A 56,318-nucleotide genomic window follows, 5' to 3' on the forward strand; every position below is an offset into this window, starting at 1 on the left:
TTCTATTTCTTCTTCATCGAGATCTGGCCGCAGGAGTTCTTCTTCGTCGCCGGCCTGCTGGTCATGGCGGGCTTCGGTCTTTTCCTAATTACCTCAGCGGTTGGTCGTGCCTGGTGCGGCTATACCTGTCCGCAGACCGTTTGGGTCGATCTTTTCCTGGTGGTGGAGCGTTTCATCGAAGGTGATCGCAATGCGCGGATCAAGCTTGAGTCGGCCCCCTGGACCTTCGACAAGATATGGAAGCGTGTCACAAAACATGTGACCTGGATCCTGATCGGCGTCCTGACGGGTGGCGCCTGGATCTTCTATTTCGACGACGCGCCGTCGCTGGCCATGGATTTCCTGACCGGCAATGCCGCGCCCATCGCCTATATGACCGTCGCGATCCTCACCGCCACCACTTACGTTTTCGGCGGCCTCATGCGCGAACAGGTCTGCATCTACATGTGCCCCTGGCCGCGCATTCAGGCCGCGATGCTCGATGAGAATTCGCTTGTTGTCACCTACAATGACTGGCGTGGCGAGCCCCGTACGCGCCATGCCAAGAAGGCGATTGCCGCTGGTGAAGCAGTCGGTGACTGCGTCGATTGCAATGCCTGTGTCGCCGTCTGTCCGATGGGCATCGACATCCGCGATGGCCAGCAACTCGAATGCATCACCTGCGCCCTGTGCATCGACGCCTGCGATGGCGTGATGGACAAGGTGGGCAAGCCGCGCGGTCTGATCGCCTATGCCACACTCGACGAATATCAGTCGAACATGGCACTCGCCACGGGTGGCGGCACTGGCAGCATTGACCCCGCCAAGGTGCGCAATGCCGATGGCAGCTTCTCCGACAAGGTCCGCCATTTCGACTGGCGCGTCATCTTCCGTGCGCGTACGCTTCTCTACATGAGCGTGTGGACCGCCGTTGGAGTGGCTATGCTGATTGCGCTGCTCGGCCGCGACCGGCTTGAGGTCAACGTGTTGCACGACCGCAATCCGCAATTCGTGCTCGAATCGGATGGATCGATCCGCAACGGCTATACGGTCCGCATTCTCAACATGATCGCAGCACCACGCGAGATCCAGGTGTCGATCGAGGGGCTGCCGGATGCCACCATGAAGATCAACGGCATCAACCAGCCGCCGGCCCGTGCCTTCACCGTCTCGGTGGAGCCGGATGAGGCGACCACGCTCAAGGTCTTCGTGACACTCGCCGGTGACAAGGTCACCGATGACAACCAGGAATTCCAGTTCATCGCCAAGGATGCCGGAAGCGACGAACGCGATGTTTATGATGCCGTCTTCATGGGGCCAGGAGCCAGATAATGACCACTGACGCGAGGAAATCCTTCACTTTCACCGGCTGGCACATGCTGGCGATCATGCTGGCCTTCTTCGGCACGATCATCACGGTCAATTTCACCATGGCCTATCTCGCGACGTCGAGCTGGAGCGGCCTCGTGGTGAAGAACACCTATGTCGCCAGCCAGCAGTTTAACGGCAAGACGGCCGCGATCCGCGAGATGCTGGCGACCGGCATTGCCGGAGATCTCTCGGTTGATGCCAAGGGCATGCGCTATCGGCTGACGCTGCCGGGCAACACGCCCGTCATCGCCGATGCGGTGACGGCCCATTTCAAGCGCCCCGTCGGCACCACGCAGGATTTCGAACTGCAGATGACGCCCGCTGGAGACGGTCTCTATCTCGCTGAAACCGCAATCCTTCCGGGCAGCTGGATCGTCGAGATGCAGGCGACCAAAGACGGCAAGATGATCATGCACGAAGCGAAGCGGATCACCGTTTCGGGAGAATGACGATGAGTTGCTGTGCAGCGGGCACCGAAGGTGCACTGGATCTGGAGCGGGCAGGGGTCTCACTGCCGTCTGCGGATGAGCTGAAGCTCTCCAGCCGCGCGGTCGGGCCGGGCCTCTGGCAGGTCGACATGAGCGTGCCTGCGGTCCATTGCGGTACTTGCATCACCACGGTCGAAGGTGCGTTGAAAGCGTTGCCGGAAGTGGAGCGTGCGCGCGTCAACCTGTCGACGAAGCGCGTTTCGGTCGTATGGAAGGAGGCCGTGGATGGTGTCGAGACCGACCCGGTCAATCTGGCCCGGGCCATCGCCTCGACCGGCTACACTGCCCATCTGTTCACGGCAGCCGAAGAGGCCTCCGACGCGCTGCGCAACCAGCTGATCCGTGCTGTTGCCGTTTCCGGCTTTGCCGCCACCAACATCATGCTGCTTTCCGTCTCAGTCTGGTCCGGGGCGGATGCCTCGACACGCGATCTCTTCCACTGGATCTCGGCGATGATCGCAGCCCCGGCGCTGATCTATGCCGGTCGCTTCTTCTACGAATCGGCCTGGAACGCGCTGAAACATGGCCGCACCAACATGGATGTGCCCATCGCCATCGGCATCACGCTCTCCTATTTCGCCTCTCTCTGGGAAACCATCCATCACGGCGAACATGCCTATTTCGACGCAACGGCCTCGCTGCTCTTCTTCCTTCTGATCGGTCGTACGCTGGATCACATTATGCGCGATCGGGCACGCTCCGCCATCAGCGGGCTTGCCCGCCTCAATCCGCGCGGTGCCATGGTGCTCGGCGAGGACGGCTCGCGCGAATATCGCGCCGTGGATGAGATCCGTGTCGGGGATCAGGTTGCCATATCAGCCGGCGACCGCATTCCCGTCGATGGCATCGTCGTCTCCGGCGAAAGCGATCTCGACATGTCGATCGTCAATGGCGAAAGCGCGCCGGTCTCGGTTCGTCCAGGCTCGGAAATCCAGGCCGGCACGCTGAGCCTGACAGGCTCGCTCTCCGTCCGTGCAACGGCGACCGTCCAGAACTCCTTCCTCTCCGAAATCATCCATCTGATGGAAGCCGCCGAAGGGGGCAGGGCGCGGTACCGCCGCATCGCCGATCGTGCCGCCCAGTATTATTCCCCGGCCGTGCATTTGCTTGCGATCACCGCCTTCATTGGCTGGGGCCTGTATGATGGCGACTGGAAACACGCGATGATGGTCGCAATTGCGGTCCTGATCATCACCTGCCCCTGTGCGCTGGGCCTCGCGGTGCCTGTCGTGCAGGTTGTCGCCGCTGGCCGCCTGTTCAAGGCGGGCGTGATGGTCAAGGACGGTTCTGCCATGGAACGGCTCGCCGAGATCGAGGCCGTCGCCTTCGACAAGACCGGCACGCTGACGCTGGGTCGCCCGCGTCTCGTTGATGCCGCGCGGCTGGAGCCTGTCGCCTTTGCCGTCGCCGCCGGTCTTGCCGCCCATTCCCGACATCCGCTGTCGCGGGCGCTTTGGGCAGCCTATGGTGGCCAGCCGCGCGCCTTCGAGACCGTCCGGGAAGTGCCGGGCGCCGGTGTCGAAGCGGAGACAGAGGAAGGCGTCTGGCGCCTCGGCAACCGCCGTTTTACCTGTGACGCCGGGGCTCACGCAGCCGACGACAAGCCCTATTCCGAAGTCGTGCTATCGCTCGATGGCACCGAACGCGCCACCTTCCTGTTCGAGGACATGCTGAGGCCGCGCGCGCGCGCTTCGATCCATGCCCTTCGGCAGGCGGGTCTCGACCTCGGCATTCTGTCGGGCGATCGCGCCCCCGTCGTTGCAAAGCTTGCTGCCGATCTTAACATCGACACATGGCGGGCGGGTCTTAGCCCCCGTGACAAGGCGGAAGCCTGCGCCGAGGCATCCGCTCGTGGCCGCCGCGTGCTGATGGTCGGCGACGGGATCAATGATGCGCCGGCGCTTTCGGCCGCGCATGTGTCGATGGCGCCAGCGACAGCCGCTGATGTCGGACGTCAGGCGGCCGACTTCGTCTTCATGCGCGACGGCCTCGAAGCCGTGCCCTTTGCGATCGAGGCCTCGCGCCGCGCCGGGCGGCTGATCCGCGAGAACTTTGCATTGGCCATCGGCTATAACGTGATTGCCGTGCCGATCGCGCTTCTCGGTTACGCCACCCCGCTGATTGCCGCTGTCGCCATGTCGACCTCGTCGATCATCGTCGTGGTGAACGCGCTCCGTCTCAACCGGCTGTCGCTCGATGAACGCGTCGCTAAAGAAGCTGCGTCCGATAACCTGTCTGCAGTACGCCCTGACACAGGGAGGATTGCCGCATGAACATGCTCATTTTCCTCATCCCGATCGCGCTGTTTCTGGGCGGTCTCGGCCTCTTTGCCTTTCTCTGGTCGCTGAAGAGCGGCCAGTATGAGGACCTCGATGGTGCCGCCTGGCGGGCCATCACAGAGGATGAAGATCATCCCGCTGCGTGAGACAATCTGTTGACCAATTGATCAAGATTTTCGCTTGCCGCACCGCACCCATGATGCGACAAAGCGGCCTCCTAATCGATTTGCATGCGGAGGTCATATCGTGCAGCAAGCGGAAATCGGACTGATCGGTCTCGGAGTCATGGGCTCCAATCTGGCGCTCAACATTGCCGAAAAGGGCAATCGCATCGCGGTTTTCAACCGCACGCCCGCGCGCACGGACGAATTCCTCGGCGAAGCCGGCGAGCTCGCCGATCGCATCATTGGTTGCCACACGATCGAAGAGTTTGTTGCCGCCATCCGTCCGCCGCGTCCAATCATCATCATGATCAAGGCCGGTGACGCCGTCGACCAGCAGATTGCGGCCCTGATGCCGTATCTGTCGAAGAACGACATCATGATCGATGCCGGCAATGCGAACTTCCGCGATACGGTCGCCCGCTTCGAAAAGCTTGCCGGCACCGATTTCACCTTCATCGGCATGGGTGTATCCGGCGGTGAAGAGGGCGCCCGCCATGGTCCCTCGATCATGGTCGGCGGCACCGAGGAAAGCTGGAAGCGCGTCGAGCCGGTACTGACCTCGATCGCCGCCAAGTTCAACGACGAGCCCTGCGTTGCCTGGCTCGGCACCGATGGCGCCGGTCACTTCGTCAAGACGATCCACAACGGCATCGAATATGCCGACATGCAGATGATTGCCGAGATCTACGGCATCCTGCGCGACGGTCTGAAGATGTCGGCTGCCGAAATCGGCGAGATCTTCGGTCAGTGGAACAAGGGCCGCCTGAATTCCTATCTGATCGAAATCACCGAAAAGGTGCTGAAGGCCACGGATCCGGAAACCGGCAAGCCGATGGTCGACGTGATCGTCGATTCCGCCGGCCAGAAGGGGACCGGCAAGTGGTCTGCCATCGAGGCGCAGAACCTCGCGGTCGCCGCCTCCGGCATCGAGGCCGCTGTTGCCGGCCGCGTGCTGTCGTCGCTCCGCGAAGAGCGTATTTCGGCCGAAAAGCTTTTCGGACTGCCGGCGCTGGCCGAGGCGCCGAAGGACAAGGCCGCCTTCATCGCCGATCTCGAGAACGCGCTGCTGGCCGCCAAGATTGCCGCCTATGCCCAGGGATTTGCGGTCATGTCGTCGGCATCTGAAGAGTTCCACTGGTCGCTGCCGATGCCGACGATCGCCCGCATCTGGCGCGCCGGCTGCATCATCCGCTCGCAGTTCCTCGACGAGATCACCTCGGCCTTCACCAAGGATCCGAATGTCGCCAATCTCGTGGTGACCCCGGCCTTCGCCCAGATGGTCAAGGAAACCGATGGCGCGCTGCGTCGCGTCGTTGCCCATGCCGTCCTGTCCGGCCTGCCGGTTCCGGCGCTGGCCTCGGCGCTTTCCTACTTCGACACCTATCGTCGCGCTCGCGGCACGGCGAACCTGATCCAGGCGCAGCGCGACTTCTTCGGTGCGCATGGCTTTGATCGTCTCGACGGCAAGGACATGCATCACGGTCCCTGGGCCGGCCAGTTCTGACCGGTCCTTGGCGACCCGTCGCCTGCTCGAGGCCCGATATCGGATGATGTCGGGCCTTTTTCTTTGGACGTAGTGGTCTTGCGATCGCCCTGTGAATAATGGTCATCCGGTCGCCGATTGGTTAAATTGTTACCAATTCGTTTACCTCGGAGTTAATGTCTGTCGCCTAGCCTCACGACGCGGTTAATCATTCCGTTCAAATTTCAGGCGTTTCGTGATGGTCTCTGTTAACTTTCCCACACTTGCACTCGGTGCGTTTGCGCTTCTGTCGGTGTTTTCCATTCTGTATGGGCGGCATTGGCGTGGGGAGCCGAAGCGAAGCGAATTCCTGTTGTTTTCGGCAGCTTCTGGACTGGCAGGTTTCGGCGCCCTGTTGTCGTTCTTTGCGGACGGCGGTTATGGCCTGGTCACGGTTGCTCTCGCCCAGACACTCATTCTCGCCGGTTTCGCACTCGCCTGGCAGGGCATGCGTGCCTTCGATCATCGCAAGCTCGATCTGAAACTCGCGGCGGCCGGTCCTCTGGCCTTTCTGCTGCTGACGACGTCGGCACCCTTGCTGCAGGAGAGCTTTGCCGCGCGTTACCTGCTCGCTGCCGCGATCGGTGCCATTTATACCGGTCTTGCCGCCTGGGAGCTGAAAGTGTCCGAGACGGAAGAGCAGCTGACGAACCGGCCCATCGCCTATCTCTGGTTTGCCGCTTTATCCCTCGTGCTGCTGTTTTCATGCGTCGCCGCCTATCTCTCGCCCGGTCTAGCGAGTGCTTCGACCGGCTCCAGTCCCGTTTGGCTCGCGATTGCCGTCTTTGCCCTCTTCCTCCATGCGTTGATGGCGCCCTTGTCACTCTCTCTGCTGGTGCGGGATCGGTTGGTTGTCGAACATCGCTGGTCGAGCGCAACGGATGCGCTGACGGGGATTGCGAACCGCTTCACCTTCCTCGACATGCTACAAACGCTGTCGACCAAGATCCGCGGGGAGGGGGCATTTCTCTATATTGACGTCGATCACGTGAAGCGCATCAACGATCGCTACGGGCATTCGGGTGGTGACGAGGTGTTGAAGACCTGCGCCGAAATCATTCTGAGAGAACTGCCGGAGCACACCTTGCTTGGCCGTCTGGCCGGTGCGGAGTTTGCGGCCTATGTGCCCTTCTGCAAGGTCGAGGAGGCCGAAAAGCTCGGACATATCATCCATGACAGCGTTGAACAGCAGATGTTCTTTCTGGGTGGCGAGCTCGTGCCGGTGACTGTCAGCGTCGGTGTGGCGCATGGCGCCATGCAGGTGACCGCAGATGAACTCCTGAAGCGGGCCGATGCGGCACTGCATAAAGCCAAGGTCAACGGCCGCAACTCCGTGGTCGTCTGGGACGATGCGCAGCGTCCGTCCTATGCCTGAGCCGGCCTTGCAGCAGATCCTTTTGCGTTCCGAGGGCGAGCGGCCTATTCCCAGCGCGGCTTACTGATGTTCTGCAGCAGCTCCGGGTCAACGCCATCAATCCTTGCAATGACCGCCTTGGCAAGCTCCCGGCCCGACTGGCGAACGTCTTCATAGACGGCAATGATATCGGGGCGTATCCAGTTCAGGATCGGCGTGCCCTGTTTGGCAACCAGGTCAATCTCGACCCCGACCCGCTTGCCCGCCGCCTCGATCCCGGCATTGGCAGCGATCGCACTGCTGCCGGAGGATGAGATCAAGCCGTCCGGCGCATCCGGACCCCGCATCAGCTCTTCGACCGTGGACCGGATCTGGCCGAGCGTGGCATCGATGTTGATGTGCAGCGGAACCTCTTCGGCGCCGAAAGCCTTCAGCCCGCGCATGAAGCCATCGAAGGTATGCTGGTAATAGGTCAGCTTGCTTGGAGGCGGGAGCAGGGCGATGCGTCGGCGTCCACGCTTCACCAGACGTTCCACGGCTCCATAGGCGAAGGCCTCGTTGTCGAAGTCATGGAACGGATGCTCGATGCCCATGTCGGTCCGCCCGTGGGTGACAAAAGGCATGTTCTGCTCGGTGAGCAGCCGCACGCGAGGGTCATCGGGTTCCGTCCGGGAAATGATGACGCCGTCCGCTGATCCTGTCTCCAGGATGTAACGCACGGGCAGCATCGGGTCCTTGGTATGTGCATGGGGTGTTACGACAATGTGGTAGGGCGTGCCCGACAGCACTTCCGAAATCCCGACCACCATCTGATTGGAGAAGCCCAGGATCTCCTCGTCAATGCCAAGCACAAGGGCGATGACGTTGGTCTTGCCGGTCCGCAATCGAACGCCGGCGCGGTTTGGCTGGTAACCCAATTGGCGGGCAACCATACGGACCCGTTCCTTCGTTTCCGCGCCGATATCCGGCGCGTCTTTCAGCGCCCGGGAAACGGTGGTGATGCCGAGGCCCGTCATGAAGGCGATCGTTTTGAGCGTCGGCCGCTCCTTCGTCGCGATTGGGCGGTCCATCAGGCCGCTCCCCTGCAGATCTGTCATATTGTCCCCACCGGTCTTACAAGTCCCGCTTATAGTTGGCTTTTCCCTTTCTGCATACCTGACGACCGACACCTCCATCCGTTGCCTTGAATGAAAAATCTGAAACGATACAGTTCGTTTGTCGAGCCCAATTCCATGCTGCGGTGCGATGAATAACAACTATGGAGAGTGCCTTTCAGATTGCGATTCGTGTCTATGGCCCGTGACATCGAGACAACGCAGTTGCAGCAAATCTTTTCGAATTTGGGTGCAATTCGTTCAATCCAGGCGGATTTCGGCAATATTGCTGCGCAATATCCAGATTGCCCAAAGCGATTTGGATTTTTCATTCCAACACACGCCCTGACTGAAAATCAGCTGTAATAGAAAATTTACAATCCGCCTGGTTGCGTCTGCGGATTCTTTGTCATAAGTTTTTCCGGCAACGTTTCAGTGAGGGAGGAGACTCATGAATTTTCGTAGCTTCGCGGCAGCTTTGGCCGCAACAGTCGCCATGCCGTTCGCAGCGGCTCACGCAACCGATCTTGAAGTAACCCATTGGTGGACATCGGGCGGTGAGGCTGCGGCTGTCGCCGAGCTTGCCAAGGCTTTCGACGCCACCGGCAACAAGTGGGTCGATGGCGCGATCGCCGGTGGTGGCGGTACGGCACGTCCGATCATGATCAGCCGCATTACCGGCGGCGATCCGATGGGGGCCACCCAGTTCAACCACGGTCAGCAGGCTCTCGAGCTTGTCGAGGCTGGTCTGATGCTGGATCTGACCGATGTCGCCGAGGCAGAAGGTTGGAAAGACAAGGTTTTCCCGCCGTCGCTGCTCGACGCCTGCACGGTTGACGGTCGGATCTACTGCGCACCGGTGAACATTCACTCGCCGGAGTGGCTGTGGCTGTCCAACAAGGCGTTTGAGGAGGCAGGCGTTCCTGTCCCGACAAATTGGAATGAGTTTGTTGCGGCTGCGCCTGCGCTCGAGAAGGCAGGCAAGATCCCGCTGGCTCTCGGTAACCAGCCCTGGCAGTCCAACCTCGCCTTTGGTGCGATGCAGATCGCAGTTGCCGGTCTCGACAACTGGAAGGCAGTCAACGTCGACAAGAACATGGACGTTGCGGCCGGACCCGAATATTTGAAGGTTTTCCAGGCTGCGGCTGACGCTCGCAAGCTTGCTGCCAAGTCTACCGTTCAGGATTGGAACCAGGCAACCAACCTCGTCATCACCGATCAGGCCGGTGGCCAGATCATGGGTGACTGGGCGCAGGGCGAATTCGCCGTCGCCGGTGAAGTGGCTGGCAAGGATTACACCTGCCTTCCCGGCCTCGGTCTGAACGAGTACATTTCGACCGGTGGTGATGCCTTCTACTTCCCGAAGCTGAACGATCCTGAAAAGGAAAAGGCGCAGAAGGAACTTGCAGCCCTCATGGTCTCCAAGGAAGTGCAGGTCGCCTTCAACCTGAAGAAGGGTTCGCTGCCGATCCGCGGTGACGTCGATCTGGCTGCCGCCAACGACTGCATGAAGAAGGGTCTCGAAATCCTGGCTAGCGGGAACATCATCCCCTCAGGTGACATGGTCTGGTCTCCGGACGTGCAGAAGCAGAACGAAGACCTCATGGTCGAGTTCTGGAAGTCTGACATGTCGCCGGAAGAAGCCCATCAGAAGTGGGTTCAGAATCTCAAGAGCGGTAGCTGAGGCCTCTCGGTCTCACGCCGACTGCCCGGCTTTGCCGGGCAGTCACCCCCCATTCTGGAGGTTTTGCCATGTCGCGCGTTGCACGGCCGTCTCGGCTGTTTCGCAATCTCAACGGCAAGATCGCGGCTTTGCCCATGATCTTTACCGCGCTCGTCGTCTTTGTCGGCGGGACGCTCTGGACCGTTGTTTACTCATTCACCAATTCCAAGCTGCTGCCACGCGCCAATTTCGTCGGTCTTGAGCAGTATGAGCGTCTCTGGAGCACCAGCCGCTGGTGGGTGTCGATCGAGAACATCTTCATTTACGGCGTCCTATCATTGATCTTCACCATCGTGATCGGCTTTCTGCTGGCGGTGCTGCTCGACCAGAAGATCCGCTACGAGGATGCTTTCCGCACCGTTCTGCTCTATCCGTTTGCGCTGTCATTCATTGTGACCGGCCTCGTCTGGCAGTGGATCCTCAATCCCGAATTCGGCGTTCAGTCGATCGTGCGCGGTTTGGGCTGGGAAAGCTTCGAATTCGATCCGCTCTACAACCCCGATATTGTCATCTATGGCCTGCTGATTGCCGGACTTTGGCAAGGCACCGGATTTGTCATGTGCATCATGCTGGCCGGCCTGCGCGGTATCGACGAGGATATCTGGAAGGCAGCGCGCGTCGACGGCATTCCGAAATGGCGGACCTACATTTTTATCGTCATTCCCATGATGCGCCCGGTCTTCATCACCTCTCTGGTTCTCATCGCATCCGGTATTGTCCGACTTTACGATCTGGTTGTCGCACAGACATCCGGCGGACCGGGCAATGCGTCGGAAGTGCCTGCGAAATATGTCTATGACTACATGTTCCAGGCCCAGAATCTTGGCCAGGGTCTGGCTGCATCGACCATGATGCTGCTCACGGTTCTGATCGTCCTCATCCCTTGGGCCTATCTTGAATTCGGCGGGAGACGCAAACATGGTTGATCACGTCATGACCGGCCCGCGCGGCGCGCGGCCGAAGCGGATGTTCTCCAGCCGCAACATCATCCTCTATGGTATCCTGCTGCTCGTCAGCCTCTATTATCTGCTGCCGCTTTGGGTGATGGTGGTCACCTCGCTCAAGGGCATGCCGGAAATCCGGCTTGGCAATATCTTTGCCCCGCCAGTCGAAGTGACGTTCGAACCTTGGGTCAAGGCCTGGGCCACGGCCTGCACGGGCTTGAACTGCGATGGTCTGTCTCGCGGTTTCTGGAATTCCGTGCAGATCCTGGTGCCGTCGGTCGTCGTTTCGATCCTGATTGCCTCGCTGAACGGCTATGCCCTGGTCAATTGGAAGTTCAAGGGCTCGGAAGTCTTCTTCACGATCCTGATTTTCGGGGCCTTCATTCCCTATCAGGTCATGCTTTACCCGCTGGTCATCCTGCTGCGTGAAATGGGGATCTACGGTAGCCTGAGCGGGCTGGTGATCGTGCATACGATCTTCGGCATGCCGATCCTGACGCTGTTGTTCCGCAACTATTTCGTCTCGCTGCCGGAAGAACTGTTCAAGGCGGCGCGCATTGATGGGGCAGGGTTCTGGCAGATCTATTTCCGCATCATGCTGCCGATGTCGCTGCCGATCTTTGTCGTCGCGATCATCCTGCAGGTTACGGGTATCTGGAACGACTTCCTGTTCGGTGTCGTCTACACCCGGCCCGATACCTATCCGATGACGGTTCAGCTGAACAATATCGTCAATTCGGTGCAGGGCGTGAAGGAATACAACGTCAACATGGCCGCCACACTGCTGACCGGCGCCGTGCCGCTCATCGTCTATTTCCTGTCCGGACGCCTCTTCGTCCGGGGTATCGCCGCCGGCGCAGTCAAGGGTTAAGCTCATGTCGCATAGTGTATCGATCAAGGACCTCTCGCTGAGCTTCGGCGCGGTCAAAGTGCTGGAAAACCTCAATCTGGACATTGTCGATGGGGAGTTCATCGTTCTCCTCGGCGCCTCCGGTTGCGGCAAGTCCACGCTTCTCAACTGCATCGCCGGTCTGCTGGAGCCGACCGACGGGCAGATCTTCATCAAGGGGCGAAACGTCACTTGGGAAGAGCCCAAGGACCGGGGCATCGGCATGGTGTTCCAGTCCTATGCGCTTTATCCGCAGATGACCGTGAAGAAGAACCTCTCCTTCGGCCTGCAAGTCGCGAAAATGCCGAAGGACGAGATCGATAAGCGCGTCCAGCGCGCCGCCGACATCCTGCAGATCGGGCCGCTGCTCGACCGCAAGCCGTCGGCACTCTCCGGTGGTCAGCGCCAGCGCGTGGCGATCGGCCGTGCGCTGGTACGCGATGTCGACGTCTTCCTGTTCGACGAGCCGCTGTCGAACCTCGATGCCAAGCTGCGCTCGGAGTTGCGCGTCGAGATCAAGCGCCTGCACCACAGCCTCAAGAACACGATGATCTATGTCACGCATGACCAGATCGAGGCGCTGACGCTGGCCGACCGCATCGCCATCATGAAGAGCGGCGTCATCCAGCAGCTCGCCGATCCGAACACGATCTACAACCGGCCGCGAAACCTTTTCGTTGCCGGCTTCATCGGCTCGCCGTCGATGAACTTCCTGCATGGCGACTTGGTCAACGAGGGTGGCGATATCTTCTTCCGCACCCATGATGTGCTGTTCTCGATGAAGGGCTACCGCTCGCAGGAAACCCTGACGGCTGGCCGCAAGGTGGTGCTCGGCGTGCGTCCTGAACACATCAAGGTCGATGAAGAGAACGGCATCGGCGAGTTGCATGAGGCGATCGTCGACATCGAAGAGCCGATGGGCGCCGACAATCTGCTCTGGCTGAAGCATGCCGGTCACACCATGTCGGTGCGTATCGGCGGCACCCGCCGTTATGCGCCGGGTGCCAAGGTTCGCCTGGGCTTCGATATGGAAGTCGCCTCCCTCTTCGATGCCGAGAGCGAAGAGCGCATCTGACACGTTCCCCCCTCGCGTCCCGGACTGTGACCGGGGCGCATTTTTTCTTCTGCAGGACTGATGTCATGAACCAGAGTGCTGATAGCGGCGTCATCGATCTTCACGGCGAATGGCGCCTCTCTTCCGTCGATGGCGAGCACCAGGAAGCCATCGCGCTGCCCGGCGACGTGCACTCCGCCCTCTATGCAGCAGGCCTGATGCCGGATCCGTATTTCGGTCGCAACGAGGAGGTCGTGCAATGGGTCGCCGAGCGCGACTGGGCGGTCGAGCGCAGCTTTGTCATCCCGGATATCTCCGGCAGCTGGTATCTCGACATCGACTATCTCGACACGGTTGCCGTGGTCTTCGTCAATGGCGTGCCGGTGCTCTCCGCCGACAACTGCTTCCGCCGCTATCGCCCCGATGTCAGCCATGCGCTTCAGCCGGGTGAGAACACCGTTCGTATCGTCTTTCATTCGAGCCTGACGGCGGGCGCTGAGCGCCAGGCACGGCAACCCTTCTATGTGCCCTATCACAAGGGCAATTCGCCGCTTCCGCATGGCAATATGCTGCGCAAGCCGCAATGCCATTTCGGCTGGGACTGGAACATCGCCATTGCGCCGCTCGGGATCTACGGCACGCTGTCGCTGAGGAAACTCGACCCGGCGCGCATCGAGCATGTCGAGACCGAACAACTCCACCATGCCGATGGTCGCGTCGAGCTCAAGGTTACCGCTACCATCCATTCTGTCGAGCCCGCCGTCGTGCCTGTGCATTTCTCGCTCGATGGAGAACGCGTGCGGCTTGATGTCGGCATTTCTGCTGGTGAAACCAAGATTGTCCATGTCTTCGAAGTGGAAAACCCGCGTCTCTGGTGGCCGGCGGGGTCCGGCGATCAGGCGCTTTATGCGCTGTCCGTCGACCTGCCGACCGAGACCGTCACCCGCCAGATCGGCCTGCGCACCGTCGAACTGCTGACCGACTCGGATGCCGCCGGCAGCCGCTTTGCGCTCAAGGTCAATGGCCGCGAGATCTTCTGCCGCGGCGCCAACTGGATCCCGGCGGATGCATTGTTCACCCGCTCCTCGGAGGAGAAGACCACCGATCTTCTGAATTCGGCGGTCGCAGCCCACATGAACATGATCCGAGTCTGGGGCGGTGGCTTCTACGAGCCGGACTGGTTCTACGACCTCTGCGACCGGCTGGGCCTGATGGTCTGGCAGGATTTCATGTTCTCCTGCAATCTCTACCCCTGCACCGAGGACTTCCTCGACAACGTCGCCCACGAGGTCGACTACCAGGTCCGGCGGCTCTCGAGCCACGCCTCGGTCGTCCTCTGGTGCGGTGACAACGAACTGGTCGGCGCGCTCACCTGGTTCCCGGAGTCGATTGCCAACCGCGACCGCTATCTCGTCGCCTATGACCGCCTCAACCGGACCATCGAGCAGGGCGTCAAACGCGCATTCCCGCAAGGCATCTGGTGGCCGTCGAGCCCGGCCTCGGGCTATCTCGACTATGGCGACGCCTGGCATGCCGATGGCTCCGGCGACATGCACTATTGGTCGGTCTGGCACGAGAACAAGAGTTTCGATAATTACCGGACTGTCAAACCGCGCTTCTGTTCGGAATTCGGGTTCCAGTCCTATACCTCGCTGCCGGTCATCGAGACATTTGCCGACAAGAGCGACATGAATATCGCGTCGCCTGTGATCGAGCTGCATCAGAAGAATGCGGGCGGCAACGAGCGGATCGCGGGCACGATGTTCCGCTATTTCCGTTTTCCGAAGGATTTTGCCAATTTCGTCTATCTGAGCCAGATCCAGCAGGGCCTCGCCATCAAGACCGCCGTCGAATACTGGCGCTCGCTGAAACCCCATTGCATGGGCACGATCTACTGGCAGCTCAACGACACCTGGCCGGTCGCCTCCTGGTCCAGCCTCGATTACGGCGGCAACTGGAAGGCGATGCATTACATGGTGCGCCGCTTCTTCCAGCCGGTCGCGGTCGCCGCCATACCGTCCGAAGACGGCAGCACCATTGCGCTGTCGATGGTCAACGACACGCTCGATACCGTCACCATCGACGCCAATCTCTTCATGCTGACTCTGTCGGGTGATCGCATTCCGCTGAAAAGCGTGCAGGGCGATTGCGGCCCGGATGCCGCCGACCTGCTCGTCACGCTGGATGCCAGCGAGATCCCGGCCGACGGTCTGCTCGCCTGGAGCTTCATCGCCTCGAATGGCATGAGCGGGGAGGGGCATTTCCTCAACGGCACCTACAAGGCGCTCGATCTTGAGCCCTCGCGCCTCGAAACATCGGTCACGCCGACCGGCGATGGTGCGTTCGAGGTGACGGTCGCGGCCAGAGGCCTTGCCCTCTTTGTCATGCTCGAAAGCGCAACCCCCGGGCGCTACTCCGACAACGCCTTCGACCTTTCGGCCGGCGAAAGCCGACGGATCATTTTCACGCCGGACACCGCTCTGCCCGCCGATACCGTGCCGGACTTCCGTATCTACGATCTCTACACCTGCCAATCGGTGGACTGACAGGCGACACAAACAAGGCCCTGGGCCCCCGATCCAGGGAAAACGAGGAGGAGACTACGCCCATGACCAAACTCGGCTTCCAGCTTTACAGCGCCCGTAACTTCCAGCCCTTCAGCGGCATTTATCCGAAGCTCAAGGCTGCCGGTTACGGCGAAGTTGAGGGTTATGGCGCCCTCTACGCGTCACTCGCCGATGGCGAGCTGGATGCTTTCCGCAAGGAGCTCGACCAGAACCACTTGACCATGCCGACCGCGCATTTCGGCCTCGACATGATCGAGAACGACCCGGCCCGTGTCATCAAGATCGCAAAAACGCTCGGCATCGAGGCGGTCTATTGCCCCTATCTGATGCCCGACCAGCGTCCCTCGGATGCGGCCGGCTGGTTCGCCTTCGGCCAGCGGCTGCAGGCCGCCGGCAAGCCGCTGCGCGATGCCGGTCTGGTCTTCGGTTGGCACAATCACGACTTCGAATTCGCAGCCTTGCCGGACGGATCGACGCCGCAGGAACAGATCCTTGCCGGCGGCCCCGAACTCGACTGGGAAGCCGACATCGCCTGGGTTATCAGAGGCAAGGCCGATCCCTTCGCCTGGATCGAAAGCTACGGCAAGCGCATCAGCGCCGTCCACGTCAAGGACATCGCACCGGCAGGCGAGAACGCGGATGAAGACGGTTGGGCCGATGTCGGCCATGGCACCGTCGACTGGAAGGGCCTGGTTGCGGCGCTGAAGGGCACCCGCGTCAAGCATTTCGTCGTGGAGCACGACAATCCCAAGGACATTGACCGGCTGATCACCCGCTCGATCGCCTCCTTCAAGACCTATTGAACCACTCGCAGCAAGCAGGACATTTCCCATGGCACGCGAACTCGGCGTCGGCATCATCGGATGCGGCAATATCTCCACCACCTATTTTTCACTCGCGCCGCTGTTTCGCGGCCTGAAGGTCGTCGCCTGCGCTGATATCAATCCCTCAGCGGCGGAAGCCCGTGCTGCGGAATACGGCGTCAAGGCCCAGACCATCGATGAGCTCCTCGCCAATCCCGAGGTCGATATCGTCGTCAATCTGACGATCCCGGACGCGCATTATCCGGTCTCCAAGCGCATTCTGGAGGCCGGCAAACACGTCTATTCGGAAAAGCCGCTGGTTTTGTCGCTCGAACAGGGCGAGGACCTGCGGGCGATTGCCAAGGCCAAGGGCCTGTCGGTCGGCTGCGCGCCCGACACCTTCCTTGGCGGTGCGCATCAGCTGGCGCGTGCCTATATCGATAAGGGCGGCATTGGCCGCGTCACCTCCGGTACCTGCCATGTGATGAGCCCCGGCATGGAGATGTGGCATCCGAACCCGGATTTCTTCTTCCTGCCCGGCGGCGGTCCCGTTCTCGACCTCGGCCCCTATTACATCGCCAACCTGATCAACCTGATCGGCCCGGTAAGGCGCGTTGCAGCGCTCACCTCGATGGCGAATGAGACCCGCACGATCACCAGCCAGCCGCGCAGTGGCGAGGTGATCCCGGTCAAGACCCCCACCAACATCCATGCGCTTCTGGAATTCCAGAACGGTGCGACGATCACGCTGTCGGCCAGCTGGGATGTCTGGAGCCACCGCCACGCAAATATGGAACTCTACGGCACCGAAGGCTCGCTCTACGTGCCCGACCCGAATTTCTTCGGCGGTGTCGTCGAAGCCTCCGGCCGCAACAAGGACATCCAGCCGCTCGAAGCCTGGGATCACCCCTTCGGTCGCAACAATCAGGAAAGCCCGCAGGGGCCGCGCGCCAACTACCGCACGGCCGGCCTCGCCGACATGGCGGTCGCCATCCTCGAAGGCCGCGATGCCCGCTGCTCGCTGGACCGCACCCTCCACGGCGTCGATGTCATGGTCTCGATCCTCAAGTCGGGCGAGACGGGCGAATTCGTGACATTGTCGACAACCTGCACCCAACCGGCGGCTCTGGGTATCGACGAAGCGCAGGCTCTGCTTAGATAAGGTGTGTCTTGACCCCTCATCCGGCTGCCGCCACCTTCTCCCCGTGAACGGGGAGAAGGCCGGTGAGACCGGCGTCTTGCCCCCTTCTCCCCGCCAGCGGGGAGAAGGTCCCGGCAGGGGGATGAGGGGCAAGCATGAAGCGTCTGCATCCGGGAGAGAACCACCCATGACCTATACCCCCGCCGAAAACCGCTATGAGCGGATGACCTATAATCGCTGCGGCAAGAGCGGGCTGAAGCTGCCGGCGATCTCGCTCGGCCTCTGGCACAATTTCGGCCAGGACACGCCGCATGCGATGAAGCGGGCGATCTGCCGTACCGCGTTCGACCTCGGCATCACCCATTTCGACCTCGCCAACAATTACGGACCACCGGCCGGCACAGCTGAAGAAGCCTTCGGCGAAATCCTGCGCACCGATTTTCGGGGTTATCGCGACGAGCTGATCATCTCGTCCAAGGCCGGTTACAACATGTGGCCCGGTCCCTACGGCGAATGGGGTAGCCGTAAATATCTGATCGCCTCCTGCGATCAGAGCCTGAAGCGCCTGGGCCTCGACTATGTCGACATCTTCTATTCGCACCGCTTCGATCCCGACACGCCGCTTGAGGAAACCTGCGGCGCGCTCGACCACATCGTGCGGTCGGGCAGGGCGCAATATGTCGGTATTTCCTCCTACAATTCGAAGCGCAGCCGCGAAGCCTACGAGATCCTCAAGAGCCTGGGCACGCCGCTCCTCATTCACCAGCCCAGCTATTCAATGATCAATCGCTGGATCGAGGAAGACGGGCTGATCGACACTCTGGAAGAACTCGGCGTCGGCTCGATCGTCTTCTCGCCGCTCGCGCAGGGCATGCTGACGTCGAAATACCTGAACGGCATTCCCGAAGGCACCCGCGCCACACAGGACAAGTCGCTCGATCCGGGCTTCCTCAACGAGCGCAACCTTGAAAACATCCGCGGCCTCAACCGCATCGCCGAAAAGCGCGGCCAGACGCTGGCGCAGATGGCGCTTGCCTGGGTGCTGCGCGGCAAACGCATCACCACGGCGCTGATCGGTGCATCCAAGCCTTCCCAGGTCGAGGACTGCGTCAAGGCAATCGAGACGCCCGATTTCACGGCGGAAGAGTTGGCCGAAATCGACGTCTTCGCCAAGGACGCCGACATCAACATCTGGGCCGCCTCTGCCGAGCGCAAGGGCCCGCCCAGGAAGAAGAAATAAAGAAACACCCTCCCCTTTAGGGGGAGGGTCGGAGCAAAGCTCCGGGGTGGGGTGACGTGCAGGCGTTTTCGTCGAACGGAGATGCCAAACTCGCAGGGTTCACCCCCACCCGCCGCTTCGCGGCGCCCTCCCCCCTCAAGGGGGAGGTGGGTACAGCGGCCTGAGACGTATCTCCCCTTTGCGGGGGAGAAGTCCCGCTGGGGAATAGAAGTGAAACTGGGGATACCCCCCCTCTGTCCGCTACGCCGACATCTCCCCCTCAAGGGGGGAGATTGCTGGAAAACCTGAAAGTCACCTCAAGCTATGGGGCGGCATAGGTAGTGCTCGCGGGATCGATCTCCCCCCTTGAGGGGGAGATGGCCGGCAGGCCAGAGGGGGGTAGCCTCGCGCATCGTTTGGAGAGACGCCATGATCATCAACCCCATCCTGCCGGGTTTCAACCCGGACCCCTCGATCTGCCGTGTGGGCGAGGACTATTACATCGCCACCTCCACCTTCGAATGGTATCCCGGCGTGCAGATCCACCATTCGCGCGATCTCGTGAACTGGGACCTCGTCACCCGCCCGCTCACCCGCGCCAGCCAACTCGACATGCGCGGCAATCCCGACAGCGGCGGCGTCTGGGCGCCGTGTCTCTCCTATGCTGACGGTCTTTTCTGGCTCGTCTATACCGACGTCAAACGCTTCGAAGGCTCGTTCAAGGACGCGCATAACTACATCGTCACGGCACCGTCCATAGAAGGCCCCTGGTCAGACCCCATCTATGTTAATTCCTCCGGCTTCGACCCCTCGCTCTTTCATGATGACGACGGTCGCAAATGGTTCCTCAACATGCAGTGGAACCATCGTCCCGAGGCGCGCAACACCATCGGCCATGCCAAGTTCGACGGCATCCTGCTGCAGGAATGGGACCCCAAGACGCAAAAGCTCATCGGCCCGATCAGGAACATCTTCGAGGGCAGCCAACAGGGCCTGGTCGAAGGTCCGCATCTCTTCAAGCGCAATGGCTGGTATTACCTGACGACCGCCGAGGGCGGCACCGGCTACGACCATGTCGTGACCATGGCGCGCTCCCGCTCGATCGACGGCCCCTACGAGATGCATCCGAACACGCATCTCATAACCTCAAAGGACAACCCGGAGGCGGAGCTGCAACGCGCCGGCCACGGCCAATATGTCGAGACGCCTGACGGCCAGGTCTACCACACCCATCTCTGCGGCCGCCCCATGGCCCCGAAGCGCCGCTGCACGCTCGGTCGCGAAACCGGCTTGCAGAAATGCGTCTGGAAGGACGATGGCTGGCTCTATCTCGAACAGGGCGGCGTCGTGCCAGCCGTCGAGGTTCCGGCGCCTACTGGTGCGGTGAAGCGCGAGGAACCCGTCGAGATCGTCAGGACCTTCGATAGCCCCGACTTACCATCCGAATTCCAGTGGCTGCGCACGCCGCATCCCGAACGCCTGTTCAGCCTGAGCGAGCGGGCAGGGCGCTTGCGCCTCTTTGGCCGGGAAAGCATCGGCTCCTGGTTCGAACAGTCGCTGGTCGCCCGCCGCCAGGAGCATCACCGCTTCCGCGCCGAAACCCGTCTCGAATTCTCGCCCGACACTTACCAACAGGTCGCAGGCCTGACGCATTACTACAACCGCTACAAGTTCCACGCGCTCGGCATCTCCACGGACGAAAAACTTGGCCGTTCGCTGATCATCCTCTCCTGCCCGGGCGATTATCCCTCCGGCAAGTTGACCTTCCCGATCGGCATGGGCCAGTCGATCCCCGAGGGTGCCGTGGATCTCGCCATGGAGATCACCGACAACGACCTGCAATTCTTCTGGCGGGTCGCAGGCGAAGGCGCATGGCAGGCCATCGGCCCCGTCCTCGACGCCGGCGTCGTCTCCGATGAAGGCGGCTTCGGCGAACATGGCTCCTTCACCGGCGCCTTTGCCGGCATGTTCTGCTTCGACATCACGGGACGCGGCAAACCAGCGGATTTCGAGCGGTTTGTGTATCGGCGGGGGTGAGGGGCGCGCTGACATACCCGGTCGTTGTCCTCGGGCTCGTCCCGAGGATCTACCGACGTTGCAGGCACCTCACCGGTAGCGGATGCTCGGGACATCCTCGGGTTTAACCCGAGGACGAGCATGACGGCATTTCACCGACAGCTCATCCCAGTCGTTCCGCATGCCACTTCAGATGATCCTCCATGAAGGTCGATATGAAGTAGTAGGAGTGGTCGTAGCGCTCGTGCATCCTGAGCGTCAGGCCGATATCGGTGCCCTTGATCGCTTCCTCGAACTTCCACGGCGCTAGACCCGTTTCCAGGAAGCTGTCGGCCTTGCCCTGGTCGATCAAAAATTCCGGGAAGCGGGCGCCGTCCTCGACCAGCGCGCAGGCGTCGTATTCGCGCCACTTGGCGCGGTCGGGGCCGAGGTACTTTTCAAACGCATCCTGCGTCCAGTCGGCGGTCAGCGGATTGACGATCGGGGCAAAGGCCGAGCAGCTTTTGAAGCGCTCAGGGTTCTTCAGCGCAATCGTCATCGCGCCATGGCCGCCCATGGAATGGCCGAAAATGCCCTGGCGGCTCATGTCGGCGCGGAACTGTTCGGCGATTAGGCTGGGGAGATCTTCCGTGATGTAGGAATACATCTGGTAATGCTCGGCCCAGGGCGTTTCCGTGGCATTCAGATACATGCCCGCTCCCTTGCCCATCTTCCAGTTGGTCAGCTCGTCGGCGACGTCATTGCCGCGCGGGCTCGTATCCGGGCACACCACGATCAGGCCGAGCTCGGCGGCCATGCGGCGGTATTCGCCCTTTTCCATGACATTGGCATGGGTGCAGGTCAGGCCTGAGAGATACCAGAGCACGGGCCGCTTTTCGCTTGTCGCCTGGGGCGGAACGAAGACGGCGAAGGTCATTTCGGTGCCGGTTGCTTCTGATTGGTGCGAGAAGACGCCCTGCATGCCGCCGAAGGCGGTGTTCTGGGAGAGGATGTTCATAAGGTCAGGTCCTTGTCTGCAGAGGTTCAGCCGGCGAGAGAGACGGCCGCGTTGACGGCGGCCGCGATCAGCACGGTGTTGAAGAAGTAGGAGATCGTGGCATGCAGGAGGTTCAGTTTGCGCATCGCGGTCGAGGTGATCACCACGTCCGAGGTCTGTGCCGTCATGCCGATGACCAGCGAGAAGTATAGAAAGTCATGGCCGCAGGGGTCTGGCGTGCTGGGAAAGTCGAGCCCGCCGCGCCGGCCGTTTTCATGCGCTCGGGAGGGGCGCCAGTAGACATGGGCGTAGTGCATCGCCGCCATGGTGTGGATCGTCAGCCAGCCGAGCACGACGGCGGCCACGGCCAGGGCAAGCTCCGGTGCGCCTGCCTTCTGTTCGCGGTTCAGCGCCAGGAACAGCGCGCCGATCGCGGCCACGATTGCAAGGGTGGTGACACCGAGAATGACGAAAGCCGGCGCGTCCGCCGCATCCGCCCTCTGCTTCAGATAGGCCGGCGTCAGGCGCCTGAGACGTAGAAACGACAGTGTCAGATAGGCAGCAAAGAACAGGATCGCCGGCAACTCGATCGTCACCGAGGGTTCGTAGACCGCCACAAAGGGCAGGGCTGTCAGCGCAATCACGCCCGCCACCATGAAGGCGCGATAACGGTGATCCAGTACGGAATTCATCAGATTTTTCAAAGCGTCGCGCCGCCTGGTGCCCGTTGAATTAAGGCCTACTTCTTGATCCGGCGGCAGAGCCTGTCAAGCGTTTCGAGGAAGGCGGAGCGGTCGCGCGGCGAAAAGGCGGCATTGTAGCCCTTGCTCTCGCCGGTCTCGCGAAGATGTGCCCCAAGATCGCGCATCGCGGTCGCCATGCCGATATTGGCCGTGTCGAAGATCCGGCCTGTCGGCCCGGTCACGAGCGCGCCCGCGGCCACGCAACGACCGGCAAGCGGCACATCTGCGGTGACCACGATATCGCCTTCGCCGCAACGCTCGGCGATCCAGTCATCGGCGGCATCGAAGGCGCCGGAGACGATGACATTCTTGACCATCGGATCGCGGGAGGGGCGAAGCCCCGAATTGGCGACAAAGGTCACCGGCAGATCATGTCGCTCTGCGACTTTCAGGATCTCCGGCTTCACCGGACAGGCATCGGCATCGACATAGATTTCGGGCATCGGATCAGTCGTCAAAGAATTTGCGATAGTCCCGTGCCGCGTGCAGGAGACGGATCAGCTCGATCCCGTCTGCGGTATCGAGCGGCTGGTAGATAGCCAGATAGCGGCGGAAGGGGAAGATGCAGACGCCCAAAAAGCCTCCGCTATTGGCGTTCCCGGAATGCCGCTAACAGTTCTTGTGCACTCTCCATCGGCGTTGCTGGACCGCTTCGCACGCCCGCCTCTGCCTGCCGGAGGACCGCGTTGCTCCAGAAATCGTCGTCTAGCTCTGGAATTTCACTCGTGTCGATGTCTTCGTCCGGTAGGTTTGCCAGTTCTTCTGGGCTGAGTTCCTTCTCGAATTTTTGGAGCATTCTTGTGCCTCCTGTCCGATACTGACGGAACCTAATTGTATCATTGTCCGGCTGCTGCAGGCCAGAGAACTCCCGGAAAACTTTGACTTCTGACCTTATCCCCGCCGCAGCATGTCCACATGCGGAATCCCATCCTCCAGATACTCCTCGGAGATCACCTCAAACCCCAGTGACCCGTAGAAATTCTGCAGATGGCTCTGCGCCGAAATCTCGATCGGCTCTGCAGGATAGAGTTTCTCCACCTCCGCAATCGCCTCGCGCATCAGCGCGTCCCCCAGCCGCTTGCCGCGATGGTTTGGCGACACCGCGACGCGTCCGATGCGGGGATGATGCTCCGGTGTCGGACGCCAGAGCCTTGCACAGGCCAACAATTCGCCATCCATCAGCAGCCGCAGATGCAGGCAGTCCTTGTCGTTGCCGTCGAGTTCCGGATAGGGGCAATGCTGCTCGACGACGAAGACGTCGACGCGCAGCTTCAGCATGTCGTAGAGGTCGGCGGCGGAGAACGCGTCGAGCCTCCGCACGTCGACAGTGTAAGGCACAGACATCAATAGACCACAACGCCGCGGATCGATTCACCCTTGTGCATCAGGTAGAAACCCTTGTTGATGTCTTCGAGCGGCATAGTGTGGGTGATCATCGGGTCGATCTGGATCTTGCCCTCCATGTACCAGTCGACGATCTTCGGCACGTCGGTGCGGCCGCGCGCGCCGCCAAAGGCGGTGCCCATCCAGTTGCGGCCGGTGACCAGCTGAAACGGACGGGTGGAGATTTCCTGGCCGGCACCGGCGACGCCGATGATGACGGACTTGCCCCAGCCGCGATGCGAGCTTTCCAGAGCCTGGCGCATCACCTTGGTATTGCCGGTGCAGTCGAAGGTGTAGTCCGCGCCGCCAATCAGGTCGTTGCCGCGTTTGGTCAGGTTGACGAGATAGGGCACAATGTCGTCACCGACCTCCTTCGGATTGACAAAATGCGTCATGCCGAATTTCTCGCCCCAGGCCTTGCGGTCCGGGTTGATGTCGACACCGATGATCATGTCGGCGCCGGCCAGGCGCAGCCCCTGCAACACGTTCAGACCAATGCCGCCGAGGCCGAAGACGATGGCCGTCGAGCCGATCTCGACCTTGGCGGTGTTGATGACCGCGCCGATGCCGGTCGTGACACCGCAGCCGATGTAGCAGATCTTGTCGAAAGGTGCGTCGGGGTTGACCTTGGCAACCGCAATCTCCGGCAGAACCGTGAAGTTCGAGAAGGTCGAGCAGCCCATGTAGTGGTGGATCTTGTCCTTGCCGATCGAAAACCGGCTCGTGCCATCCGGCATCAGACCCTGGCCCTGCGTGGCGCGGATCGAGGTGCACAGGTTAGTCTTGCGCGAGGTGCAGGAATAGCATTCGCGGCATTCCGGCGTGTAGAGCGGAATGACATGGTCGCCCTTCTTGACCGAAGTCACGCCCGGGCCGACATCGACGACGATGCCCGCACCCTCATGGCCGAGGATCGCCGGAAACAGGCCTTCCGGATCGGCACCCGAGAGCGTGAAGTCATCCGTGTGGCAGATGCCGGTGGCCTTCACCTCGATCAGCACCTCTCCGGCGCGCGGGCCTTCGAGTTGAACGGTCATGACCTCGAGCGGTTTTCCAGCCTGGGTGGCGACGGCGGCGCGAACATCCATGGTTTTTCTCCCTGACAAATCGTTGGCGGCGACTTTGGCACGCCTTCGCCTTCCGGCTCAAGAGCAGATCCGGATTTTATCAAAAGTCTGATTTTTCTTGTCTATTCGGCTCGGATCACCGGGAAATGCGGCGCGGCATCGGCGCGCAGGTCGCCTTTGAGCCGGGGGTCTTCGAAGAGTTCGATCATGCGTTTGTATGGCGTAAAGCCGGACCGCTGATAGAAGGCAAGTGCTGCGGGATGATCGAGATGGCAGGTGTGAACCCAGAAGCGCGCAATCGGCTTCGACCAGGCCGTTTCGATAGCAGCGTTCATCAGGATCCGACCAGCGCCCGATCCGATCAGGCTCTTGTCCAGGCCGAAGAAGGCAAGCTCGCATTCTGTGCCTTGGCGGAAGTCGAGTTCCAGTAATCCGAGCTTTTCGCCGTCGCGCATCATCGCATAGATTTCGACGGCAGGATGTTCGATGATCGCCCGCAGTTCGTCATCCGACATCACAAGACGCGATACCCAGAGCCAGTCCTCGCCGACCTGGCGATAGAGGGCGCGGTAGTCGGCGATCGACGGCTTTTCCCATCGGGAGACGGAGAGACTTTCCGCCGGCGGATTGGGTCTGAGGGCGGGTTTCGCCTTCATCTCAAGACAGGTGACGATGGTGGCGAGCATGTTTGCCGGCACATCGAAATAGCCGGCATTGAGCGAAGGGTTGTTCGTATCCATGCGGCAGTTGGATCGCGAAGGCCGGTTGCTGTCAAGCATGCCTGGCAGTCCGGATCACAGGAACAAGCGGTCGCAGGCATAGACCACGGCGTTCGCATGCATCGCGAGTGCCGCGTAATAGCCGAGACCAGTCATCAAACGCTCCGGCGAACTCATCGGCAGCAGCGCCTCGCGTGGTTTCACCGATTTCGTCCGGATCATGCTGAGCAGGATGAAGATCGCTAGACCACCGACCAAAATGGGTGGCGCAAGACCGATCCGCCAGCCGACCCAGAGGATCACACCACTGACCATGAAGCTGGCGATCCCGAGCGCATACTGCCCCTCGAAGACCTGACGCAAAACTTGTCCGCCGTCGAAACGGTAGGTCGGCAGAAGGTTCAGCAGATTGAAGGCTCCGAGGATGACTAGAAAGACCAGGATGGGGCCATCCATGCCTGCCGGGTGCGGAAACCCCGCGATAGATTGGTGAGCGGCGATGAGGATTGGCACCAGCAGGGCCGAGAAGCCGGCGCCCATCAAGGCGCAGGTCGCGACCTCAAAATGGCTGTGATAGGGCCGGCCGCCAATGGCAATTCCTCCCAGCAACGGCACGAAGATCATACGGACACTCTGATGGCCGAAGGCGCGGTACGCAACCATGTGTCCCAGTTCATACAGCAGAATCACGAGCGTCAGAAAGACCGACATCATCAGTCCGGTCGCTGTCAGACTGAAGAACGGCCAGAGCATCAGCGTCGAGAGCAAGACCAGTAGTGTCTGCCAGCCCGGATGCTCGAAATGCAGGAGGCTGGAGCTTGGCCGCTCCTCGATGTGATCGCGCAGCGATGCGAGTTCGCGCGCAAGCGCCATGCGCCTGAACAGGTAGAAGGCAATGCCGCGATAATTGTCCGTCTGCTCGAAGGTTACCTTGCTTCCCAAGGGTGCCCGCTCCACCTTCCGGCTTTCCCGATAACCTTCCCAGAATGACGGGTCGAGCGTGCTGTCGCCGATCACCCTGAGATCGCAGGAAAAACTTCCCGTCGCCGTCATCGCGGTCCGATCAACGATCATCGTCCGACGGGCCGGATGGCCATGCCGATCAAGATGGCGATAGGCGAATTCCACCAGGTCCGGCTTGCCCTCGACGGGTGTTACCGCGATCACGTTGGGATGCCAGGCTGTCTGGTTTCCGGCTGGACGGGCAATCTTCCAGACCTCTTCCGGCCGCTCAAGCACCAGCCGGCTGACGCGAATCGTGCGGCGCCCCAATGGGGCTGCCATCAGCAGCCAAAGCAGGCCGAGATTGACGGCAGCCAGAAACACTGCGGCCTCATGAGTCGCCAAGAACTCTCTCCCAAGTAAATGGATTGAGAGTTCAACCTAGGCGATAGATCTTAGAAATCTCATGATGAAACCGTTAAAATGCTTAGGATCACCCAGCGCGCTCAGCCGGCTTCTGCAATTTGGGGATTGGGCGCTGCCCGCCTCTGTTCCCGCCACAGGATGAAGAGCCCGGAGCCGACGATGATCAGGATGCCGAGCCATTTCGAGGGCGTCGGAAACTCATCGAAGAGGAAATAGCCGAGCGCGACCGCCGCGATGATCTCGAAATACTGGAAAGGCGCCAGCACCGAGAGGGTTGCCATGCGAAAGGCGCGCACGACCAGCAGGTGGATGTAGCCCGAAATGCCCCCCAGCAGGATCAGGAGACCGAGACCCAGGCCCGATGTCGGCAGCGAGATCTCGAAATCCGCTTGTCCGGCTGATGTTCCCAGAAGCAGGGCTGCGCCCATGAACAGCGTACCGCCGATGCCGGCCATGGTCTGCATGGTCATCGGCGTGTCGGCCTCGCCGATCGCCCGGTTCAGGAACATGTAGAGCGCGTAGAGAAAGGCGCAGGCGACCGGCAGCAATGCCTTGAGGCCGAAGACTTCGTAGCTGGGCTGGATGACGATCATCGCGCCACCGAAGCCGACGGCAATCGCCAGCCAGCGGCGCCAGCCGACCTTTTCCTTTAGGAAGACCGCCGACATTGCTGTCAGGATGAAGGGTTCGACGAAATAGATGGCGAACACATCCGCCAGCGGCATGTATTTGACGGCCATGAAGAACATCAGGCTGGCAGCGCCATGGATTGCGCCGCGAAGCAGGTTCATCCAGGGCCGCTTGGCCGAAAAGGCCCCCATGCCGTTCAGCGCAATCAGGACCGGCAGGACCGAGGCGAGCTGAAAGAAGAAGCGGTAGAAGGTGACCTGACCCGGCGACATGCCTTCCACCGTCGCCATGTATTTGGCGATGGCATCCATGACCGGCAGCACCAGCATGCAGCCAGCCATCAGGACCATACCACGGAGGGGATTGGAGGACGTGTCGTTCATGGCGGCGAGACTCGCATGCAGATCAGGGGCAGGGGCTTGCTTGACCATGCACGGCGCGCCGGCACGATCAAGCAAAAGAGAAAGATTGCGCGTGCGGGAACCATCCGGCAGGTCGCGCGTTATACACAGGTTTGAGCAGTGCCTGCCGTTTCGGAAAGACGGCGGTTTCGCACCCATAGGTGGCGTCTGCAGAAAAATACCGGAGCTCTGTTGTTGCTAATGTAGCAGGACGAGATCGGAATAGACCCTTCCGCCGGCTCCATGCCCGGCGGATCTGAACGATCAGGAGAGCGCGCATGCCCGCACGCAGACATAGTCCCCGCATCACCGATTCGAGCGACGATACGCTGGGAGGGCGCCTTTCCGCCGCGCGCGATGCCTCGGGCCTGTCGCTTGCCGATGTGGCCAACCGGATCGGCGTCAAGCGTGACAGCCTGCTGGCTTGGGAGGCTGATCGCTCGGAGCCGCGCCCCTCGAACCTGATCGACCTTGCGGGCATTCTCGGTGTTTCCCCCATGTGGCTGATGACAGGGGTCGGTTCCGGGCCGGTGCTGGAAGCGGGTGATGTGCCGCTGGAAGCCCTGAAGCTCCAGCTGCAGCGCCTTACGGATGCGCATCGGGAGTGCGGGCGGTTGATCGAGACGATCGCACGGCAGATCGAAGTTTACGAATCGCGCCACGCACGCGGCGCCGAACCCGGCGACTTGGACGGGCCGGTGATGGGCCGCGCCTGACGCGACCGGATCAACAGTCCTGCACCGTTGGGCCGAACACGTCCTCGAAGGCTTCGCGTAGCCGCATGTCGACATCGGCCATCATCACGGGAAGCCCGAGGTCGACAAGGCTCGTCACGCCATAGGCCGAGATCCCGCAGGGCACGATGCCGGTGAAGTGGCCAAGGTCCGGATCGACATTGATCGATAGACCATGAAAACTCACCCAGCGGCGCAGGCGGATGCCCAGTGCCGCAATCTTGTCTTCGCTCATCGTGCCATCGGGCAGAACAGGCTTTTCCGGCCGGCGCACCCAGACACCGACCCGGTCTTCACGGCGCTCGCCCTTGACGTTCATGCTGTCCAGCGTGCGGATCACCACTTCCTCGAGCGCTGCCACATAGGCGCGCACATCCTGGCGGCGGCGCTTGAGGTCGAGCATGACATAGGCAACCCGCTGGCCGGGCCCGTGATAGGTGTATTCGCCGCCGCGACCGGTGGCAAAGACAGGGAATCGGTTGGGTTCGATCAGGTCCTTGGCATCGGCGCTGGTGCCGGCCGTATAGAGGGGAGGGTGTTCCACCAGCCAGACCAGCTCATCGGCCTTTCCGTCGGCGATCAGGGCCACCTGGCGCTCCATTTCGGCGACTGCATCCTCATAGCCGACGAGCCCGTCAGAGACTCGCCAGCGCACCGGGTTTGCGCCTTCGCGGGCATGCATGGCGTGGTCGAGTTCGGTGCGGAGCATGAAATCTGCCTTCGGCTGTGGATTGGCGAAAAGCCTTGTTTTCCGTGTATTTGGCAAGAAAAGGCCCGGGTTTCAAGGGCCATGCCCACCCCCGTCCGGAGGGGTTTTCCACGGGCCGTGACGAATTTTCAAAAATCTGTCATGGCGGGCTTGTGGACCCGGAATGCTTTTGCTACATGCAGCCCCGCCGGAGCAATTCGGCGCCTACCACGATGCGGTCGTGGCGGAATTGGTAGACGCGCAGCGTTGAGGTCGCTGTGGGGCAACCCGTGGAAGTTCGAGTCTTCTCGACCGCACCAAAAAAGAACCCGGCCTTTGCGCCGGGTTTTTTTGTTGCCCGGATGGCTGACGGCATGGTCCGCTCTCCGCGGAATTCTTGGACAGTCCTCAGTGCTTAGTCTCTGTTCGGTCGCTGGGCTCCATGGAACAGGCGGCCAATGACGATCTGATGCGCCTGTGCACGATACAAGATGATATGCTTTCCGTGCACGAACTGATGGGTGACGCCGTCATACAGCCTGCCCATATTCGGATATTCGCTGAGGAGGACGAACACGGCATCAAGCTCCCGAAGGTATTTCTCGGCTTGCGCCTTGCTGAACGTCTCCAATGTGTAGCGGTAGATTTCTTGCAGGTCATGCTCCGCACGCAGCGTCAGCTTATAGCCCATACCCCGTCGCGCTCCGCGCCTGTCCCAGGATGTCGTCGACCGTTTTCTCCGAAATACCGCTTTCGAAACCGTCTTCGATCGCCGCCTGGATCGTGCGTCGCTTTTCCTCGGGCGTCAGCGCGTCAAACCACGCCCGCTGCTCCGCTGTGGGTACAGCCCAGGGATAGACGTCGATACTAATGGTTTCGAGGATGTTCATGGGGTTCAGACTAGCAAAGACCTGCTTGTTTGCCAAACTCCGCATTCGCCGGAAGCCTGATCGCCACTCGATCACGGTAGCGCGCGACCGCCGCTTGTGGCGCTCTCAATCCCCACCTCAGGAATATGGCTGCCGTCGAAACCTTCAAGAGCGAGCTGAATATCGGATTCGAGCTCGTCGCTATCCTCACGGGAAAATTCGGTGTGGAGGTCGTCCATGGCCATGGGCGCTCCCCGTCATCCGACCTGACGGATAATGCCGGGCCGCTCGCCTTGTTCGGCGTTTGCCGTCAGCGCGCCGTCTTTTCCCATTTCTTCAGCAGGCGCTCGCGCTTCAGTCGCGACAGGCGCTGGATCCAGAAGATGCCGTCCAACTGATCGATCTCGTGCTGTATGCAGATCGCGGCAAAACCCTCGAGATCCTCCTCGACGACCGCGCCATCCAGCGTCTGGTAACGCACCCTGATTGCCTTCGGGCGCGTCACCTCCTCGGTCATGCCCGGCATCGAGACGCTGCCTTCCGTATGGCTCATCGTTTCTTGCGACGACCATATGATTTCGGGGTTCACATAGTCCCGCCGGCCTCCCAGCTCCGGCAGCTCGATCACGGTCAGTCTCTTTAAGACGCCACAATGCGCCGCGGTAATACCGATGCCAGGGGCGGCCTTCATCGTTTCGTAGAGATCATCGGCGAGGGTGGCGAGGTCGGGCCCGAACTCGGTTACGGCGGCTGCCGGTGTCTTGAGGGCGGGATCCGGATAGCGGCAAATGGTCAGGCGGGTCATGATAGGCTCGTGTCTGGAAGCATGGGGCGGGTGGCAAACTGCTGTGTTGCGGTCAGGCTAGCAGGCCGGACGAGGCTTTGCACAGGGTCTGCCGATTTTCCGCTATCTGCTTGTTGACTTGAAGGTTTTTGCCGCCATTCTCCGGGGCGTCACGGCATGGTGCGAGGAGTTGAGGTTCAGATGACTGAGAACGATGATGAACACCTCGACCGCCCGGTGGCCGATGAGCTCCACGACGACATCTATGACGAGGAAGGCTCCGTCCGTCACGACTTCCTGACGATGGTGGGCGCGGCGATCGCCGATCGTGACGTGCTCTTCCTGCGCCAGAACGTCGCCAAACTGCACGAATCGGAACTCGGTGACCTGATCGAGGCGATCCAGCCCGAGCAGCGTCTGGCGATGATCCGCCTTCTCGGCGACGATTTCGACATGACGGCGCTGACCGAGGTCGATGAAGCGATCCGCATGCAGATCGTCGATCAGATGCCGAACGAGCAGATCGCTGCCGCGATCGGCGATCTCGATTCGGACGACGCCGTCTACATTCTCGAAGACCTTGATGACGAGGACCGCGAGGAGATCCTCGCGCAGCTGCCATTCACCGAGCGGGTGCGGTTGCGCCGCGCGCTCGATTATCCCGAGAGCTCGGCCGGCCGTCGCATGCAGACGGAGTTCGTCGCCGTGCCGCCTTTCTGGACGGTCGGGCAAACGATCGACTACATGCGCGACGAGGAGGATCTGCCCGAGAGCTTCACCCAGATCTTCGTCATCGATCCGACCTTCAAACTGCTCGGTGCCGTCAATCTCGATGCCATTCTGCGCACCAAACGCGCGGTGAAGATCGAGACGATCATGCATCCGACCAACCATCCGATCCCCGCCGAGATGGACCAGGAAGAGGCAGCCCAGCTCTTTGAACAGTATGACCTTCTGTCGGCCGCCGTCGTCGACGAAAACGAGCGGCTCGTCGGCGTGCTGACGATCGACGACGTGGTCGACGTGATCCAGGAAGAGGCGGAAGAGGACCTGCTTCGTCTTGGCGGCGTCGGCGACGAAGAGCTTTCCGACAGCGTCATCGAGACGTCGCGCTCCCGCGTGCCCTGGCTTGCGGTCAATCTCGTGACAGCTTTCATGGCAGCCTCGGTGATTTCCCTCTTCGAGGCGACGATCGAGCAGATCGTGGCGCTGGCCGTGTTGATGCCGATTGTCGCCGGCATGGGCGGCAATGCCGGTTCGCAGACCATGACGGTGACGGTGCGGGCGCTCGCAACCCGCAATCTCGATATCCACAACGCCTTTCGCGTCGTACGCCGCGAGGCAGGGGTCGGCCTTTTGAACGGCCTGGTTTTCGGCGTGATGATCGGGGCGGTGGCCGGGCTCTGGTTTCAGGATCCGAACATCGGCGGCATTATCGCGGTGGCCATGTTGATCAATATGATGGCTGCGGCGATCGCCGGTATTCTCATTCCCCTGTCGCTGGACCGCCTGGGCGCGGACCCCGCCGTTTCCTCGGCCGTCTTCGTGACCACCGTGACCGACATCACCGGGTTCTTCGCGTTTCTCGGCCTTGCGACCTGGTGGTTCATGTGACGGGCGGCACAGATGATGGGCATGAGCGGATGCGCCGCGAGATCTATCGCCCTCGAAAAATTGACTTGTACGTAAAAGTCAATATCATGGAGGTCGTTACAGGATCGGATGACCGTGAAGAAATACTATAGCATAACAGAGCTCACGCGTGAATTCGGTGTTTCGACGCGCACCCTCAGGTTCTACGAGGATGAGGGGCTGCTGCATCCGGAACGTCGCGGCCGCACGCGTCTTTACCGCGCTGCCGACCGCCGTTTCCTTCAGGAAATCCTGCGTGGTCGCCGTATCGGCTTCACGATCGCAGAAATCCGCGAAATCGTGCATGTCTACAAGGAGCCGCCGGGTGAAGTCGGGCAGCTCAAGCTGATGATGAAGAAGATCGACGAGAAGCGCGACGAGTTGCGCCAGAAGCGCCGCGACATCGACGAGACACTGTCGGAACTCGATCAGGCCGAAGAGGCCTGTCTGACCCGCCTGGTCGAAATTGGCGTCGGCACCTGACGCCACGCCCGTTCTCCACCCGAATCAGATCCAGCGCCGAGTCCGCTTGCGGTAGCTCTCATAGTCGAAGCCGAAGCGGGCTTCGAGATGCCGCTCCTCGCTCGGAATGGCGATCAGCCGCGTCGCTGTCACCGAGACGAGTGCTGCGACGAAAAACCAGCTGTTTCCGGAGATCAGGCCCAGCGCCAGCGTGAACAGGGTGTAGGCCAGATAGATCGGATTGCGACTGAAGCGGAAGGGACCGCAGGTCACGAGGTGGCGGGCGCAGCCGCTGTCGAGCACCGGCGTCTGGCGCTCCATCAGCGTGCGCACCGCCCAGATGTCGAGGCTGACCGCAATCAGGCCGATGCTGAAGCCGATCACCGGCAGCAGATAGGGATGGGGTGACGGTATCGGCTGAAGGGCCGCCATGCGGCCGGCAATGATCGCCGCCAGAATGCCCGTGAAATAGAGCAGGGGTGGCCAGGGATATCTCAGAGGCTTCGCACGGTAGGCATTCATTGAAGAACTCCCCCTATGCCAAATCTCGATTCTATGGGCTCCTGTCGTCGAGACTTGGTCCTACGGCGCTGACTGGCTCCTCAACGTGCACTCTTGCGCCAGCGTCTGTATGCGTTGATCCTGATCGCCCAAGATTGCGCCGGACTGGAGTGGTTCGAACAGGCTTTCCGCCTGGAGCCGCTCCAGCGTACAGGCACAGAAGCGTTCGCAGAGCCCGGCCTCGTTCCCCTGGTCGAGGCAGCTGGCCTGGCAGGTGCCGATATACTGCGCGACGGGATCGACCGCGGGTGGCGGCACGACCAGGCTGAACAGGTAGAGGCCGGCAATCAGGATCGGTTGATGCAGCAGGTAGACCGTCAGGGAATGGCGCCCGCCCCAGCGCAGCCAGCCGGGTCCCGCCGGCAGGCCGTCGATCCATCCAAGGCGGTCCCGATCGACCAGGAAGCGCGCGATCGCGATGCCGGACAACAGGGCGCCGATCCATGGGAGAAGCGGCACATAGTCATTCGAGCGCGGCAGGGTTTCCGAAAGGCCGAGGAACCAGAACAAGGGCGCATCAAAGGCCGGCGAGCGCAGCAGCTCGGGCATCATGATCGCAATGCCTGCGGCCACCAGCGTCAACAGCGGCGGCACGCGCAGGAAGAGAATGCCGATCAGGCTCGACAGGGCGATGGCATGCAGAATGCCGAAGAAGATCCAGCTGTCGGGTGTGAACCAGTAGGTGGCCACGGAGATCGCAGCTGCAGCGGCGACAATGACGCCCAGCCGTCGCAGGAAGGGTTGCAGTCTGAGCTTCGGATAGTGGGCCAGCACGAGGCTGAAGCCGGCCAGGAAGAGAAAGCTGGACGCGATCATCCGGGCATAGAGCTTTAGGAAACCCTGTGTCGATGTTCCCGGCGCCAGATAGCCGAAGAATTCCAGATCCCAGCTGAAGTGATAGGTCGCCATGGCAATCAGCGCGAGGCCACGGGCCGCGTCGAGCGCGAGCAGGCGCGGTCTGGGCGAGGCGTTTGCGGGCTCGGTCGGATCTGCCACTTCGTCTTCCTTCAGCTCTTCAGCGGGGACTTGCCGCCGCCATCATGGTTTGGCGGGGTCTGAGCCAAAGACGGCGAATTCATGGCCTTGGTTCCGGCGCCCGTTCTCAGCTATTGCTCGTGTTGAGCAGGGCAAGGCGCGCCTCGGAGAAAAACTGACGACGGAGCAACACGATGAAGACCAGCACCGTCGAGAGCATGAAGACCCAGGGGCTGACGAACCAGCCGAGATAGCCGATCGAATAGAAGATTGCCCTCAGGCCCATGTTGAAATGGCTGGCCGCGATGATGTTCATCCGGATCGTGCGTTCCGCCGCCTCCATCGCCCGTTTCGGGTCCTTCTTTGCCTCCTCGGCCATCGGGATCGCGCCGAACAGGATGGTGCAATAGTTGAACAGGCGATAGGACCAGCCGAACTTGAAGAAGGAATAGGCGAAGAGCGCGATCAGTCCGCAGACCTTCAGTTCGAAGGTCGCGCGGCCACCCTGCACGATATAGGGGATGTCCTTGAGGATAGCATCGACCTGTTCGGTGGCGCCGAGCAGGGCGAAGCAGCCGCCGATGGCGAAGATCGTCGTCGAGGCGAAGAAGGCCGTGCCGTTCTGCAACCCGCCCATGATCTGGGTATCGATCATCTTCAGATCGCGATTCATGGAATTCAGAATCCATTCGCGCCGTCGCTCGGCCATGGCCTTGGTCAGGCTGGTGCGCTGCCAGATGACTTGCTCGCCCGTGATGCGGGCATAGGCGAGCCAGAGCAGGATGAAGAGCGCCATGGCGCAGTAGTCGACGATGGTCATGTCAGCGAATCCCTCAAGGTCCGATGGCGTGCGGCATTATCCCGTGGAGCGCATTCTCCACAATCAGAATTAACCACGGGAAAGATATTGGCCCGAATTGGGGCGAGGGCTCGCGAGGGAGCGTTCACGAATTCCCCTTCTATCCCATTGATATTTCGATAATCCATGCGCCGGGCGCATGCCTGCTGCGCATTTTGCGCCTTCCTTTTGCCATTTTTGCAGTTGCGAAGACCCGGAGATTTTAATAGATGAATGCTCAGAAAGCGGTCGGGGGACGGCTTTCCTGTGAATGTGTTCTCACACGGAGTTTTCATGGAAGGCAGTTTCCAGAAGTCGTGCTGGGGTGTCACATTCCGTGCCTTGATGGGTTTTGCCGGCGTTATGTGCCTGGCCTACCTTTTCGGCACGATCTGACATCCGCCACAGGCGATTGAGCGAACAGCGCGGTCCTCACGGCCGCGCTGTTTGCGTTTCAGCGCATTCAACTTGGCATCTCCACCATGTCGCGGCCATGAAAGCCGATGTCGATTGCAAGGCGCATTCGTGCTAGGCGATGTTCTAGCCTTTGTGCTTTCATACCCGCATGCGAGGAGCCCCATGTTTCTTTCGGTTTTCGACGTGTTCAAGATCGGCGTCGGCCCCTCGAGTTCCCACACCATGGGTCCGATGACGGCGGCCAACCGGTTTCTCGACCTCATTCTCTCCGACCAATGGCCGCGTCCGGCGGGCGCGCAAGTCGCGGCGTTGAAGGCCAGTCTGCATGGATCGCTCGCCTATACCGGCATCGGTCACGGTACGGGCAATGCCGTGATCATCGGGCTGATGGGGGAGGCGCCTGACAGCGTCGATCCCGATCGCATGGAGGCGATCATCGCCGAGGTCGAGCGCACGGGACGCGTCACTCCTCCCGGCCATCCTTCGTATTTCTTTCAGCCGAAGGATGACCTCGTCTACGACAAGAAGACGCCGCTGACGGGCCATGCCAACGGCATGCGGCTGTCTGCGCTCGACAAGGACGGCCGGGTGCTGCTCACCCAGATTTACTATTCCATCGGCGGCGGTTTCGTCGTCACCGATACCGAGCTTCTCGCCTTGCAGAAGCAGAAGAAGCAGGCGTCGAGCCAGAAGGTGCCCTATCCCTTTGCTTCGGCGAACGAGATGCTGGCCATGGCCGCGTCATCTGGCCTCTCTATCGCCCAGATGAAACGCGCAAATGAGGAAGCGGTGCGCTCGCGCGAAGATCTCGATGCCGGGCTCGACAGGCTGTGGGATGCGATGTCGAGCTGCATCGATCGTGGCCTGCGCCAGGAGGGCCAGCTGCCGGGTGGCTTGAAGGTGCGTCGTCGGGCCAAGTCGATCCACGACAAGCTGCAGGAAGAATGGCGCTCCAACCGTCTTAACCCGGTTCTCGCCAATGACTGGCTCTCGGTCTATGCCATGGCCGTCAACGAGGAAAATGCCGCCGGCGGTCGCGTCGTGACCTCGCCGACCAATGGGGCAGCCGGCGTCGTTCCGGCGACCATCCGCTACTATCTGCATTTCCATCCCGATGCCGACCAGGAGGGCATCCGCGACTATCTGCTGACGGCGGCCGCCATCGGCGGCATCATCAAGCACAATGCCTCCATTTCGGGCGCCGAAGTCGGCTGTCAGGGCGAGGTCGGCTCGGCCTCGGCCATGGCGGCCGCCGGTCTTGCTGCCGTCATGGGCGGCACGCCGGAGCAGATTGAAAACGCTGCCGAAATTGCACTCGAACACCATCTCGGCATGACCTGCGATCCGGTCGCCGGTCTCGTCCAGGTGCCGTGCATCGAGCGCAACGCGCTCGGCGCTGTCAAGGCCGTCACCGCCGCTTCACTGGCGCTGAAGGGTGACGGACAGCATTTCGTGCCGCTCGACGCCGCGATCGAAACCATGCGCCAGACCGGCAACGACATGAACGAGAAATACAAGGAAACATCGCTCGGTGGGTTGGCGGTCAACGTTGTGGAGTGTTGAGGCGGGCAGGGGCCGTGCCTTTGTCCTGAAACGCTTCCGTCGTCATCCTCGGGCTTGTCCCGAGGATCTACCTCCGTCAACCGGGGCCCGGGCGGTAAAGGTCTCATATCCCGACCGTCGTTCAGCGGATGGCCACCCTCAGTAGATCCTCGGGACAAGCCCGAGGATGACGACGGCCAGGGGCTGACCCAGCCCGCGGATGTCGATCCCCAGCCGGTCCTCCACCGAAACTGTTGAGTACATCACCACTGTGACACCCCAGCCCTTGACCCGCCGCAGGGACAGGCTATCTCGGGTGGCATGGCACTGCATCTCCTCAAGCTCTGCGTCGGAGCCGACTCCATCGACGATCTGCGCGACTGGGTCGCCGAACGCTGCCTCGTCGCTGTCGCGGCAGGGCTTGAGCCGCATTCCTCGCATGTGACCCGCATGGTGCCGAAGCGCACGGAAGAACTGCTCGACGGCGGTTCGCTCTACTGGATCATCAAGGGCCAGCTTTCGGCCCGGCAGAAGCTGCTTGATATCAAGACTTTCACCGGCGGCGACGGGATTACGCGCTGCGAGCTGATCCTTGGACCTGAAGTCATCGAAGTGGCACCGGCGCCGCGTCGTCCGTTCCAGGGCTGGCGCTATCTGGAGGCGGATGCGGCCCCGCGGGACCTGTCAGCATCCGGCGCCAATATCGAGGACATGCCAGACGATCTGAAGCGGGAACTCGCGGAACTCGGCCTGCTCTGAGAACCCTGTTTTGGTCACGCTTGCGGCTTGTGAGTACCCGTCTCTGACGATACCCTGAATTTTGGGTGGATTGCGCTGTCATGGGGGCAGGGAGCGATCCGGGATCCGGGGGAACCATGCCGTCTTTGAAATTGCCTTTTCTGGCCTGTGCCATGGCCTTGGCCGCGTCGCATCCCGTGGTCGCGCAGGAACCATCTATCGATCTGAAGCTCTTTGGAAAACATGAGATAGAGGGCGGCCTGAGCACCTGTCATCTCGCCTTCTGGCAGAGCAACAAGGATCCAGAGACCGACAAATATGCCTATTTGATCTACCTGCCCTACGACAAGGATGGCGTGGAGATGCAGGCGGTCGTCGAAATCGGCAAGGAGAAGATCGCGCTGAATGAAAGTGCGCGCGGCGATTTCGAGCAGCCATCGCGGCTCGGTTATCGCCTCTATTCCAGCACCGATCATGAGACGCATGTGCTGGTCAGGATCGAGGAGGCCGTCGTCACCGGCTCGCTGCAGACCATTAGCCAGGCGACGGTGACCGTGGTTCGGCCGGATCTTCCGCCGTTTGTCGCCGGTGCCAAGGGGGTGATCGGTTGCCCTGGCAGCCCGGCGCCCGAGACGGCCGCTGCGCCTTCAGAGCCCGTCTCCGACGAAGGTGCCGCCGCCGGTGGCCCATCGCCCTATACCGCATCCGTCGGGCTGCCTTTGAGCCCGCCTGTGTTGCTCGACGCTGCGACTGACGTTCCGCAGGCGGTCCGCAACGAGATCGCGACTTATGCGCCGGATCAATGCAGCGAGCCGGAGATGCTTGCCTATCCCGGTCAACGCTATGCCGTGAACGATAATTTCATTCTCTGGGAAGTGCCGTGTTTTCTCGGAGCCTATCAGGGCACGAGCATCTTCGCGATCACCCAGAACCCGCCAGCCGACTGGGCGACGATGCTGAGCCTGCCCAATCCGCCGGCACTCGAGGGCGAGAACAATGCGCAGATGATGAACCCGGAGGTTTTTGCCGAGCGCGGCATCTTCATCTCCACGTCGCTTGGTCGCGGCGAGGGGGATTGCGGCACCTATCAGGTCTTCCGTCTGATGGATGCGCCGGGCGAGACCTTCGAATTCCAGCTCATGGAGTATCGCGAGAAAATCGAATGCGACGGCGTGCAGAGCGAGCCGTCGGAATGGCCGCTGCAGTTCTCGGCCGGGGAGTGAATGGCGGGGAACCCTTCATTCTTGCTTGCAGGCTTCCGGAATCCGCTACCGTATCGGATGTTTCCGCCATCGAAAGGACCCAATTCGATTTCAGCCGTTGATGACCGTTGGTCCGTTGGCCATGAGAGGATGCCGCTTGCGCGCAAATGATCTGCCGATTTCGAATGCAATGCCCCGGCGGACAGGAAGCCTCGCGCGGCGGATCGCGTTGCGTGTGGGGCTTACCCTTGCCGGCCTCGCCGGCCTCTTTGGCGCCTATGATGGCCTGTTGATCTTCTCGGGCAATTTCCACGAAGTCGTGCCCGGTCAATTCTATCGCTCGGCGCAGCTTTCCGGCGAACGCCTGGGCGCGGAGATCGATCGCTACGGGATCAAGACAGTGATCAATCTGCGGGGCGAAAATCCTGACAAGGGATGGTATGTCGATGAGGTTTCCGCGACCGCGGCACATGGGGCCGCGCATGTCGATTTCGGGATGTCCGCCAGCCACGACCTGACGCCGGAACGGACGCAGGAATTGCTCACTTTGCTGAAAACCGCCGAACAGCCGATCCTCGTGCATTGCATGTCCGGCGCGGACCGTACCGGGCTTGCCTCGGTGATCTTCCTGCAGCAGGTGGCCGGCATCGACGAAGAGGAGGCGGAGTGGCAGCTTTCGCCGCTCTACGGCCACATCAACCTGCCATTTCTCGCCGTCTATGCCATGGATGACACATGGGAGCGGCTGGAAACGCTCATCGGTCTGGAGAGCTGACACCCCAACCCGGGCGGGATCGGGCGGTGTCCTTTCGCGGCAAAGCATGCTATGGGCGCGGCCATGACGACACGACCTGATTTCTTGACCCGCGACATTCCCGGTCCTGCCCCCTATGGGCGGGCGGTGTTTGCGGTTGCGCCGATGATCGACTGGACGGACCGGCATTGCCGGTTTTTCCACCGGCAGCTCTCGGCCCGGGCGCTGCTCTATACCGAGATGGTGGTGGCCGATGCGATCATTCATGGCCCTCGGGAAAAGCTCTTGTCGTTCAGCGATGCCGAACATCCGGTGGCGCTGCAGCTTGGCGGATCGGATCCGGCAAAGCTCGTCGAGGCGGTGAAGATTGCGGCCGATTACGGCTTTGACGAGATCAATCTCAATGTCGGATGCCCGTCGGACCGGGTGCAGTCGGGGACCTTCGGGGCTTGTCTGATGCAGACGCCCGAGGTGGTCGAGGCTTGTGTCGCTGCCATGAAGAAGGTGGCGACGGTGCCGGTGACCGTCAAGTGCCGGATCGGGGTGGACGAGCAGGAGCCGGCTGAGGTGCTGCCGGATTTTCTCGCCCGGATGATCGGGGCAGGCGCCGATGCGATCTGGATCCATGCCCGCAAGGCCTGGCTGAAAGGGCTTTCGCCGAAGGAGAACCGGGAGATACCGCCGCTCGATTACGAGCTGGTCTATCGGATGAAGCGGGAAAACCCTGGTGTTTTCATCGGTATCAATGGCGGGATCACCGATCTCGACCAGGCGGAGCAGCATCTCAGCGTCATGGATGGGGTGATGCTCGGGCGGGCGAGCTATCACAATGCGACGCTTTTGACTGAGGTCGATGCCCGGATCTATGGCGCAGCGGCTGTGGCCGTCGACTGGGACCGGGTGCGCGATGCGATGATCGGCTATGCCGAGCGGGTGATCGCGTCCGGCGGGCGGCTCAACCATGTCACGCGGCATATGGTCGGGCTGTTCCAGGGTTATGCGGGCGCCCGGCGCTACCGGCAGATCCTGTCGTCGGAGGCGACCAAGCCGGGTGTCTCGCCGGAGCTGATTGCCGAGGCCTTTGCGGCTGTGGACATTGCCGGCGGGCCGAAGACACAGGGCGCGTCCGGTTCCTCTGCCGCTGCGGAATAAGGTCTAGCGCGGCATTTCGGCAAATCTACGTCTTGAAGCGAGAATGGCGTCCCGGGGGACGCCATTTGAAATCTTGATCAGGCAGCCTGGATGTTGACGGCCTTGGGGCCCTTGCCCATGCGGTCCGGCTCGGTGTCGAAGGTGACCTGCTGGCCGTCCTTCAGCGTCTGGAGACCCGATGCCTGGAGTGCGGAGATGTGGACGAATACGTCCTTTGCGCCGCCTTCCGGGGTGATGAAGCCGAAGCCCTTGTCCTGGTTGAAGAATTTAACGGTGCCCTTGGTGGCCATGGGGATAGTCCTTATTCCCGTGTTGTCGTCTGCGCCGCGGCCGGCAGACCGGAAGCGGCAAGGTAAAGTTCCGCCGAAACGGAACCGTCGAGGGATCGCGATAACGGGGAAAGAACGTCTACCGGCGGGAGAAAGCCCCCAGGACCACAGGCTGCGGTCAATACAAGTCAGTCCAGTCTCCGGGATCATTGCTGCCCGAACAGGCAAAGAGGTAGGGTCATTTCGGAATCTTGGCAAGTATGAAAAGTCACAGTTTTGCTCACGGGATGCACTCAAGGAGCTGAATTCCTTGAGATTTGAGGGGTGGTAGCGTTGCCATGGCCGCCGAGCATGGCCCGCAGCGCGCATCCGGCATCCGCCCTCGTGGCCGGGGACAGAGACGTGTTGCGTCTTGATGCAGCCGCCATCCGGGTTTAGGGGAGAGGTGGCTGGGCGCGGGAGTGGATGAGTATGGCAAAGACGGGTGCCGCAGTGATCGACCCTTACGAGCTCCTGGGCGTGGCCCGCGATGCCGACGAGGCCGCCATCAAGGCCGCCTATCGCAAGGTGGCCAAGACCGCCCATCCGGATGCCGGCGGCGACGCGGAGGCCTTTGCGAAAATCTCCGCCTGCTACGAGCTGCTCAAGGATCCCGTGCGCCGCCGCGTCTTCGACGATACCGGCTATGATCCGCAGCTGGCCGAGCCCGCCGACCTCAAGGGTCTGATGGTGCTGGAGACGCTGATCAACGACATGATCCTCGACGAGCGCGAGCCGGGCTCGTTCGATCCGGTGGCCGGGCTGCGCCGCAAGCTCACCGACGACATCCTGAAATGCCGCTTCCATATTCTGGAACTGGAGCGCCACCGGGCGCGGGTGCGCAAACATCTCGACCGGCTCGGCCGCCGGCCCGAGACCGATGTGCTCGGTTCGATGCTGCGGGCCCGGGCGCAATCGATCACCGATGCCATCAAGGCCTCGGAGGTTCAGATCGCCGCGATCGAGCGGGCCTATTCCATGCTGGAGGGCTATTCCTACGAGATGGAGCCGCTGCCCGCTGAGGTCGAGGCCGAGGATCTGCCGAAGGCGGCGGAGTAGCGGGCGGTCTGCCGCTAGACGCCCAGGGTGCTGCAAGCGGCTGGTGCCACTCGATTTTTCCAGGATCACCACCGGTTTTGCTGTCGTCCTGCGGCCGCGATCGCGGCAAAGCCTGCGATCTGCTGCGACAAATTGACGATTGTTCAAAAAGTGACAAACAAGAGCAGTGGAAAATCTGTCAACACACATTGACAGACGCAAAGACTTTTTTAGGATCGCATAATACTCAGGTGAGTTGGGCGATGTAGAGGACGGTAATGGCTCAGTCACCCCAGTAAGACTGGCATGGCATGGAGAGACCTGGCCGGAGGTTGTTTCGCTTCCCGGCAGTACAGTGACCCATGAGCCCCTGGGAGGGGCAGCCGAATAGCAACAGCTCTGGGGATACCGCACATGCATAACGACGGCTTCGTTCCGACGGGTGTCGAGACGATTATATACTTCCCACTTCATCAACGCAGACAGCTCGTTCGCAGCTCCGCCGAGGCGCTGGACCAGTTGCACGGCCCTTCCGCCACCGAATACTGGAAGGCGCTGTGTGGTCGCTTCAAGGACGAGCTCTTCGCCATCGGTTACAGCTATGATGACGCCCGCCGGGAGATCCTGAAATTTCAGGACGCGGTGCATCGCGAGCTGTTGCTGCTGTACGATCAGCCGGCCGAGGGGCTGAGCGCGATCGCCACCTAGCCTTTCGCCATCCGCCGCCATCATGGAGCCGTCCGGGGCATCGCTTCCGGCCGCCAGTCGCTTTGCGGGTTGCGCCAGATGCGGTCGCAGAGGGCGGTCACGTCAGGGTCTGGGTCGGTGGCATGCCAGGCGGCGAGCGCTCTCTTCTCGCTGTCCGGATGCGGGCCGGGTCGGGTGTGGATGCGCTTCACGATCGCCATCGCCTGGCGCAGGTGGTTGGCCGCCTCTCTGTCTTCGGGCCATGTGCCGGGGACAGTGCTGTCGTCCAGCGGCGGGAGCAGGTCTGCGGCCAGGGCCCGGAACTGCCGGCGCGCCTCGGGTTTGGCCTGGAGGGCGCAGGGCGGCAGCCTCTCGTCTGCGTTGAGCGGGTCTGCCGGGCGAAGCGCCGGGCCGCTGCAGTATCGGCTGCGCCGGCATTGGCGTCGCGGGCAGCGCAGCGGGAAACCACGTTGGTCGAACGTGTCGCGCAGCAGGCGCAGCGTGAGCGGTTCGGGGGCGGGGGTATCTCGGGTCTGTCGGTCTGGCATGTCGGGCTCCTTTCGGTGTTTCGGGAATTGGCGAAATAGGGAAATCTGGAAGGGCTGGGGCGCGGGGTGGCCTATCTCCCCCCTTGAGGGGGAGAACGGAAAATCGAAGGCTTAGGCGAGCGCAAGCCGCCTAAACTTCTGATTTTCCAAGAGAGGGGCCCGGTTCCGTGGGCACTCGCCTCACCGAGCCCCCCTCTTGCGAAATCTGAGGTTTGGCCCTGATCGGGCCAATTCCTCGATTTCGCTTTCTCCCCCTCAAGGGGGGAGATAGAAACCTCGCATACTCCGCCACCGGTCGGGATCATCTCCCTCCGGGTCGGTCAAACTTGTCTCGGACGAGGCGCCAGAAGCAACCTGTCTAAGTAGTGTATGTGGCTCCTTCCGGCGCCTCGTTCGGCGTCTATTCCCGCTGCATGCGTCTCTCTGGCAAGGCGGCGACGGCCCTCGGTCCTCGTCCTCGGGTTTAACCCGAGGATGACCCGAGGACCGAAGATTGACCGGGCGTAGGGTCCGGCTTTGACAGAGTCCTCCGAAGAGTGTTCTGCCAGAGCCTGGCCGGTGGCCCGGGAGGTTCCCGCCGGATGGTGCACCATTCCGACCGGGACCCTCGCCCGGGGGATGAAACCTTGGTCATTTGCGACCGACCATCATCCCCGCCGTTTTCTCCGCCCCGCTGTCTGGATGTTCGCGACAGCGCGGGCGCCTTGTTTGTGTGCCTCTGAGGCACGTCCTTCCGATCAGGGTATCCAGGTTTTGGAGCGCATCCGACCCCATCACCCTCGTCAAGCCCTTCGTCCGGAGGGAGACCGTTGCAGCGGGCCGGGAATTTGTGCCTGCGAGAGCACGCCACCCCGGCGCCGGCCCCGCCTCGCCTGACATCGCATCGTCAGGTGCATCCGAGGGCGGGACGGGGATTAGGGTAAAACGGGGAAAATGGGCGGGGATGAAAAAAAGATTTTTTGTTGATTTTGTTGGGGGTTTTTTGGAATTCGTCCCCCTTTTTTCGGGAAAGGGGCCTCGCGCGGGGCCTATCTCCCCCCTCGCGGGGGAGAAAGCGAAATCGAGGAATTGGCCCGATCAGGGCCAAACCTCAGATTTCGCAAGAGGGGGGCTCGGTAAGGGGCGTGCCCACGGAACCGTGCCCCTCTCCGGGAAAATCTGAAGTTTAGGCGGCTTGCGCTCGCCTCAAGCCTTCGATTTTCCGTCCTCCCCCGCATGGGGGGAGGTGTCAACAGCCGGATAACGGAGACTCCGCCTTGCCCGAATACCGCTCCGCAGATTTGTTTATCTTGAGATTACTCAGCTCTGAACTCATTTATAATGCACTATTTTTCAAAGTCATCGGCTGTTTTCTTCAGTAACGACTCAAAAATAAACCAATTTTGCACAGCTGACGTGCCTTCCTTCTTAGACGACCTTGATACAGACCGCCTAATCATAGCAAAAAGTTTCCCTGTATAATCTTCAATCGCGAACATAAAGAAAGAAGCGGTTGCTTTTGCTGTTCTGCGTGGCCCGCCTTTGAAAACAGATTCCAGGGTTATAAAATCTTCGTATGTGAGCTTCGCTGAAGCCCGAACGCGAGACAGCCCAAATGTTTGACCAATCTCCGCCTGCGCGAACCAAGCAGGAATGTCGTTCGCGCTTCCTCGTTCAGCGAGTTCACGACGCATCTTCCTCCCGAACTCACTGATATATTGCTGATATTCGGGTGATCTAAAATCATTAATCTGTCCACTAATGTAACTATATTCATTGCTTATAAAATGTCTTCTTAATTCGTCTCCATATTTTTTTGATACGAATCTCAATCCTTGCGTTATCAAATCCGATCTATTTACATTTTTTTCCGTTGCGAGAAAATCGATACAATCAATCACTACTCGCAAACAGTCGAATCGAACTGATGTATCTTGGCCTATTTCAGTTTTTACATCTGAATTTTCCAACAATATTCTATTTCGTACAGACGGGCTAAGTTCAGCGCCGCAGAGCCACTTTTCAGACAGTCTTTTTGAATTCTGAGACAAATGATCGAAGCATTTCTTTGCAAACTTATATATGAGTTCGTCATCCCCGATAAATCTAGCAATTTCAAGTGACGAGAATTTTGATTGCTTGATGAATTCGTTGGTCTCTAAAAGTGATTTTAATCGTCCATGTATCTCATGGTGCGAACCTAGTGTGAACGACCCTTGTTTGTATTCGAAAGCGTAGATGGCTGGTGACCCAATTCCCGGCGTAATAACTTTCATTTCGTTCTTTATGACCAGCCGACCCGAGTCCGCTGTTTCAATTCGCGTGTACGCGTCGAGAGACTGAGAACTGTTGATTTTCTGGACATAGGTAAAGGATCCGTCTGTGAACAACGGCACCATAAAGGATGGAGCATGTGGTTGTAGCCTGTAGAGCCCCAGAAATTTCATATCAGCGCGTTCTCTTTATATAACTCTTCCACTACACTATATATTTTTCCAGCAACGCCTTCGAATCCCATTTTATGGATGGTGGAGTATGTACGTATTATAGGTGGAGATATTTTGCTTAGCGAAGTTTTTATTGTTTCAACATCAAGAAATGTTTCAGGAATAACGCAAGCCAATAACGCTCCCTTGAGTTCGACGTTTTCGTAAAAATGCAATTCGATTGCTGAGGCTCGTTCATCTGCTGTCAAAATTGAGCGCGCGTCTGGATGCGCCGGGGCTCGCGATAACTCCACGTACCCCTCAACTTCAAAGTCGGTAGGAGAAGAAGGTACGTTTTTACGGGATCCGCCTTGAAAATACTCTTTGTTAGTTGTGTAGAAGCGCCCCACAACTTGCTTTGCGGCTTCCAGAGATGGAGAAAGCTCGAAGTCTTCGATCTTGGTTCTTGAGTGAAAGTATGACTTGTAATAGCCATTGTGGAAGGCGCCAGTATCAAATGGATAAACAGCCTTGATTTGATTTTGTATCTTTTTCGGATCGAAAATGAATACGCACGGCAAGTAGCATGATATAAAGTTTGATCCACTGTGCTTTGATCGGTATGCAGGCTTTCCGTAAAACATGTAAAGTATAGATCGAGAAAATACATTGCATCGTGTTGCTATCAGCGTTCCTTGCTCTAGTATTTCATCTAAGTTGTAGGCGTCCGTAATGTGAACGAACGGTAGTGCGTCAAGTGACGACACCTCGCTTTCGACGAAGTTTTTGAATCGCGTCCTGCCGGCCAACGCACGCCCCTGAGGTTGTATTTATTCAGCGTATAACTTCTCGGGATTTTTTGTCTGGGTCAATCGTTGAGATAGATATTGCGGCCATTCCGCATGGTACAGTGCGCACATCATTCGAAACTGCGCCAGTTTGTTTTTTGACTCCGGTGCTTCCCCTCCGGCCCGCACCTCTCTGAGCAAACGGGGATGAGGAGGCGGCCGCCGTGCCGGGTGCCCCGTCTTGCCCTTCGTGCGACCCTTGCGCTTGAGGTCGGCAAGGTCCTCCGGGAAACTGCGCGACCTACATCCCCCACAACACCCACACCAACCCGACCACCAACACCACCGTCACACCCCGCACCAGCCATCGCACGCTGCGGGAACGGCTGCGCCAGCCAGCGGTCATATATCCGAGGATATCGGAGAGCAGGCTTGCTAGGTCTTGCATGGTGTCCGTAGTTGCCCCTCTCTTGGAATTTCTAGCACTTAGCTGCGCTAAGATGCTGAAATTCCGTTCTCCCCCGCAAGGGGGGAGATAGGGTCACCGCCCCGGTCTCCCGGTTTTGCCCTTCGTGCGGCCCTTGCGCTTGAGGTCGGTGGGGTCCTCGTAGGAGCCGGCGCCGGTGCGGGCGCGGATGATGGGTCCTCGGGTCGAGCCCGAGGAGGGGTCGTCGGCAGACCTGGAGGGTGGGGTACCCCCCTCTGTCCTGCCGGACATCTCCCCCTCAAGGGGGGAGATCGGTTTGCCGCCGGCGTCGGGTTTCGGCTTTTCCGGCAGCTTGCCGGTCACCGGTTTTTCGGTGCGGCCGACGGTCATTTCGTCGAGGGTGTTTTTGCGGAAATAGCTGGTGGCCTCGGGGTTTTCCGGCGAGAGGCTGCTGCCGCGGCCCAACGGGGCGCCGGATTTGTTGCGGCCGGAGGGGGAGAGGCGGGGGGCGCCGGAGTCTGGGGTACCCCCCTCTGTCCTGCCGGACATCTCCCCCTCAAGGGGGGAGATCGGTGCGGGGCCGGCGTTGCGGTTTCCACTGGCACCTTCCGTATTTCTCGCCTGGTTTTTTCCACTCCCTCTCGCGCCTTCGGCACTCGACGCCTCTTGCCTGGCGATCGGGTCGTCCATGGCGGCGAGTTCGACGGCTTTGAGGCGTTTGATTTCGTCGCGGAGGCGGGCGGCCTTTTCGAAGTCGAGGTCGGCTGCGGCGTCGCGCATGTCCTTTTCCAGCGCGTTGAGATGGGCCTGGAGATTGTTGCCGACGAGGTGGCCGCCATCGGCGAAACCCTTGCCGGAGGTGCCGGAGATGTCGGCGCGGACGTGGTCGCGTTCGTAGACCGAGTCGAGAATGTCGGAGATGCGGGCCTTGACCGACTCCGGCGTGATGCCGTGCTCGATGTTGTAGGCCATCTGCTTTTCGCGGCGGCGGGACGTTTCGTCCATGGCGCGCTGCATCGAGCCGGTGATCTGGTCGGCATAGAGGATGACCTTGCCGTCGACGTTTCGGGCGGCGCGGCCGATGGTCTGGATGAGCGAGGTTTCCGAGCGCAGGAAACCTTCCTTGTCGGCATCGAGGATGGCGACGAAGCCGCATTCGGGGATGTCGAGGCCCTCGCGCAGCAGGTTGATGCCGACGAGAACATCGAAGGCGCCGAGGCGGAGATCGCGGATGATCTCGATGCGCTCCAGCGTGTCGATGTCCGAGTGCATGTAGCGGACGCGCACGCCCTGTTCATGCAGGTATTCGGTGAGGTCCTCGGCCATGCGCTTGGTGAGCACGGTGACGAGGGTGCGGTAGCCCTTGCTCGCGGTCTCTCGGATCTCGCCGAGCACGTCATCGACCTGGGTCTTGGCCGAGCGGATCTCGACCGGCGGGTCGATGAGGCCCGTGGGGCGGATGACCTGTTCGGCAAAGACGCCGCCGGCGGCTTCCATCTCCCAGTTGCCGGGGGTGGCGGAGACGGCGACCGTCTGCGGGCGCATGGCGTCCCATTCCTCGAAACGTAAGGGGCGGTTGTCCATGCAGGAGGGCAGGCGGAAGCCGTATTCGGCGAGTGTGGCCTTGCGGCGGAAGTCGCCCCGGTACATGCCGCCGATCTGCGGGATTGTGACGTGGCTTTCGTCGATGAAGATCAGGGCGTTGTCGGGGATGTATTCGAAGAGCGTCGGCGGCGGCTCGCCGGGCTTGCGGCCGGTCAGGTAGCGGGAATAGTTTTCGATGCCGGCGCAGGAGCCGGTGGCTTCGAGCATTTCGATGTCGTATTTCGTCCGCTGTTCCAGCCGCTGGGCTTCGAGCAGGCGACCGGCGGATTCGAGCTCGGCGAGGCGGTGGCGGAGCTCGTCCTTGATCGCCTTGATGGCGCCGTTCAGCGTCGGGCGCGGGGTCACGTAGTGGCTGTTGGCGTAGATCTTCACCGACTTCATCTCGCCGGTCTTCTTGCCGGTGAGCGGGTCGAATTCGGTGATGCTCTCGATCTCGTCGCCGAAGAGCGTGATGCGCCAGGCGGCATCCTCCAGGTGGGCGGGGAAGATTTCGATCGTGTCGCCGCGGACCCGGAAGGAGCCGCGGACGAAGTTGATCTCCTGGCGCTTGTATTGCTGGGCGACGAGGTCGGCGAGCAGTTGCCGCTGGTCGATGCGGTCGCCGACCTGCATCTGGAAGGTCATGGCGGTGTAGGTTTCGACCGAGCCGATACCATAGATGCAGGAAACGGAGGCGACGATGATGCAGTCGTCGCGCTCTAGGATGGCGCGGGTCGCGGCGTGGCGCATGCGGTCGATCTGTTCGTTGATCGACGATTCCTTCTCGATGAAGGTATCCGAGCGGGGCACATAGGCTTCCGGCTGGTAATAGTCGTAATAGGAGACGAAATATTCGACCGCATTGTCGGGGAAGAAGTTCTTGAACTCGGAATAGAGCTGGGCGGCGAGCGTCTTGTTGGGCGCCAGGATGACGGCGGGGCGCTGGGTTTCCTCGATCACCTTGGCCATGGTGAAGGTCTTGCCCGAGCCGGTGACACCGAGCAGGACCTGGGAGCGCTCGCCGGAATTCAGGCCCTCGACGAGGTCCTTGATGGCGGTCGGCTGGTCGCCGGCGGGTTCGAAATCGGAGGCCATGCGGATCGAGATGCCGCCTTCGGACTTTTGAGGGCGGGCGGGGCGGTGCGGCACCCAGATCTCGCCGTTCTTGAACAGCGGATTACCGCTTTCGATGAGCTTGGAGAGGGCATCGACGGTCGCCGTGACGGCGCCGGTGGCGAGCGATTCCGCTTCTTCAAGGCTGACGTCCATGCCGGCAATCGGGTTGAGGCCGGCGGCGGCGCGGGTCTTGGGGTCCGAGGAGGCCCCGATCGAGACGCCACGGGAGGTTTTCGAAACGGTGGTATTCTTGGCGGTGGTGGATTTCTGCGCCTTTTCGAGCGCCACCTTTTCCGCGTGGCGGCGGGCCTCGATCTCGATCTTCTTGCGGTGCTTGCCGGCTTTCGAGGCCAGTTCGCGCTGGCTCTCGACCGTCGAGGCCTCGGCTTCCGCCTCCAATTGCTTCACCCAATCGGAGACGGAGCCGGACAGCGGCGCGCCTTCGAATGCGGTCTGCGGGGCTTCCTCGAAACGATCAGAGGGGGCGGAGGATTTGGGAGATTTGGCCATGGCCGGAATATGGAGAAGGGCGGCGGCAAAGGGAAGGGGCGGGGCGGGATAATCAGAACAAAAACGCAACAGCCGCCACGGGTTATGGCCAGCATGGTGGCAGGAGGATGGGGGCTTGCGGCCTTGTGCCGTCTATACCTGACGTAGGTGTTACGCCACCGAAAGGTGCTTAGCCTTGGTCTTGCGCTTCAGCATGGTCGTGGCTTGGTGTTCGGTGATCCAGAGTTCCAGCGCAGTTGGCGGCATGGGTTTGGCGAAGAGATAGCCCTGGGCGGTGCCGCAGCCGAGGCGGGCGAGTATTGCGGCATCTTCCGGGGTCTCGACCCCCTCGACGACGATCTCCAGCGACAGGGACTGGCCGAGGCTGACCATGGCGGCGATGAGCTTCTGGTTGGTTTCGCTGCGGGCCACGTCCTTGACGAAGCTGCGGTCGATTTTCAGTCGATCGACCTTCAGGCCGATCAGATAGGCCAGCGAAGAATGGCCCATGCCGAAATCATCGACCGCGAGCTTGTAACCGGCCTGTTCGAGGCTCTTCAATTGCGCATCGGCGATCACAGGGTCGAGGATCGCCTCTTCGGTGATCTCGACTTCGAGCAAGCCGGGGGCCACGTCATGTTCGCCGGTGATCCGCTGCAGCATGTCTGCGACGGAGTAGAGCGCGAATTCTCGGGGCGAGACATTCAGCGCAACCGTCGCATCGGCAAGGCCGAGATGCGGCAGGCGGCGGGCGAGGCGGCATGCATCGCGAGCGATCCGGGCGGTCAGCTGTTCGGACAGGTGGACGGCGCGTGCAGCATTGACGATTTCGGGCGGCGACACGAAGCCAAGCTGTGGATGCTGCCAGCGCACCAGGGCTTCGAAGCCTGTGATCCGGCGCGTCGACAAGTCGAGCTGTGGCTGGAACCAGGCGCCGACAGCGCCGCTGTGAATGGCGCGGTCGATATCCTGCTCGATGATGCGCTTGCGCTCGGCATTGCGGCGCAGGTCGGGATCGAATTCGCGCAGATGGCGGCGATCGCCGCGCTTGGCATCGTAGAGCGCCATGTCGGCGCAGGCGAGCAGTTCCTCGGCATTTTCGGCATGGTCGGGGTAAGCCGCCAGTCCGACGCTGAGGCCAACCACGGCCTGGCGCTGGTTCCAGTGGATCGGCTGTCGGCTGGCTTCGAGAACGGCGGCGGCATGGGCGCGGGCCCGCTCCAGAGCTGCCGTGCCGCTGACGATCACGGCGAATTCGTCGCCGCCGAGACGAGCGATCAGGCTGCCATCCTCGATAACCGACGACAGGCGGGCGGCGATCTCGCGCAGCAGAGCGTCGCCGGCACTGTGGCCCAGCGTGTCGTTGATCGACTGGAAGCGTTCGACGTCGAAGATCAGCAGGGCCACCTGCTCACTCACCACGGAAGCACGGGCCAGATCGCCGGCCAGACGGCCATGAAAGAACATGCGGTTGGCAAGGCCCGTCAGGGTGTCGCGATTTGCCAGAGCCTCAAGGCGTGAATTCTGCCGCAGGATGTCGCTGTTGGCGCGGGTCAGGCTGTCGGCGAGCGCGGTGGCCTCGTGGCGCGCGACCTGGCTGCTGACGAACATGCGCTCGGCCCAGAGACTGCGGCGAATGAAGACGAAGATCATCAGACTGAGGCAAAGGCCGACCAGGACCTCGTTCAGGCGCCCATGGGTGATCAGATTGATCATCAGGGAGGTGAGGATGGGAATGGAATAGTTCAGCGCGAGCGGGGTATAGCCGATCTGCTTGATGACCGAGCCGGCCGCCATGGCGCCCATGATCATCAGCAGGGCTGCATGCTCGCCAAGGGGCTTGAAGTCCGTGATGGTCCATGGGAGGGCAGCCCAGACAAGGCCGAGCGCCAAGGCGCCCAAGGACAGGATCGTCAGGCTGGCTTTCGGCGTTGAGGTCAGCATCTCGCGGCGAGCCAGGGCATGAAAGACGTAGGCGCGCATGGCGATCACAATGACCGCCGCGCCAAACCAGGCGATGTGCACCCAGTGCATCGCGTTTTCGTTGTAGATCAAGACGAGGCAAATCGTCAGCGTGATCAGGTTCAGGATCAAGCTGGATCTATGGCCGGCAGAAATGTCCGCCACCTGGGCTTGCAGCACCGCCGGCATCGTTCCGCCATTTACGCTGTCGCTCAACCACATAAATCAATGCCCATACCCATCGCAATAAATCATCAATAACATGAGCGACTTAACGGGGGGTTACGCTGACTCTGCGCAATTTAATGAGAAAGCAATAACAACTTTTTGGCGGCTTTTCTCCTCTGATTCTCGTCGTTGCGAGGCTCCGCGCGTCGCCGATTTTGCGACCTAAATCGTTCCTCAGGTTGTGAAAACAGGATATGCTATGAGGCTTGTGGCAAGGCTCGATGTGGGGGCTTATCGGATCGGTTTGTGGCAGGCCTCCGGCGTTATAGCGCCTCTTGGTCGATGCGACGGCATCGCCTGGTGCGTCGCACCTAGCCAGCGAGCCGTCACAAGTCGATCCTACGGGTTCCTATCACTGAGATTCGGTATTGCTGGAAATCCTTCCGGGCGGAAGATTGACCAGCTATCCTGATGGCAGGTCTCGGGATCGACTCGATGATCGCCCTTTCCTTCTTTCTCCCAAGCACGAGTGTCTCATGCCGAGCTTTTCCCCTGCGGCCCTCTGGCCGATCCTGCTTCTGTCGCTGTCCAACATCTTCATGACTTTCGCCTGGTACGGGCACCTGAAATACAAGACCTCGGCCCTTTGGGTGGCCATCCTGGCCAGCTGGGGCATTGCCTTTTTCGAGTACTGCCTCGCGGTTCCCGCAAACCGGATCGGTGCCGAGGTCTATTCTGCAGCGCAGCTCAAGACGATCCAGGAGGTGATCACTCTGATCGTCTTTTCGGGTTTTTCAGTTTTCTTTCTGAAAGAAAGTCTGACGATCAACCATGTGATTGGCTTTGCCCTGATCGCCGCAGGAGCAGCCTTCGTATTTCGAGCATAAGGGGAGGGGCGCGGTCGTAATCCGCCGCGCCCTTAACGCTGCTTATGTTTGCCGATGATGAACTACCCGACCGTGGCGGTTTGGTGGGCACCAATGCGCCAGGCGGGTATGACGATGGCCAGCATCAATATGGTGTTGAGGAAGACGTTGACGGTGGCGCCAGACATGAAGGAGCCGGTTGAGTCGACTAGGTACCAGGCGAGAGTTGATTCTACGAGGAGCAGGCGCGTCAATTGCGGCTCTTTCGGCAGAAGGCGATCGATGACGAGCCACATCATGATACCCCAGCCAACCATGACGCCGCCGCTGATGGCGGCAAGGACACGTGCGGCCGGCGCATCGAGGGGTTGGCTGCCATCAATGGGCCAGAAGACAATGTCGGCGAGCCATGTTGCGGGGAGTGCCGTCGCCGGATGGGCACCGAAGGCAACCAAAAGGCCCAAGAGGACGACGAGAAGGCTCGTGGCCTTCAGCGAGATTTGAGCGAAATCCTGTGACATGGGAAACTTCCTTCCGTGTTATGACGGATCCAGCATGGTGAGGCGGCGCTGGCGCTGCAATTACCTGGCAGGTAAGTGACGGCGTTGGCTGGGCGTGCCAGAAACCCATGGGCTCGCGCTTGCATCACGCTTGCCAGGGAGAATGCCATGACAAACGATTTCGGTGGGCAGTTGCGCAATTGGCGTGGCAGGCGCCGCATGAGCCAATTGCAGTTGGCACTGATGGCCGACGTCTCGGCACGGCATATCGCTTTTCTGGAAACGGGTCGGGCGAAGCCGAGCCGGCATATGGTGATGCGTCTTGGCGAGGCGCTCGAAGTGCCTCGGGCGGACCGCAATCTGATGCTGGATGCGGCAGGATTTCGTGCCGCCTTCATCAGCCGTCCGCTGGACAGTGATTCCATGGCGCCGATCCGCAGGGCCATTACCCATATGGTCGAGGGTCACCTACCTTATCCGGCCTTTGTCTTCGACCGCCATTGGAACGTGATCGAGGCGAATAAGACCGGGCGCACCATGCTGGCTGTTTTCGGGCTGGAGGTCGGTGGCAGCTTCATCGACTTTCTGTTGAAACCGGGCAGGGGTGCGGAACTGGTGGACAACTGGACCGACGTTGCGGCCCATCTGGCCGCCCGTTTGCGTTTGGAAAGTGTTCATCTCGGCGGCGATGCGGTTTTGGAGCAGGCAGCGGCGCGATTGGCGAGAGAAGCCGAAGCGAGCCCTAAGGCTGGCGGCCTTGCCTCGGCGCCTGTGCTTTCGGTGCTGTTTCGTGTCGGCGGCCAGGTATTTCCGATGTTCTCGACGATCACCCAGTTCGGCACCGCCGAGGATATCGCGCTGGCCGATCTGAAGATCGAGATGTTTTATCCCAGCGACGACGCCTGCGAGGCATTGTTTCGCAGCATGGCCGGCCCGTGATGCCGATCAGGCTTGTGGCACGGGCGTCGGTTTGCCATCTGCATCCAGAGCAACCATCACAAATGTCGCTTCGGTAACCTTTTCCATTATATGGGTGAGATAACGCTGTGCCCAGGTTTCGACCTTCAGTGTCATGGAGCTGCGCCCGACGCGCGCAATCTCGGTGTAGACGCAGAGCGTGTCGCCAATCTTGACCGGCATGGCAAAGGCCATTTCCTGGACGGCAGCGGTGACAACACGGCCCCGGGCACGCTCAGCCGCGCGGATTCCGCAGGCAAGGTCCATCTGGGCCATGACCCAGCCGCCGAAGATGTCGCCGGCTGCATTGGCGTCTGCCGGCATGGCCAGGGTTCTCAGGGTAAGTTTGCCGGTGGGCTTCGGGGTGTTCACGGTCATGAGGCTGACAATTCTCCTGGGCAAGCTTGATCCTGGATCAATATGGTCGCGCGCGTGGAGCGCCACTACTAATTTTCATTGGCGAAAAAGTACCCATGAGAACTCATAGGGGCGCGTTTAGGAGTTTAGAACTGATAAATATCAAAATTTAGCCACTCTAAACATTATGGGGGTGGACCTAATGAAATCGATGTCTCTGTCAGTGCGACTTTATGCACTCGTCGCATTGGCTCTGGCGGTGCTTGTGGGAGCGCTGTCTTACAGCCTCTTCCAATCCTACGATTCGCTCGTGCATGAGCGGCGTCTCGGGCTGGCCCAGATCAACGACCAGGCGATTTCCATTTTTGACAAGTATCACAAGATGGAACAGGAAGGCACCCTGACGCGCGAAGAGGCGCAGGAGCGAGCCAAGGAAGTCACCGGCGCCATGCGCTACAATCCCGATGGCTACTACTTCATCGTCGACATGAAGCCGGCCATGGTCATGCATCCGATCAAGCCCGAGCTCAACGGACGCGATCTGACCCAGAGCAAGGACCCGAACGGCAAATTCCTGTTCGTTGAATTCGTGAATACGGTCAAGGCAAGCAAGGAAGGCTTCGTCGACTATTACTGGCCGAAGCCGGGCTTCGAAGAGCCGGTCGAAAAGCTGTCGCATGTCATCGGTTACGAGCCCTGGGGCTGGGTTGTCGGCACGGGCGTCTATTCGGACGACCTCGCTGCCCTGTTCCGCGGCACGGCCATCCGTTACGGCGTGCTGATCGCCTTTGCCGCAGCCGGCATGGTGTTCTTCGCATATCTCGTGGTGCGCAGCGTCGTCAATCCGATCAACCGCCTGAAGGGCGCGATGAGTGA

General features: G+C 60.8%; 56 protein-coding genes and 1 tRNA gene (2 of these 57 running past the window's edge). 30 read left to right on the forward strand and 27 right to left on the reverse strand.

Going from position 1 to position 56,318, the window contains the following annotated elements; translation table 11 throughout:
- The 6 genes from ccoG to AC1PUL_RS06930 form a co-directional block, all read left to right on the forward strand.
- Positions 1-1,311: the 3' portion of a cytochrome c oxidase accessory protein CcoG gene (gene ccoG / locus AC1PUL_RS06905; RefSeq protein ID WP_480467426.1), read on the forward strand. Its footprint begins 273 nt before the window's first position; 1,311 of the gene's 1,584 nt are visible here — the last part of the coding sequence; the start codon falls outside the window, past its left edge; the stop codon is at positions 1,309-1,311.
- Positions 1,311-1,799, forward strand: a complete 489-nt coding sequence (locus AC1PUL_RS06910) for a FixH family protein (protein WP_480467428.1) — start codon at positions 1,311-1,313, stop codon at positions 1,797-1,799. The genes ccoG and AC1PUL_RS06910 overlap by 1 nt, the downstream gene beginning before the upstream one ends.
- Before the next feature lie 2 nt (positions 1,800-1,801).
- On the forward strand, positions 1,802-4,111 hold the full coding sequence (locus AC1PUL_RS06915; RefSeq protein WP_480467429.1) for a cation-translocating P-type ATPase: 2,310 nt from the start codon (positions 1,802-1,804) through the stop codon (positions 4,109-4,111).
- A complete protein-coding gene (gene ccoS, locus AC1PUL_RS06920) occupies positions 4,108-4,263 on the forward strand; it encodes a cbb3-type cytochrome oxidase assembly protein CcoS (protein WP_298467682.1) in 156 nt (51 codons plus the stop codon). Before AC1PUL_RS06915 ends, ccoS begins: the two co-directional genes overlap by 4 nt.
- Positions 4,264-4,363: 100 nt before the next feature.
- Positions 4,364-5,785 (forward strand): NADP-dependent phosphogluconate dehydrogenase, encoded by a 1,422-nt coding sequence (gene gndA / locus AC1PUL_RS06925; RefSeq protein WP_480467431.1) that lies wholly within the window; start codon positions 4,364-4,366, stop codon positions 5,783-5,785.
- 217 nt (positions 5,786-6,002) lie between these two features.
- A complete protein-coding gene (locus AC1PUL_RS06930) occupies positions 6,003-7,178 on the forward strand; it encodes a GGDEF domain-containing protein (RefSeq protein ID WP_480467432.1) in 1,176 nt (391 codons plus the stop codon).
- A gap of 44 nt (positions 7,179-7,222) precedes the next feature.
- On the opposite strand, the gene AC1PUL_RS06935 is transcribed toward AC1PUL_RS06930, so the two are convergent.
- Positions 7,223-8,227 (reverse strand): LacI family transcriptional regulator, encoded by a 1,005-nt coding sequence (locus tag AC1PUL_RS06935; protein ID WP_480467434.1) that lies wholly within the window; start codon positions 8,225-8,227, stop codon positions 7,223-7,225.
- A 222-nt stretch (positions 8,228-8,449) separates the two neighbouring features.
- Here AC1PUL_RS06935 and AC1PUL_RS06940 point away from each other — a divergent pair, with 222 nt between their 5' ends.
- The 10 genes from AC1PUL_RS06940 (at position 8,450) to AC1PUL_RS06985 (ending at position 20,628) form a co-directional block, all read left to right on the forward strand.
- Positions 8,450-8,617, forward strand: a complete 168-nt coding sequence (locus tag AC1PUL_RS06940) for a hypothetical protein (protein WP_480467435.1) — start codon at positions 8,450-8,452, stop codon at positions 8,615-8,617.
- A gap of 85 nt (positions 8,618-8,702) precedes the next feature.
- Positions 8,703-9,935: an ABC transporter substrate-binding protein gene (locus AC1PUL_RS06945; protein ID WP_480467436.1), complete on the forward strand. Its 1,233-nt coding sequence runs from the start codon at positions 8,703-8,705 to the stop codon at positions 9,933-9,935.
- A 68-nt stretch (positions 9,936-10,003) separates the two neighbouring features.
- The gene (locus tag AC1PUL_RS06950; protein WP_298467666.1) at positions 10,004-10,900 is read left to right on the forward strand and encodes a carbohydrate ABC transporter permease; all 897 of its coding nucleotides are present in this window, start codon (positions 10,004-10,006) and stop codon (positions 10,898-10,900) included.
- A complete protein-coding gene (locus tag AC1PUL_RS06955; protein ID WP_480467438.1) occupies positions 10,893-11,789 on the forward strand; it encodes a carbohydrate ABC transporter permease in 897 nt (298 codons plus the stop codon). The genes AC1PUL_RS06950 and AC1PUL_RS06955 overlap by 8 nt, the downstream gene beginning before the upstream one ends.
- A 4-nt stretch (positions 11,790-11,793) precedes the next feature.
- Complete coding sequence (locus tag AC1PUL_RS06960) at positions 11,794-12,882, forward strand: ABC transporter ATP-binding protein (RefSeq protein ID WP_480467440.1); 1,089 nt, start codon at positions 11,794-11,796, stop codon at positions 12,880-12,882.
- A 65-nt stretch (positions 12,883-12,947) separates the two neighbouring features.
- Positions 12,948-15,407 (forward strand): beta-mannosidase, encoded by a 2,460-nt coding sequence (locus AC1PUL_RS06965; RefSeq protein ID WP_480467442.1) that lies wholly within the window; start codon positions 12,948-12,950, stop codon positions 15,405-15,407.
- Positions 15,408-15,469: 62 nt separating this feature from the next.
- Positions 15,470-16,231, forward strand: coding sequence for a sugar phosphate isomerase/epimerase family protein (locus tag AC1PUL_RS06970; RefSeq protein ID WP_480467444.1), 762 nt, complete (start codon positions 15,470-15,472; stop codon positions 16,229-16,231).
- 28 nt (positions 16,232-16,259) lie between these two features.
- The gene (locus AC1PUL_RS06975; RefSeq protein WP_480467445.1) at positions 16,260-17,393 is read left to right on the forward strand and encodes a Gfo/Idh/MocA family protein; all 1,134 of its coding nucleotides are present in this window, start codon (positions 16,260-16,262) and stop codon (positions 17,391-17,393) included.
- A gap of 166 nt (positions 17,394-17,559) precedes the next feature.
- Entirely contained in the window at positions 17,560-18,612 is a 1,053-nt protein-coding gene (mgrA, locus tag AC1PUL_RS06980) for an L-glyceraldehyde 3-phosphate reductase (protein ID WP_480467447.1), read from the forward strand.
- A gap of 408 nt (positions 18,613-19,020) precedes the next feature.
- Complete coding sequence (locus tag AC1PUL_RS06985; RefSeq protein ID WP_480467448.1) at positions 19,021-20,628, forward strand: glycoside hydrolase family 43 protein; 1,608 nt, start codon at positions 19,021-19,023, stop codon at positions 20,626-20,628.
- Positions 20,629-20,770: 142 nt separating this feature from the next.
- Here AC1PUL_RS06985 and fghA read toward each other — a convergent pair whose 3' ends face one another.
- The 10 genes from fghA to AC1PUL_RS07035 form a co-directional block, all read right to left on the reverse strand.
- The gene (gene fghA / locus AC1PUL_RS06990; protein WP_480467450.1) at positions 20,771-21,604 is read right to left on the reverse strand and encodes an S-formylglutathione hydrolase; all 834 of its coding nucleotides are present in this window, start codon (positions 21,602-21,604) and stop codon (positions 20,771-20,773) included.
- A 26-nt stretch (positions 21,605-21,630) separates the two neighbouring features.
- Entirely contained in the window at positions 21,631-22,275 is a 645-nt protein-coding gene (locus AC1PUL_RS06995; RefSeq protein ID WP_480467452.1) for a DUF1345 domain-containing protein, read from the reverse strand.
- A gap of 47 nt (positions 22,276-22,322) precedes the next feature.
- Complete coding sequence (locus AC1PUL_RS07000; RefSeq protein ID WP_140827743.1) at positions 22,323-22,769, reverse strand: YaiI/YqxD family protein; 447 nt, start codon at positions 22,767-22,769, stop codon at positions 22,323-22,325.
- A 4-nt stretch (positions 22,770-22,773) separates the two neighbouring features.
- Positions 22,774-22,902, reverse strand: coding sequence for a hypothetical protein (locus AC1PUL_RS07005; protein ID WP_480467453.1), 129 nt, complete (start codon positions 22,900-22,902; stop codon positions 22,774-22,776).
- Positions 22,903-22,912: 10 nt separating this feature from the next.
- A complete protein-coding gene (locus AC1PUL_RS07010) occupies positions 22,913-23,122 on the reverse strand; it encodes a hypothetical protein (RefSeq protein WP_480467454.1) in 210 nt (69 codons plus the stop codon).
- Between the two features lie 95 nt (positions 23,123-23,217).
- Positions 23,218-23,673: a GNAT family N-acetyltransferase gene (locus AC1PUL_RS07015; protein WP_480467455.1), complete on the reverse strand. Its 456-nt coding sequence runs from the start codon at positions 23,671-23,673 to the stop codon at positions 23,218-23,220.
- Entirely contained in the window at positions 23,670-24,797 is a 1,128-nt protein-coding gene (locus tag AC1PUL_RS07020) for an S-(hydroxymethyl)glutathione dehydrogenase/class III alcohol dehydrogenase (protein ID WP_480467457.1), read from the reverse strand. Before AC1PUL_RS07020 ends, AC1PUL_RS07015 begins: the two co-directional genes overlap by 4 nt.
- Before the next feature lie 101 nt (positions 24,798-24,898).
- Positions 24,899-25,555: a GNAT family N-acetyltransferase gene (locus AC1PUL_RS07025; RefSeq protein ID WP_480467459.1), complete on the reverse strand. Its 657-nt coding sequence runs from the start codon at positions 25,553-25,555 to the stop codon at positions 24,899-24,901.
- A 15-nt stretch (positions 25,556-25,570) separates the two neighbouring features.
- Positions 25,571-26,842, reverse strand: a complete 1,272-nt coding sequence (locus AC1PUL_RS07030) for a zinc metalloprotease (protein ID WP_480467461.1) — start codon at positions 26,840-26,842, stop codon at positions 25,571-25,573.
- 101 nt (positions 26,843-26,943) lie between these two features.
- On the reverse strand, positions 26,944-27,876 hold the full coding sequence (locus AC1PUL_RS07035; RefSeq protein WP_480468523.1) for a DMT family transporter: 933 nt from the start codon (positions 27,874-27,876) through the stop codon (positions 26,944-26,946).
- Positions 27,877-28,172: 296 nt separating this feature from the next.
- On the opposite strand from AC1PUL_RS07035, the gene AC1PUL_RS07040 reads away from it, so the two are divergent.
- Positions 28,173-28,610 carry a helix-turn-helix domain-containing protein gene (locus AC1PUL_RS07040; RefSeq protein ID WP_480467463.1) on the forward strand — a complete coding sequence of 146 codons (438 nt, stop codon included), beginning with the start codon at positions 28,173-28,175 and terminating at the stop codon, positions 28,608-28,610.
- A 10-nt stretch (positions 28,611-28,620) separates the two neighbouring features.
- On the opposite strand, the gene lipB is transcribed toward AC1PUL_RS07040, so the two are convergent.
- Positions 28,621-29,337 (reverse strand): lipoyl(octanoyl) transferase LipB, encoded by a 717-nt coding sequence (gene lipB / locus AC1PUL_RS07045; RefSeq protein ID WP_298467609.1) that lies wholly within the window; start codon positions 29,335-29,337, stop codon positions 28,621-28,623.
- Positions 29,338-29,551: 214 nt separating this feature from the next.
- On the opposite strand from lipB, the gene AC1PUL_RS07050 reads away from it, so the two are divergent.
- Positions 29,552-29,636: transfer RNA gene (locus AC1PUL_RS07050), tRNA-Leu, on the forward strand.
- Positions 29,637-29,731: 95 nt separating this feature from the next.
- Here the strand turns inward: AC1PUL_RS07050 and AC1PUL_RS07055 are convergent.
- The 4 genes from AC1PUL_RS07055 to AC1PUL_RS07070 form a co-directional block, all read right to left on the reverse strand.
- A complete protein-coding gene (locus AC1PUL_RS07055) occupies positions 29,732-30,007 on the reverse strand; it encodes a type II toxin-antitoxin system RelE/ParE family toxin (protein ID WP_480467465.1) in 276 nt (91 codons plus the stop codon).
- On the reverse strand, positions 29,997-30,242 hold the full coding sequence (locus AC1PUL_RS07060; protein WP_480467467.1) for a hypothetical protein: 246 nt from the start codon (positions 30,240-30,242) through the stop codon (positions 29,997-29,999). The genes AC1PUL_RS07055 and AC1PUL_RS07060 overlap by 11 nt, the downstream gene beginning before the upstream one ends.
- A 35-nt stretch (positions 30,243-30,277) precedes the next feature.
- Positions 30,278-30,430, reverse strand: coding sequence for a hypothetical protein (locus AC1PUL_RS07065; protein ID WP_480467468.1), 153 nt, complete (start codon positions 30,428-30,430; stop codon positions 30,278-30,280).
- A gap of 65 nt (positions 30,431-30,495) precedes the next feature.
- Positions 30,496-30,990, reverse strand: a complete 495-nt coding sequence (locus AC1PUL_RS07070; protein WP_480467469.1) for a peptide deformylase — start codon at positions 30,988-30,990, stop codon at positions 30,496-30,498.
- 180 nt (positions 30,991-31,170) lie between these two features.
- Between AC1PUL_RS07070 and mgtE the strand changes: the two genes are divergently transcribed.
- Entirely contained in the window at positions 31,171-32,583 is a 1,413-nt protein-coding gene (gene mgtE, locus AC1PUL_RS07075; RefSeq protein WP_480467471.1) for a magnesium transporter, read from the forward strand.
- Between the two features lie 108 nt (positions 32,584-32,691).
- Positions 32,692-33,084: a MerR family transcriptional regulator gene (locus tag AC1PUL_RS07080; protein ID WP_298467601.1), complete on the forward strand. Its 393-nt coding sequence runs from the start codon at positions 32,692-32,694 to the stop codon at positions 33,082-33,084.
- 24 nt (positions 33,085-33,108) lie between these two features.
- Here AC1PUL_RS07080 and AC1PUL_RS07085 read toward each other — a convergent pair whose 3' ends face one another.
- From AC1PUL_RS07085 to AC1PUL_RS07095, 3 genes are all read right to left on the reverse strand, one after another.
- The gene (locus AC1PUL_RS07085; protein WP_480467473.1) at positions 33,109-33,585 is read right to left on the reverse strand and encodes a methyltransferase family protein; all 477 of its coding nucleotides are present in this window, start codon (positions 33,583-33,585) and stop codon (positions 33,109-33,111) included.
- Positions 33,586-33,645: 60 nt separating this feature from the next.
- On the reverse strand, positions 33,646-34,620 hold the full coding sequence (locus AC1PUL_RS07090; protein WP_480467475.1) for a heparan-alpha-glucosaminide N-acetyltransferase: 975 nt from the start codon (positions 34,618-34,620) through the stop codon (positions 33,646-33,648).
- A gap of 106 nt (positions 34,621-34,726) precedes the next feature.
- Positions 34,727-35,419 (reverse strand): DUF599 domain-containing protein, encoded by a 693-nt coding sequence (locus AC1PUL_RS07095; protein ID WP_480467477.1) that lies wholly within the window; start codon positions 35,417-35,419, stop codon positions 34,727-34,729.
- Positions 35,420-36,016: 597 nt separating this feature from the next.
- Here AC1PUL_RS07095 and AC1PUL_RS07100 point away from each other — a divergent pair.
- The 5 genes from AC1PUL_RS07100 (at position 36,017) to dusA (ending at position 41,242) form a co-directional block, all read left to right on the forward strand.
- Complete coding sequence (locus AC1PUL_RS07100; RefSeq protein WP_480467479.1) at positions 36,017-37,417, forward strand: L-serine ammonia-lyase; 1,401 nt, start codon at positions 36,017-36,019, stop codon at positions 37,415-37,417.
- A gap of 300 nt (positions 37,418-37,717) precedes the next feature.
- The gene (locus tag AC1PUL_RS07105; RefSeq protein WP_298467588.1) at positions 37,718-38,155 is read left to right on the forward strand and encodes a DUF1489 family protein; all 438 of its coding nucleotides are present in this window, start codon (positions 37,718-37,720) and stop codon (positions 38,153-38,155) included.
- 116 nt (positions 38,156-38,271) lie between these two features.
- Positions 38,272-39,357, forward strand: a complete 1,086-nt coding sequence (locus AC1PUL_RS07110) for a DUF1176 domain-containing protein (protein WP_480467480.1) — start codon at positions 38,272-38,274, stop codon at positions 39,355-39,357.
- A 136-nt stretch (positions 39,358-39,493) separates the two neighbouring features.
- Positions 39,494-40,111 (forward strand): tyrosine-protein phosphatase, encoded by a 618-nt coding sequence (locus AC1PUL_RS07115; protein ID WP_480467481.1) that lies wholly within the window; start codon positions 39,494-39,496, stop codon positions 40,109-40,111.
- 63 nt (positions 40,112-40,174) lie between these two features.
- The gene (dusA, locus tag AC1PUL_RS07120; protein WP_480467483.1) at positions 40,175-41,242 is read left to right on the forward strand and encodes a tRNA dihydrouridine(20/20a) synthase DusA; all 1,068 of its coding nucleotides are present in this window, start codon (positions 40,175-40,177) and stop codon (positions 41,240-41,242) included.
- Between the two features lie 77 nt (positions 41,243-41,319).
- On the opposite strand, the gene AC1PUL_RS07125 is transcribed toward dusA, so the two are convergent.
- A complete protein-coding gene (locus AC1PUL_RS07125; protein WP_113378816.1) occupies positions 41,320-41,532 on the reverse strand; it encodes a cold-shock protein in 213 nt (70 codons plus the stop codon).
- A gap of 450 nt (positions 41,533-41,982) precedes the next feature.
- Here AC1PUL_RS07125 and AC1PUL_RS07130 point away from each other — a divergent pair, with 450 nt between their 5' ends.
- Together AC1PUL_RS07130 and AC1PUL_RS07135 are read left to right on the forward strand one after the other, a co-directional pair.
- On the forward strand, positions 41,983-42,609 hold the full coding sequence (locus tag AC1PUL_RS07130) for a J domain-containing protein (protein WP_480467486.1): 627 nt from the start codon (positions 41,983-41,985) through the stop codon (positions 42,607-42,609).
- 393 nt (positions 42,610-43,002) lie between these two features.
- Positions 43,003-43,296, forward strand: coding sequence for a DUF6074 family protein (locus AC1PUL_RS07135; RefSeq protein ID WP_480467488.1), 294 nt, complete (start codon positions 43,003-43,005; stop codon positions 43,294-43,296).
- Between the two features lie 20 nt (positions 43,297-43,316).
- Here AC1PUL_RS07135 and AC1PUL_RS07140 read toward each other — a convergent pair whose 3' ends face one another.
- The 5 genes from AC1PUL_RS07140 to AC1PUL_RS07160 all read right to left on the reverse strand — a co-directional run bounded on the left by AC1PUL_RS07140 (position 43,317) and on the right by AC1PUL_RS07160 (position 52,810).
- The gene (locus tag AC1PUL_RS07140; RefSeq protein ID WP_480467489.1) at positions 43,317-43,823 is read right to left on the reverse strand and encodes a hypothetical protein; all 507 of its coding nucleotides are present in this window, start codon (positions 43,821-43,823) and stop codon (positions 43,317-43,319) included.
- Between the two features lie 1,325 nt (positions 43,824-45,148).
- Positions 45,149-46,078, reverse strand: a complete 930-nt coding sequence (locus tag AC1PUL_RS07145; protein WP_480467491.1) for a hypothetical protein — start codon at positions 46,076-46,078, stop codon at positions 45,149-45,151.
- Positions 46,079-46,245: 167 nt separating this feature from the next.
- Complete coding sequence (locus AC1PUL_RS07150) at positions 46,246-46,872, reverse strand: hypothetical protein (protein WP_480467493.1); 627 nt, start codon at positions 46,870-46,872, stop codon at positions 46,246-46,248.
- Positions 46,873-47,557: 685 nt separating this feature from the next.
- Entirely contained in the window at positions 47,558-50,653 is a 3,096-nt protein-coding gene (gene uvrB / locus AC1PUL_RS07155; RefSeq protein WP_480467494.1) for an excinuclease ABC subunit UvrB, read from the reverse strand.
- A gap of 150 nt (positions 50,654-50,803) precedes the next feature.
- Positions 50,804-52,810, reverse strand: coding sequence for a putative bifunctional diguanylate cyclase/phosphodiesterase (locus AC1PUL_RS07160; RefSeq protein ID WP_480467496.1), 2,007 nt, complete (start codon positions 52,808-52,810; stop codon positions 50,804-50,806).
- A gap of 488 nt (positions 52,811-53,298) precedes the next feature.
- On the opposite strand from AC1PUL_RS07160, the gene AC1PUL_RS07165 reads away from it, so the two are divergent.
- The gene (locus AC1PUL_RS07165; protein ID WP_162547960.1) at positions 53,299-53,649 is read left to right on the forward strand and encodes a DMT family protein; all 351 of its coding nucleotides are present in this window, start codon (positions 53,299-53,301) and stop codon (positions 53,647-53,649) included.
- Positions 53,650-53,711: 62 nt separating this feature from the next.
- Here AC1PUL_RS07165 and AC1PUL_RS07170 read toward each other — a convergent pair whose 3' ends face one another.
- Positions 53,712-54,149, reverse strand: coding sequence for a hypothetical protein (locus AC1PUL_RS07170; RefSeq protein WP_480467498.1), 438 nt, complete (start codon positions 54,147-54,149; stop codon positions 53,712-53,714).
- 147 nt (positions 54,150-54,296) lie between these two features.
- Here AC1PUL_RS07170 and AC1PUL_RS07175 point away from each other — a divergent pair, with 147 nt between their 5' ends.
- Complete coding sequence (locus AC1PUL_RS07175) at positions 54,297-55,067, forward strand: helix-turn-helix domain-containing protein (protein ID WP_480467499.1); 771 nt, start codon at positions 54,297-54,299, stop codon at positions 55,065-55,067.
- 6 nt (positions 55,068-55,073) lie between these two features.
- Here the strand turns inward: AC1PUL_RS07175 and AC1PUL_RS07180 are convergent, their stop codons facing one another.
- Positions 55,074-55,463 carry an acyl-CoA thioesterase gene (locus tag AC1PUL_RS07180; RefSeq protein WP_480467500.1) on the reverse strand — a complete coding sequence of 130 codons (390 nt, stop codon included), beginning with the start codon at positions 55,461-55,463 and terminating at the stop codon, positions 55,074-55,076.
- Positions 55,464-55,644: 181 nt separating this feature from the next.
- On the opposite strand from AC1PUL_RS07180, the gene AC1PUL_RS07185 reads away from it, so the two are divergent.
- On the forward strand, positions 55,645-56,318 hold the 5' portion of the coding sequence (locus AC1PUL_RS07185; RefSeq protein ID WP_480467501.1) for a methyl-accepting chemotaxis protein. 1,141 nt of this gene lie beyond the right edge of the window; only the first 674 of its 1,815 coding nucleotides appear in the window; its start codon is at positions 55,645-55,647; the stop codon falls past the right edge of the window.

The sequence above is a fragment of the Rhizobium sp. P43 genome (genome assembly GCF_056730705.1).

Coding starts and splice junctions, on each gene's coding strand:
- AC1PUL_RS06910 (WP_480467428.1), top strand. CDS start 1,311: ATGACCACTGACGCGAGGAAATCCTTCACTTTCACCGGCTGGCACATG.
- AC1PUL_RS06915 (WP_480467429.1), top strand. CDS start 1,802: ATGAGTTGCTGTGCAGCGGGCACCGAAGGTGCACTGGATCTGGAGCGG.
- ccoS (WP_298467682.1), top strand. CDS start 4,108: ATGAACATGCTCATTTTCCTCATCCCGATCGCGCTGTTTCTGGGCGGT.
- AC1PUL_RS06930 (WP_480467432.1), top strand. CDS start 6,003: ATGGTCTCTGTTAACTTTCCCACACTTGCACTCGGTGCGTTTGCGCTT.
- AC1PUL_RS06935 (WP_480467434.1), bottom strand. CDS start 8,227: ATGGACCGCCCAATCGCGACGAAGGAGCGGCCGACGCTCAAAACGATC.
- AC1PUL_RS06940 (WP_480467435.1), top strand. CDS start 8,450: ATGGCCCGTGACATCGAGACAACGCAGTTGCAGCAAATCTTTTCGAAT.
- AC1PUL_RS06945 (WP_480467436.1), top strand. CDS start 8,703: ATGAATTTTCGTAGCTTCGCGGCAGCTTTGGCCGCAACAGTCGCCATG.
- AC1PUL_RS06950 (WP_298467666.1), top strand. CDS start 10,004: ATGTCGCGCGTTGCACGGCCGTCTCGGCTGTTTCGCAATCTCAACGGC.
- AC1PUL_RS06955 (WP_480467438.1), top strand. CDS start 10,893: ATGGTTGATCACGTCATGACCGGCCCGCGCGGCGCGCGGCCGAAGCGG.
- AC1PUL_RS06960 (WP_480467440.1), top strand. CDS start 11,794: ATGTCGCATAGTGTATCGATCAAGGACCTCTCGCTGAGCTTCGGCGCG.
- AC1PUL_RS06965 (WP_480467442.1), top strand. CDS start 12,948: ATGAACCAGAGTGCTGATAGCGGCGTCATCGATCTTCACGGCGAATGG.
- AC1PUL_RS06970 (WP_480467444.1), top strand. CDS start 15,470: ATGACCAAACTCGGCTTCCAGCTTTACAGCGCCCGTAACTTCCAGCCC.
- AC1PUL_RS06975 (WP_480467445.1), top strand. CDS start 16,260: ATGGCACGCGAACTCGGCGTCGGCATCATCGGATGCGGCAATATCTCC.
- mgrA (WP_480467447.1), top strand. CDS start 17,560: ATGACCTATACCCCCGCCGAAAACCGCTATGAGCGGATGACCTATAAT.
- AC1PUL_RS06985 (WP_480467448.1), top strand. CDS start 19,021: ATGATCATCAACCCCATCCTGCCGGGTTTCAACCCGGACCCCTCGATC.
- fghA (WP_480467450.1), bottom strand. CDS start 21,604: ATGAACATCCTCTCCCAGAACACCGCCTTCGGCGGCATGCAGGGCGTC.
- AC1PUL_RS06995 (WP_480467452.1), bottom strand. CDS start 22,275: ATGAATTCCGTACTGGATCACCGTTATCGCGCCTTCATGGTGGCGGGC.
- AC1PUL_RS07000 (WP_140827743.1), bottom strand. CDS start 22,769: ATGCCCGAAATCTATGTCGATGCCGATGCCTGTCCGGTGAAGCCGGAG.
- AC1PUL_RS07010 (WP_480467454.1), bottom strand. CDS start 23,122: ATGCTCCAAAAATTCGAGAAGGAACTCAGCCCAGAAGAACTGGCAAAC.
- AC1PUL_RS07020 (WP_480467457.1), bottom strand. CDS start 24,797: ATGGATGTTCGCGCCGCCGTCGCCACCCAGGCTGGAAAACCGCTCGAG.
- AC1PUL_RS07025 (WP_480467459.1), bottom strand. CDS start 25,555: ATGCTTGACAGCAACCGGCCTTCGCGATCCAACTGCCGCATGGATACG.
- AC1PUL_RS07035 (WP_480468523.1), bottom strand. CDS start 27,876: ATGAACGACACGTCCTCCAATCCCCTCCGTGGTATGGTCCTGATGGCT.
- AC1PUL_RS07040 (WP_480467463.1), top strand. CDS start 28,173: ATGCCCGCACGCAGACATAGTCCCCGCATCACCGATTCGAGCGACGAT.
- lipB (WP_298467609.1), bottom strand. CDS start 29,337: ATGCTCCGCACCGAACTCGACCACGCCATGCATGCCCGCGAAGGCGCA.
- AC1PUL_RS07055 (WP_480467465.1), bottom strand. CDS start 30,007: ATGGGCTATAAGCTGACGCTGCGTGCGGAGCATGACCTGCAAGAAATC.
- AC1PUL_RS07065 (WP_480467468.1), bottom strand. CDS start 30,430: ATGGCCATGGACGACCTCCACACCGAATTTTCCCGTGAGGATAGCGAC.
- AC1PUL_RS07070 (WP_480467469.1), bottom strand. CDS start 30,990: ATGACCCGCCTGACCATTTGCCGCTATCCGGATCCCGCCCTCAAGACA.
- mgtE (WP_480467471.1), top strand. CDS start 31,171: ATGACTGAGAACGATGATGAACACCTCGACCGCCCGGTGGCCGATGAG.
- AC1PUL_RS07080 (WP_298467601.1), top strand. CDS start 32,692: ATGACCGTGAAGAAATACTATAGCATAACAGAGCTCACGCGTGAATTC.
- AC1PUL_RS07085 (WP_480467473.1), bottom strand. CDS start 33,585: ATGAATGCCTACCGTGCGAAGCCTCTGAGATATCCCTGGCCACCCCTG.
- AC1PUL_RS07095 (WP_480467477.1), bottom strand. CDS start 35,419: ATGACCATCGTCGACTACTGCGCCATGGCGCTCTTCATCCTGCTCTGG.
- AC1PUL_RS07100 (WP_480467479.1), top strand. CDS start 36,017: ATGTTTCTTTCGGTTTTCGACGTGTTCAAGATCGGCGTCGGCCCCTCG.
- AC1PUL_RS07105 (WP_298467588.1), top strand. CDS start 37,718: ATGGCACTGCATCTCCTCAAGCTCTGCGTCGGAGCCGACTCCATCGAC.
- AC1PUL_RS07110 (WP_480467480.1), top strand. CDS start 38,272: ATGCCGTCTTTGAAATTGCCTTTTCTGGCCTGTGCCATGGCCTTGGCC.
- dusA (WP_480467483.1), top strand. CDS start 40,175: ATGACGACACGACCTGATTTCTTGACCCGCGACATTCCCGGTCCTGCC.
- AC1PUL_RS07125 (WP_113378816.1), bottom strand. CDS start 41,532: ATGGCCACCAAGGGCACCGTTAAATTCTTCAACCAGGACAAGGGCTTC.
- AC1PUL_RS07130 (WP_480467486.1), top strand. CDS start 41,983: ATGGCAAAGACGGGTGCCGCAGTGATCGACCCTTACGAGCTCCTGGGC.
- AC1PUL_RS07135 (WP_480467488.1), top strand. CDS start 43,003: ATGCATAACGACGGCTTCGTTCCGACGGGTGTCGAGACGATTATATAC.
- AC1PUL_RS07140 (WP_480467489.1), bottom strand. CDS start 43,823: ATGCCAGACCGACAGACCCGAGATACCCCCGCCCCCGAACCGCTCACG.
- AC1PUL_RS07145 (WP_480467491.1), bottom strand. CDS start 46,078: ATGAAAGTTATTACGCCGGGAATTGGGTCACCAGCCATCTACGCTTTC.
- AC1PUL_RS07150 (WP_480467493.1), bottom strand. CDS start 46,872: ATGTTTTACGGAAAGCCTGCATACCGATCAAAGCACAGTGGATCAAAC.
- uvrB (WP_480467494.1), bottom strand. CDS start 50,653: ATGGCCAAATCTCCCAAATCCTCCGCCCCCTCTGATCGTTTCGAGGAA.
- AC1PUL_RS07165 (WP_162547960.1), top strand. CDS start 53,299: ATGCCGAGCTTTTCCCCTGCGGCCCTCTGGCCGATCCTGCTTCTGTCG.
- AC1PUL_RS07170 (WP_480467498.1), bottom strand. CDS start 54,149: ATGTCACAGGATTTCGCTCAAATCTCGCTGAAGGCCACGAGCCTTCTC.
- AC1PUL_RS07175 (WP_480467499.1), top strand. CDS start 54,297: ATGACAAACGATTTCGGTGGGCAGTTGCGCAATTGGCGTGGCAGGCGC.
- AC1PUL_RS07180 (WP_480467500.1), bottom strand. CDS start 55,463: ATGACCGTGAACACCCCGAAGCCCACCGGCAAACTTACCCTGAGAACC.